A 55,888-nucleotide genomic window follows, 5' to 3' on the forward strand; every position below is an offset into this window, starting at 1 on the left:
CAACGCCGCCCACACGACGCGCTGGAACGGGGTGCCGACGAGCTCCAGCGGCAGGTCGAAATCGGTGAGCCGCCCGGCGAAGTACTCGCCCAGCTGCTCGACCACCGGCCCGAACGCCGCGTCGTCGCGCTCCCCGAAGGACTCCTCCGGCGGCCGGTGCCGCTGACGCTCCATGTAGACGCCGGTCAGCGCTCCCCCGACCCCGACCAGGGTCAGCGGGCCGACTGGGCTGTCGATGACGGTCTTCACCGGGTGCACTGGAACATCCTCTCGCCACCGGGAACCGGGCGTTCTTCGGTCCCCTGTCACGCCAGCATCACCCCGTGCCCGGGGGCGGCGCTGGCGGGAATCGGACATCACCAGAAGCACCGGCCTCCCCTGATCACCCCCAGGTCGATCAGGGGAGGCCCCGCGCCTCAGCCGCGAGTCGCGAACCAGTCGGCCACCTGCGGAATCGCGGCGAACGCGGTGCCGTTGTGGTCCAGCGGACCGGCGTTGACGAGCTCGGCGCCCATGGACTCCCGGCAGCGCTCCGAGTTCGCGAACGGCACGTCGACGTCCTCGGTGCCGTGGTAGAGCCGGACCGGAACCTCCGGCGCCCATCGCGCGCACAGCCCGTCGTTCGCCCGGAACGCTTCGGCGAACTTCCCGGTGGGGTGCAGCAACTTCTGGAACATCTCGGGCCGCAGCAGCTCCTGCGGCGTCGCCGGCAGCCCCTGCAGGATCTCCGGATACGAGTGCGTCCCGTCGAACAGCGCCTCCACGGTCTGGTCGTAGGGCGCCTGGAACGCCTCGCTCGGCGAGTCGTACAGGTGGTAGGCCCGGTTCCACGAGGTCACGACGTACCCGAGGTACAGCACGGCCGAGCGCGGATCGACCCGCCCGTCCAGCACACCGGGCAGTTCGGTCCCGGCGATGTCGTGCGGCCCGGCGACCGCGCCGACCGCCCGCAGCTCCGACTCCGGATCCTCCTGCAGGGCCTTCCCGAGCAGCACCGATGCATGCGCGCCCTGCGAGAACCCGGCGACGTTGACGTCCCCGTCCAGCTCCTTGCCCGCCTGCTCGGCAACCTCCCGCGTCGCCCGCAAGCTGTCCAAGGAGGACCGGACTGTCGGTTCGGCGAGCATGTACTCGGGCTGCCCGAGGCTCAGCCCCAACCCGGCGTAGTCGGGCGCGGTGGCGGCCTGCCCGGTGCCGGCGAAGAGCAGTACCGCGGCGCGGTCCGGGCTGTCGGCGAGCGAAGCGGCCGTGCTGCGCGACGGGTTGGTGCCGTGCAGGTACACGGTGAGCGGCAGTTCCTCGTCGGAGCGCGGGAAGGCGGCGACGCCGCTGGCCACCGTCGGCTCACCGGCGAAGTCGGTGGTCCGGTAGAGGTACCGGTAGGCGTCGACGCCGTACCGGATGTCGGCTGGCGCGAACCCCTGCTGCGCCAGGTGCGCGGTGAGCCCGGCGGCATCCATCGAGACCAGCGGCTCGAAGGCCACCAGTTCACCGCCGACGGGCGCGGCGACGGATTCCTGCGTGCAGGACGAGAGAGCCGCGGTCAGCACGACCGCGGTGGTGGCGACGAGCGCTCGTTTCCTCATGGCGCTGAATGCTGGCCGCCGAGCCGCTGCCCCGACGTCGGGCGAACGATCATTCCCGGATCGACCGCGGTCTAGGACGGCATCGACTTTGGTCTGATTCCGGCTGCCGCGGCTCGCCCTACGCTGGCCCAGGTGCAAATACGCATCGCCCCCGCGATCGCCGTCGTGCTGCTGGTCGGCCTGCAGGTCTTCGGCAAGACCCAAGCGGACATCGGCCCAGCAGAGCTGGCCGTGGACATCGCCGTGGGCGCGCTCGCCTGCGTACTCGCACTCGGCGTCTGGCGGTGGCCGGTCCCGACCGCACTCGGCTTGGCGGGGCTCGCGTCGCTGGCGATCACCGCGACCCCGGCGGCGACGATGGCGACGGCAGTCGTGGCGTGCAAGCACCGCATCGGCACCGCATCGTGGGTCGCGCTGGCGGGCGTCGCCGGCCACGCGGTCCTCGGCCTGTGGCGACCGATGCCCGGCCTGCCCTACAGCTGGTGGCTGGTCCTCGACGTGATCACGCACGCGGCGCTGGTCGGCTGGGGCTCGCTGATCAAGGCGAGGCTGGAGCTGATCAACTCGCTCAAGGAGCGCGCTCGTCGAGCCGAAGCCGAACAGGGCAGGCGCATCGCAGAAGCCCGAGCGGCGGAGCGCACGGCCCTGGCGAGGGAGATGCACGACGTCCTCGCCCACCGCCTGTCCCTGGTGGCGACCTACTCGGGAGCGCTCGAATACCGCCAGGACGCGAACCCGGCCCAGCTCGCGAAGGCGGCCGGGGTGATCCGCGACGGAGTCCACCAGGCCCTGGACGAACTCCGCGAAGTGATCAGCGTGCTCCGCGAAGACACCGCACTGCGCCCCCACCTCGGCATCGACGACCTGCCCGCCCTGATCGCGGAAACCCGCGAAACCGGCACCGATGTCGTCTTCTCCAACAGCACGACCGCAACCCCACCCCCACCGACCGGTCGCACGACGTACCGGATCATCCAGGAAGGCCTGACCAACGCCCGCAAGCACGCCCCCGGCCAACCGGTGCGCATCACCCTGACCGGCTCCCCGGGGGATTCGCTGCGAATCTCCCTCAGCAACCCGGCACCGGGCGTCGACTCAGCGATCCCGGGCACCGGAACCGGCCTGGTCGGTCTGACCGAACGCGTACGCCTGACCGGAGGACACCTGGACCACGAATTGACCGCAACAGGTGAATTCGTCCTCCAAGCCTCGCTACCGTGGCCCACGTGATCCGAGTCCTGATCGTCGACGACGACCCCCTGGTCCGAGCGGGCCTGACCCTGATGATCGACGGCGCGGGCGGCATCACGGTGGTCGGCGAAGCCCCGGACGGCGAAACGGCGATAACGGCGACGAACGCCCACAACCCGGACGTGGTCCTGATGGACGTCCGAATGCCGGGCATCGGAGGCCTCCAAGCCACCAAAACCCTCCGAGCCCGCCAGAAACCACCGGAGATCGTGGTCCTGACGACCTTCGACGCGGACGAGATCATCGTGGACGCCCTCCAAGCAGGAGCCAGCGGCTTCCTCCTGAAGGACACCCCACCCCCGGAAATCGTGGAAGCGATCCGAAAGGTAGCGGCAGGAGACCCGATCCTCTCCCCCACGGTGACCCGAAAGCTGATGACCAAGGTAACGGCCGGAGCAACCCGCTACGAAAAAGCCCGAACAGCCTTCACCCAACTCAGCGACCGAGAACACGAAGTAGCGATAGCGGTAGCGAACGGCAAAACGAACGCGGAAATAGCGGCGGACCTCCTGATGAGCGTAGCCACGGTCAAGGCCCACGTCTCCCACACCCTGACCAAACTAGGCCTCACCAACCGAACCCAGATAGCCCTCCTCGCCCACGAAGCCGACCTGGTCTAGCTGGGATCCCGCAGCTGGCGAAGCCGGTTCAGCACTCAGACGGCATCCCACGCGTAGCGAAGTTCGTAGGACTCACCGGGCATCACCATGTCGTTGACCTCGACCACCCGGTCACCGCTCCACGTGCGCCGCCGCACGACCAGCACCGGCCCGCCGCCAAGTCCGAAGATCTGTCGTTCATTCGCGTCCGGCATACGAGCACTAACGATCTCCTCATGCCCGGTGATCTCAATGCCCTGCTCCTCCAGCCGAGCAAGCGCACCACCAGGCCCTGTCTCGACCTCTTCAAGCGCGGTACCCCTGGTGATCTCACGCGGCAACCGAGACACCGCCAGCATCACCGGCTCACCGTCCGCCCGCATGACCCGATCACGAACGCACAGCTCGGAACCCTCTTCAATGCCAAAGAGCTCCGCAAAATCCTGCGCAGGCTCGAACCACACCTTGACCGACGACGACGGAGTGAACCCCTGCGCGTCCGCTTCGGCCAGGAAAGCGGCCTTGTTCGCATTCCGCCGAGCCTTGGAAAGGCGTTCGCGAGAGTCCAACCGACGAACGACCTTCGGCGGAGCGACGAACACGCCCACACCGTGACGCATCTGCACCAGGCCAGCGTCACGAAGCTCCTTCAGTGCCTGACGCACCGTGGTTCGGGACGCGTCGAACCGCTCCTGCAGAGCCTGCTCGGTCGGCAACTGGTCCCCGACCGACAACTCACCACGGTCGATCTGACCCCGCAGCGTCGCCGCGATCTCCTGGTACTTCGCCGCAGCGGACATTTGGAACACCTCGCACTAGACGTCTGAGACCTCACGAACGAGTGTCCCACCTTGCCCGAACCTCGCACCCGCCGCTATGTTCTTCACTTGTATGAGATGACTAATACGACTAGGACGAGTGCTTCAGCCTCAAAGACATCCAGGTGCCACTGCTGCTGATCACCCGTAGCAAAGACCACGATCGAGGGAGTCGAGATGTCGGTCCACTTGAAGTACGTGTGGCGCCCGGTCACGGGCGGCCGTCACGCTTTCCCCATCGCAGCAACGAAAACTCCACGAGCTGAGGAGGTCGAGGCCTACTGCGGAGCGAAGGCCCCTGCCGCCGAGCTGCATGATCGGTCTGAAGTGGACTGGGTCCGAGAGCGTTCGTGCATGAAGTGCTGGCGCCACCTCGCCGACAAGGGCCCGTGATATCGCGGGGCCCGGTGGCGAATTCGCGCGAAATCGTCACCCGCACGCCTACCGAAGGCTGATTTCTCGCGAAATTGACCGCCACCCCTCCCCGCGGAAGGACACACCACACCATGTTCTGGATCCAGCTCAGCACGTTCGTGCTGTTCAACGCCTTCCTGATCGCCCTGATCGCCACGCAGGTCCCGTTCGGAGGCTTGAGATTCACCACCGGCCAGCACGCCGGAACAGGCGACGGCGAGTACACCGTGTGGCATCTCATCGCCGATGTCGAAGCCGAACGCCATCGCGACAACGCCGACTCCGGCGCTCATGCGCGTCGTCGTGAGCGATCCCCCATAGCACTCGGCCCCCCGGCACAACCCGAGATCGGGCCGGAACTGCGGTTCCCCGAGCTCGACACCGACGACCAGCCCACCGGCCGACACCACCTCCACTGGTAGTCCCCGAAACCGGGTCGGTGCGGCACGACATCCCCCGGCCACCGCCGCACCGACCCACCCCGGTGGCCGGGCGCGAACCCCTCCCCGCGCCCGGCCACCGACCATCTCCCAGGAAGCACCGACGCCAAACGACTCCAGCGAGTCGACCCGGTCTGACGAGAGCCTGGATCAGGCGTGTATTGACCGGTGGTATGCGAGGTACTCGACATCGATCCGGTGGCTGGCGTCCACGCGCAGTTGGACATCTTCGCCGTTGCGAGAAACCGTGAGGTCGTCTGCGATCAAGATCGCACCCTTGTCGAAGAGGACGTGGCAGTTCGCGCAGAGGCACAGGATGTTGGCCGGGACGTCCGGCCCGTTGTGCGGAGTTCCCAGCGGCTTGATGTGCGCCCCTTCCGCATAGGCGTAGGAGCCGATCTCCAATCGCACAGCACAGACCTGGCACCGATAGTCGTGGATCTTCTTGACACCTTCCGCAACTCGGGTCGACCGAACGATCCGCTGTTGCTTGATGACGCGCCGTCCAGGTTTTTCATTGCCCTCTGGCAATTGTTGTCCCGACACGGGCGTCTCGAGGTCTGCCGCCGATGAGTTGCTACCGCACTTCTCCAAGCGGTATCGGCAAATTCGATACCCGCGAACTCCCGTTCCGAGCCACGCCTCCACTACGTTGAACAGCCCGTCGTACCGGTACCCCTCCGCCTTGCTCCCGCGGATCACCCGCACTGGTTCACCGGTGAAGGCGTTGGTGCGCAGGGCGGCGTTCTTCGTATCTTCGAAGGTCTGGTGGTCGATTTGCCGTCCTTTGCTGTCTTGCCCGCCACGGCCGGTGTAGATGATGATCGCACCGTGGTCCTCGTCATCCTCGTAACCTCCGGAGAGGACGATGGACTCCGCGCCTCGCTCCTTGGTGCCAACGATCCCGTCTCGCAGTGCCCGGTGAACGTCAGCGTCGTACAACTCCCGCCGGTCCGCGAAAACTCGACCTTCTTCGACCCCGGTGACCTCACCGAAGTTGACTGCGTCGGCCAAGGCTCTGGCCACCGCCGGTTGGACGGCCGTCAGACCGAACGAGCTCAACAACTCCGCGATCCCCGCTTCTCTCGTGGAGAGCTGCTTCGGGTCGATCGGAGATCCGGTGATGATTTGGTGTGCACCTGCGACGATCGAGGTTGCGTCGTAGAGATTGCGCCCCTCGAAGATCGCCAGTTCCTTCGAAGGCTTGGTGTCGTACTTCTGGCAGTATTTCCGCTGTCCCAGCTCATCGTGCTCCGCCATTGCGGCAACGACGGCGTCCCTGGTCAGATCCCGAAGCCCCATGCCCTCACCTTAAAGAGTGAGCACCCCAAACGGGTGGAATTGCTGCAGCGTGGCAACGCCTACATGCCGCATGCCAGGGTCACGGCTTCCCGCGGGTTGCCTTGGTGCCGGTCATCAAGATTCCCTCGATGGTCCAGTCAGTGCTCAGACCTTCTCCACCGATCCTGGCTTGCCCGGTAGAACGAAGGAGGCCAGGAGGGCTGCTGCGGAGATGACCGTGGCTACGACCAGGGCCGTGGTGAAGCCCGCTGGGTCAGTCGCGCCGTCGGGGGTGCCTTTGGCTACCAGGCCGGAGAGGACTCCGATGCCGACGGAGGCTCCGAGGTTGAACATTGTGGCGTTTAGGCCTGGGAGGATTCCGGGCGACTCCCGCGGGGCGTAGATGACTCCCATGCCGTTGAGGGCTGTTGCTGCGCAGGCTGCGTAGGAGACGCCCATCAGGGTTACCAGCGCGAACAGGAGCCAGGGGGAATTGACCGCGAAGATCGTGCCTGCGATCAGCAGCAGGTTGCCCACTAGGCCGATTCGGAGCATGTTTCGGTAGCCGATGCGGGGGGCCCACGATCCGGCCATGGGGGCCAGAAGCCAGCCGGCCAGGGCGTAGGGCATCAGGAACATCAGGGCCGTTGTGGTGCCGTCGTAGGCGAAGCCGGCGGTCGCGTTTTGGGCGAGGGTTGGGTAGACGAAGGTCAGGACCGCGAAGATCGAGGCCATCGTGCAGAACGTTGTCAGGAGGAGGCCCCAGACTCCCCTGCTTCGCAGGGCTCGGAGGGGGAGCAACGGGTCTGCTTGGTTTCGCTCTACCAGCCAGAACAGGGGGAGGAGGAGCAGGCCCACCAGCAGGCAGGTCAGGGGCCAGGTTGCGAACCAGCCCATTGTCGGGCCGAGGGTCAGCCAGGCGTTGATGCCCAGCAGGGCCAGGCAGATCACCGCCGCTCCTCGCCAGTCCATGCGGGCGCCCGTGCGGGCCGAGTCCGGGACCCAGGCCGCGATCATCGCTACCGCGATCACCTCCAGGGCGAAGGTGAGGCCGAAGATTCCTCGGAAGCCGATCGTGTCCGTGATGACTCCGCCCAGCAGCGTGTCCACGCCCGCCACACCGCTGTTCACCGCCGTCAGGATGCCCAGGTAGCGCCCGAACTGCGCCGTCGGGAGGATGTCTCGGAGCGTCAGGATGCCGAGGGAGATCGTGGCGCCGCAGGCTCCTTGGAGGGCTCGGCCGATCATCAGGGTCTCGACGTTCGGGGCCACCGTCGCGATCAGGCTGCCCGTGGCCATCACCGCGATCGAGCCGAACAGGACTCGGCGGCGGCCGATGATGTCGCTGTAGCGCGGCAGGACCACGCCCGCCAGGCCCGCCACGAACAGGAAGACCGTGGCGCTCAGGCCGATGGTGCCCACGTCCGTGCTCAGGGACTTGGCCATGTCGTCGATGGCCGGCGACAGCATCGTCGCGTTCATCTGGAAGCTGGCCACCGCGACCAGCAGGGCCGTCAGCACCAGGGGCGGGCGGACCCGCGCAGCAGCCAAGGTCACGCCATCTCCCGGGACAACGCGGTGCGGGTGGCCAGGAGGTTCTTGATGTAGGCGTAGAACGCCGGGGCGTCGATCTCCTCGATCACCGTCGCGTTCGGCTCCAGGCCGTGCACGCCCCAGGACATCGCCGCGTAGCCGCGGGTCAGCTCGCCCGCCGTTTCCACGTCCACGTGGTAGCGGGCGCTTCGGGTGATCAGCTCCGGGTGCAGGAGGACCGCCGCCGTCAGGGAGTCCGGGTGGGTCGTGCCGTCGATGCCGACGCTGCGGTCGAACTCCAGGGTCGCCGCGCAGACCGTGGTGAAGAAGTCGCCCAGCGGGGTGCCCAGGGCCGCGATCTCGTCCAGCTTCGGCTGGTCGAACACCGCCTGGTCGAGGGTCAGCGGGGCCCACGGGACCACCACGATCTCGAAGCCCGCCGCGAACACCGCCTTGGCGGCTTCGGGGTCCACGTAGAAGTTGAACTCCGCCGCCGCGGTGATGTTGCCGCGGGCGTTGTTGGAGCCGCCCATCACGTAGAGGGTCTTGACGTTGCCGACGAAGTCCGGGTCCTTGACCACCGCCGTCGCGATGTTGGTCAGCGGGCCGATGGCCACGATCGACAGCTCGCCGGGGTTCTCCGCGGCCAGCCGGACCAGCGCGTCCACCGCGTGCTCGGCTTCCGGTTCGCAGCCGGTCAGGTCCATCGTCAGGCCGCCGGCGCCGTCACCGTGCACGTTCTCCGCGCTCTCCCACGGGCGCACCATCGGGCGGCGGCAGCCCAGGTGGATCGGCACCTCGCCGAGGCGACCGGCCACGTTGCAGGTCAGGTGGGCGTTGCGGACCTGGTGGTCGAAGTCGACGTTGCCCGCCACCATCGTCACGGCGCGCAGGTCGGCTCGCGGGTCGAGCAGGCCCGCGAGCAGGGCGATGCAGTCGTCCTGCGCCGTGTCGGTGTCGATCACCAGCGGGATGGTTTCGGGCATCGCATCTCCTGCACGAATATGTTCATTGATTTGTCCACTCGGTGGAACCGCACGTACTGTAAGTCGACGCAGATAACGCGTCAATCCAGGCGTGCGGCACGGCAGTGGACGCTGTCGCGCAGGACACATATGTACACTGTTGTACATTCAGGGAGGTGCCATGCGGATCGCTGTTGTGGGCAGCTACGGCACGGGCATGACGATGCGGGCGGAGCGGATTCCCGGCCGCGGCGAGACGCTGGGCGACGCCACCTTCTCGCTCGGACCGGGCGGCAAGGGCTCCAACCAGGCCATCGGCGCAGCTCGGCTCGGCGCCGACGTCTCACTCCTGACCGCGATCGGTGATGACGTGCTCGGCGCGCAGGGCCGCGAGCTGTGGCGGCGCGAAGGCGTCGACGCCAGCGCAGTGGCCACTGTGGACGCTCCGACCATGACCGGGGTGATCCTCGTCGAGCAGGACGGGGAGAACCGGATCATCGTCGCGCCCGGCGCGCTCGACCTGCTGTCCCCGGCGCACGTCGCCGGTTTCGCCGAGGTCATCGCCGACGCCGACCTGCTGATGGTCTGCAACGAGATCCCCGCCGACACCGTCGCCGCCGCGCTGCGCACCGCTGCCGAGCACGGCACGCCGACCCTGTTCAACCCGGCTCCCGCCCGCGACCTGCCGCAGGACGTGGCCGCGCTGGTCGACGTCCTCACCCCGAACCTCACCGAGGCGCAGGTGCTGACCGGCCTCGACACCACCGACCCCGGCGCCCTGCTGGACGCGCTGCGCCAGCGGTTCGCCGCGAAGATCGTGCTGACCTGCGGCACCGACGGCGCGCACGTCGACGACGGCGTCGAGCGCGCGCACGTCCCGCCGGTGCTCGCCACCCGGGTCGTGGACACCACGGGCGCCGGCGATGCGTTCAACGCCGCGTTCGCCGTCGCCTGGTGCCGCGGCTGGGACCTGCGCCGCGCGGCCCGCTACGCGGCGGCGGCCGGCGCCTTCGCCGTGGCCCACCACGAGGTGGTCCCCGGCCTCCCCCGTTCCGAAGACCTCGAAGAAAGGTGATCGACGTGTCCGCTTACTCGGCCGCCGAACCGGCCTCGCTCGCCCCGTTCATCCAGCACACCGCCATCGAGATCGGCCTCACCCGCGAGGACCTGATCCGGCACTGCGAGGAGGCCGTGCGGTTCGGCTTCAACGCCGCGATGGTCCCGGCCTCCTGGGTGCCGCTGGTGGCCGAGCGGCTGCGCGGCAGCGGTGTCCAGGTCGCCAGCGCGCTGGACTTCCCCACCGTCGGCTCGATGACCACGGCGGGCAAGGCCGCCGAGGCGCGCGCGATCGCCGAGGCCGGTGCCGACCAGCTCGACATGGGCGTGCAGGTGGGCTGGTTGCGCAGCGGCATGGAGCAGGAGTTCCGCGACGACATCGCCGCCGTGGTGGAGGCCGCCGGGATTCCCGTGAAGGTCATGCTGGAACTGCCGAAGTTCAACGCCGAAGAGCGGGAGCGCGCGGTGCAGCTGGCGATGGACGCCGGTGCGGCGTACCTGAAGAACGCCAGCAGCGGCGCGGTCGAGGTCGCCAACGCCGACAGCATCGCCTACCTCGTCGAACGTGCCCGCCCGGGCGTGCGGGTGAAGGCGTCTGGTGGGATCAAGACCGCCGAGCAGGCCGTGTCGCTGCTCGACGCGGGGGCTTCGCTGTTGGGCACCAGCGCGGGCATCGCGATCGTGACCGGCGGCGCGGCGGCTTCGTCGTACTGACCGCAGCGGGGGTCGTGAGCGCGCAACAGTGTTCTCACGACCCCACGACCGACCGAAGGGGGCCAGGTGAGGATCTCGCGGGATGCTCCGGAGCCGCTGCACGCGCAGATCGCGGCGTCGTTCCGGGAGGACATCCTCAACGGTCGCTGGCCCGCCCACTACAAGCTCCCGCCCGAGCCGGCGCTCGCCGAGCAGCTGGGCGTCAGCCGCGGGACGCTGCGCAAGGCGCTGGCCGTGCTCATCGAGGAAGGGCTGCTGGTGCAGACCCGCGGGCGCGGCACGTTCGTCACCGCTGGAGTGCTCGAGCCGCAGATCGCGCAGCGCCTGCACTCGCTGTCCGAGGACTTCCGCGCGCAGGGTCACGCGCTGGACGTCCAGGTCGTCAGCGCCCGCTTGGAAGGGCTGCAGATGGCCGTCCAGGCGCTCCTCGGGGCGCCGCCGGGAACTCCCGGGCTGCGGCTCGTGCGGGTGTTCCGCGGGCCGCAGGGGCCGCTGGCGTACCTGGTGAACTGGGTGCGGGCGGACCTGTGCCCCGGCATCGAAGACGTTGATTTCCAGCGGAATTCGCTGTTCGACGTGCTGGAGAAGTCCTACCGGCTCCCGGTGGCCGAGGGGCGCCGGACGTTCAGCGCCGAGCTCGCCCGCGAGGACGTCGCGGAGGCCTTGGAGATCTCCACCGGGTCGCCGGTGCTCTACCTGGAGCAGGTGACCTACACCCGCGACGGGCAGGCCGTGGAGTACTCCGACGTCTGGATCAACAGCACCGCCGTGAAGGTCACCTCGCTGCTGACGCGCTGAGCCAGGCGAACGGCGCGAGCTGCTCGTCCAGCGGTGCGTCCACGAGCCGGTTGGCCAGGGTGGACGTCGTGTACGTGCCGACGCCGAGGACCACTTCCAGCGCGTTCTGCTTGGTGTAGCCGTGCGCCAGGAACGCTCGCAGCTCCTCGGCTCCCACCGCACCGGCGCGTTCCACGAGCCGCAGCGTGAACACGCGGATCGCTTCGAGGCGCTGATCCGCCAGCGGCCGCTGCTCGCGCAGCGCTTCGACGAGTTCGGGTGCCGCGTTCAGCGCGGCGAGCTTCGCGGAGTGCATCGCGACGCAGACGTGGCACTCGTTGCGCGTTGCGATCGTCATGATCACGACTTCGCGGGCGAGCGGATCCAGCGTCGTGTCGTCGAACATCGCGCTGAGCTTGAGGAATCCGTTGAGCAGGTGCGGCGATTCGGCGAGCCGCGCCACGGCCGCGGGCAGGTGGCCGAGCCGCTCGGCGGTGCCGGCCATGGCCCGGCGGGAACCTTCCGGCGCGGTTTCGGTGGTGTGGTCGGTGAACAAGGCACTCCCCTAAACTCGACAACGTGGTTGACGAAAAGGTAAACGAGGTTGTCGATTATGGCAAGCGCTGACTCGCCGGGCTTCGAGCTGCCGCTGCTGCTCTTCGCCGGCTTCCGGTCGCTGATCGACCAGCTGCACGCCGAACTCGCCGAGCAGGGCCACCCCGACGTGCGCCCGGCGTACGGGTTCGCGATGCAGGCCATCGGCCCGGACGGCGCGACCGCCAGCGAGCTCGGGCGCAGGCTCGGCATCTCCAAGCAGGCCGCCGGGAAGACCGCCGACCGCCTGGAGAAGCTCGGCTACGTCGAACGAGCGGACGATCCGGACGACGCCCGGCGCAAGCTGCTCCGGCTGACGGACCGGGGCGTGGACGCGCTGACCCGCTCCGCGGCGATCTTCGACGACCTGCGCGCGCAGTGGGCGGAGTCGCTGGGCGCGGAGCGGCTTCGCGACCTGGAATCCGGACTGCGCGCGATGGTTCCGGGCAACTCCTTCCGGCTGGACGTCCCGGGCTGGTTCGGCGCCTCGCCGTAGCCGTTCTTCGCGGGAGGTCGCGGCCCTGAAGCTTCCACATCCCGGGACGATCCGCTGCGGTTGCGCCGAAAGTCCGCTTTGCGACCGGTTTTTCCGAACCTCCGACCGAAGGCCACATAGGATCGATTCGAGATCGAACCTTGGAGGACTGGGAATGTCGACCTACGTGCTGGTTCCGGGCGCTTGCCACGGCGGCTGGTGGTACGACCCGATCGCGGCGGAACTGCGCGCCGCAGGGCACACCGTGCACGCGGTGACCTTGACCGGGCTGGGCCCGCAGGAATCCGGTGCCGGGGTCAACCTCGACACCCACATCGACGACGTGGTCCGCCTGCTGGAGGCCGAGGACCTGAACGACGTCGTGCTCTGCGGGCACAGCTACGCGGGCATGGTGATCACCGGCGTCGCCGACCGGGTGCCGGAACGGATCGCGACCCTGCTGCACGTCGACGCCTTCGCACCCGAGGACGGGGATTCGGCCTGGTCACTGACGGACGGCTTCTGGCACGACTGGTACGCGGGCGGAGCGGGCAGGGACGGATTCGCCTTCGCGCCGCTGCCGGTCCACGAGGAGCGCGCGGTGCCGCACCCGCTGGGAACGGTCGTGCAGGAGCTCCGGCTGACCGGTGCGCACCTGCGGGTTCCGCGCCGCGAGTACGTCTACTGCGCCGAATTCGAGAACTCACCGTTCACGCCGACCTACGAGCGGCTGAAGGACGACCCGTCGTGGCACGTCCGTGCGCTGCCGGTCGGGCACGACCTCGTCCAGGAAGCCTTCGACGACTTCCGCGAGATCCTCCTCGACGCCGCGCGCGAGACGTCGCGGGCTTGAACCGAGCGGGGCGCTTCCCGCGCGTTCCAGGAAGCGCCCCACTTGTGGACAGGAGCTGTCCTAAAGGGCTCCTAGGGTCGGTCGCAGACCGATCCGAGGAGGAGACATGGCGACTTACGTGCTGGTTCCGGGCGCTTGCCACGGCGGCTGGTGGTACGACCCGATCGCGGCGGAACTGCGCGCGGAGGGCCACACCGCGCACGCGGTGACGCTGACCGGGCTGGGTCCGCAGGAGTCGGCGGCCGGGGTCAACCTGGACACCCACATCGACGACGTGGTGCGGCTGCTGGAGTCGGAAGACCTGCGTGATGTCGTGCTCTGCGGGCACAGCTACGCGGGCATGGTGATCACCGGCGTCGCCGACCGGGTGCCGGAGCGGATCGCGACCCTGCTGCACGTCGACGCCTTCGCACCCGAGGACGGCGAGTCGGTCTGGTCGCTGACCGACGACTTCTGGCACGACTGGTACGCGGGCGGTGCCGGCGAAGACGGATTCGCGTTCGCGCCGCTGCCGGTGCTGGACGAGCGCGCCGTGCCGCACCCGCTGGCCACGATCACCCAGCAGATCCGGCTGACCGGTGCGCACCGCCGGGTTCCGCGCCGCGAGTACGTCTACTGCGCTGCGTTCGAGAACTCCCCGCTCACCGCGACGTACGAGCGGCTGAAGGACGACCCGACGTGGCACGTCCGATCGCTGCCGATCGGGCACAACATCATCCGCGAGGACTTCGACACCTTCCGCAAGATCCTCCTCGACGCCGCGTGACCTGACGGATGCGCAGCGCTGGGCACCTTTGACCGACCACGCCGGTCAAAGGTGCCTTCGCCTCGGCGGGGAGCACGACCGTCTACTGCGGACGGTAGGCGCGGAGGAACACCCGCACCCCCGCCGCGACGATCTCGCCCAGCTCGGCCTCGTCCAGGGGCAGCGCACCGAAGTAGGTGCGGCTCTGGGCCTCCGCCCCCACCAGCGCGACGAAGTGCATGGCCACGCGGTCCGGGACGTCGACCTCCAGCAGACCCCGCTCGCCGAGTTCGGCCATCCGGCGCGCGAGCGCCTCGTGCACGCGGCGCGGCCCCGCTTCCTGCCAGGCCTCCAGGACGTCCTCCGGGATGTGGCCGACCTCGGCGTTGATCTGCCGCACCAGCGCGAAGTGCGCGCCGAAATCGCTGGCCGTCAGGACGAACGCGCGGCCGAGCCCGACGAGGTCGGACTCCAGGTCGGCGATCTTGCCGAGGTGGCGGTCCAGGTCGGCGAACTGCGCCTCGCGGACCTCCGCCGCGCTCTCCATGACCACCTCGCGGAACAGCTCCGCCTTGTCCGCGAAGTGGTTGTAGATGGTGCGCGTCGACACCTCCGCCGTCTTGGCGATCGCGTCGATGCTGGCGCGGGTGTAGCCGTCGCGGCCGAACACCTCCCGCGCCCCTTCGAGGATCGCTCGCCGCTTCTCCACCCCTCGGCGCGAAGCGTTTCCGCTGCTCAAAGCACTCTCCCAAAAATAAGTACAACGGCCATTGCACTAAGTGCATTACACGTTGTACTTTACCTCGTGTCCGCCTCCACCGCACGGAACTGAGGAGCGAGAGATGTCCGCACTGCGACTGGCCGTCATCATCGGGAGCAACCGGGAAGGGCGCTTCGGGCCGACCGTGGCCGAATGGTTCGCCGGGCAGGCGCGGGAGTTCGGCGACGTCGACGTCATCGACCTGGCCGAGATCCCGCTGCCCACCGTCATCGACTTCGGCGCCGCGCCGGACCCGCACGTCGTCGCGCTGGCCGAGCGGCTGGCCGCGGCCGATGCCTACGTCGTCGTCACGCCCGAGTACAACCACAGCTTCCCCGCCCCGCTGAAGAACGCGATCGACCTCTACCGCGCGGAGTGGCAGGCCAAGCCGGTCGGTTTCGTCTCCTACGGCGGGATGGGCGGCGGCCTGCGCGCCGTCGAGCAGCTGCGGCTGGTCTTCGCCGAGCTGCACGCGACGACCGTCCGCGACACCGTCAGCTTCCACAACGCCTGGGAGCGCTTCGACCAGGACGGCGCCCCGCTGGACGAGGGCTGCAACGCCGCCGCGAAGGGAATGCTGACCCAGCTCACCTGGTGGGCTCGCGCGCTGCGCACCGCGCGGACCGCCGAGCCGTACGCCGCGTAGGGGACGACCGTGAAGAACAAGCTGACCCTGCTGTTCGTGCTGCTCGGCTACTTGCTCCTGCCGATGTCGATGTCCGGCACCACCGTCGCGCTGCCGCAGATCGGAACGGCGCTCGACGCCTCCGGCGGCGCGCTGCAGTGGGTGGTGACCGGGTACTTCCTGACCGCGTCGTCGTTCATGCTCGTCGCCGGCTCGACCGGCGATCTGCTCGGGCGGCGCCGGATCTACCGCCTCGGCGCGGCGACGTTCGTGCTCGGCAGCCTGGTCGCGGCGCTGACGCCGAACATCCTGGTGCTCGACGTGGCGCGCACCGTGACCGGCACGGGCGCGGCCGGGGTGATGGCCGGTGGCGGTGCCATCCTGGCGACGACGTTCACCGGCTCCGAGCGGACCAGGGCGTTCGCCGCGATGGGCACCACGTCGGGCATCGGGCTCGCCATCGGCCCGACGCTGGCCGGGTGGCTGGTCGGCGCCCTCGGCTGGCGGGCCACCTTCGGCGCCTTCGCCGCAGCCGGAATCGTCCTGCTCGCAGGCACTTTCGCGATGACCGAGTCGCGCGCCGCGCAACGACCGCGGGCCGACTGGTTCGGCGCGGTCACCTTCATCGCCGGGCTGGCTTCGGTGATGTTCGCGATCACCCAGAGCTCCGGGGCGGGCTGGAGCAGTCCGCTGGTGCTCGGGCTGCTGATCGCCGGTGCCGGGCTGATGACCGCGTTCGCGGTCGTCGAGCGGCGCAGCGCGCACCCGGTGCTGGACATGTCCCTGCTGCGCAACCGGAAGTTCGTCGGCTGGGTGCTCGCCGGGGTCGTGATGGTGCTGGGCTTCGGCGGGATGACCTCGTTCCTGCCCACCTACCTGCAGGGCGCCAACGGGTTGTCGGCGCGCGATTCCGGGCTGGTCATGCTGATGTCCACGGCTCCGATGCTGGTACTGCCGCTGGTGGGCAGCAGGCTGGTGAACCGGGGCACCTCGCCGCGGCTGCTGATCGTCACCGGGCTGCTGCTCATCTCGGCGGGCAACGCGTGGTTGACCGGGCTGCACCCGGGCATCGGGGCGTGGCAGCTGCTCGGCCCGCTGCTGACGATCGGCATCGGGGTCGGCCTGGCCAGCGGGTTGATCGACGCGCAGGCGATGAACCAGGTCGACCAGTCGCGCGCCGGGATGGCCGCCGGGCTGCTGAACACCGTGCGCGGTGGTTCCCAGACGCTGGTGCTGGCGCTGTTCGGTTCGGTGCTGATCAGCTTGCTGACCGGGCGGATCGGCGCGGAGCGGGCCGGCCAGGTGGCCACCGGGAAGCTCACCGGGCCCTCGCCCGACGTCCTGGCCGGGCACCTCACGGAGTCCTGGCAGGTCCTGCTCTGGGCGATCGCGGCCCTGACCGCGCTCGGCGCTCTGGCGGTCGCCGCCCTGCTCAAGCCGAGGCGGGCATCGTCCCCGCTGCCCGCGCCGCCGGTTCCGGCGGCAGCCTGACCGCGGTCGTGGGTGGCGCAGGCGAGCGCCACCCACGGCTCTGACTGTGCACCTTGCACTGCATTCGGGTCCCGACCGTGCACTTCCTCCACTGACGACGGGTTGACCAGGGCTTACGGTGTCCGCCAACCGCCCCTCCGAGCCAACCCGAGGAGCTCGCCATGGCTTCGTCCGTCGGGGTCGACGACTACGCGCTGACCAGAGTGCCCGACCATGCCCGCTACTCCTGGTGGTCGGTGGCCGTGCAGCGGTTCGGTCAGGTCTCGGCGCTGAGCCAGTTCCTGCTCGGCGCCACGCTGGGCTTCGGCATGAGCTTCTGGGACGCCTTCCTCGCGCTGACCCTCGGCGCCGTGATCCTGGAGATCGTGGCGATCTTCGTCGGGATCATCGGTGCCCGCGAAGGCCTGTCCACCTCCATGCTCGCGCGCTGGACGGGCTTCGGCCGCGCCGGGTCGGCGCTGATCGGGCTGGCCATCGCGATCAGCCTGATCGGCTGGTTCGGCATCCAGTCCGCGGTGTCGGCCAAGGGGCTGGTCTCGCTGGTCGGCGGCCTGCCCGAGTGGGGCTGGGCGCTGGTGTTCGGCCTGCTGGTCACCGCGATCGTGCTGCGCGGCTTCCGCTCGATGGCCTGGGTCGCCTACGTGACCGTGCCCGCCTTCCTGGTGCTCGTCGGCTGGTCGATCGGGGCGGAGCTCACGCAGCACGACCTCGGCGCGCTGATGGCCTCCGCCCCGCCCGGCCCGCAGCTGTCGCTGCTGGAGGGAACCACGCTGGTCGCGGGCGGGTTCATCACCGGGGCGGTGATCACGCCCGACATGACCCGCTTCAACCGCACCGTCGGCGACGTGGTCAAGCAGACGCTGGTCGGCATCACCCTCGGCGAGTACGTGATCGGCCTGGCCGGGGTGCTGCTCGCGCACGCCGTGCGCTCCGCCGACATCACCACGATCGTCACCTCGTCGGTCGGCTGGGTCGGCATCCTGGTCGTCGTCGCGGGCACGCTGAAGATCAACGACTGGAACCTGTACTCCTCCGGGCTGGGTCTGGTGAACTTCGTCGGCACGGTGTTCGGCAAGAAGCTCAACCGCGGCATCGCGACGGCGGTGTTCGGCCTGATCGGCAGCGTGCTGGCCGCGGTCGGCATCCTCGACCAGTTCACCGGCTTCCTGACCGTGCTCGGGGTGGCGTTCCCGCCGATCGGCGGAATCATGGTCGCCGAGTACTTCATCGTGCGCCGCTGGCGCGGGGAGCTCGAAGCATCGCGGGCGCGGGGCGAGATCCCCGCCTCCTCCCCGGACTGGGTGCCCGCGACGCTGGTCATCTGGCTGGTCGCCGCACTGGTCGGCGGACTCGTGGAGATCGGCCTCCCGAGCATCAACTCGCTGCTCCTCGCGTTCGTGCTCTACGTCGTCGCCGGGAAGCTCAACCTCATCCGCGGCGTCGGCAGCACCGACCCGGCAACCGCCGCAGTGAGCGGGAAGACCGGCTAGAACCGGCTTTTCGACTCATCCCAAGCGAGTCTTTGAGATGCGGCGAAGCCGCATGCGGTGTGGGACTCAACTTGCACCGCCGCGGGTTCTCAGAGCTTTCCTGGCGAGGACGGCCCAGCCGCCGTGTATTGGTCATACATAAGGCTGGGCACCCGCAGTCCAGGGAAGCTCTGAGGTTCCGCCACCCGCACCGCCAAGCAGAACGAGCATGGAAGACCCACGAAGGAGTTCCGACTTGCGCATCGGTATTGACGTTGGCGGCACCAACACCGACGCCGTCCTGCTGGACGGCACCGAGGTGCTCGCCGCCGTGAAGATGAGCACCACCACCGACGTCACCTCCGGGATCGTCGCGGCCATCGACGGTCTCCAGCGGCAGCACGCGTTCGACCCCGCCGGGGTGCGCGCGGTGATGATCGGCACCACGCACTTCATCAACGCCCTCGTCGAGGCCCGCCGGCTCGCTCCCACCGCCGCGGTGCGACTCAGCCTGCCCGCCGGTGCGTCGCTGCCGCCGATGGTCGACTGGCCGCAGCGCTTGGTCGAGGCCGTGTCCGGGCGCAGCTACCTGTGCCACGGCGGGCACGAGTTCGACGGGCGGCACATCGCCGAGCTGGACGAGGCCGAACTGCGCAAGGCCATCGACGACATGGGCCGCAACGGGGTGCGCAGCGTCGCGATCACCTCGGTGTTCTCCCCGGTCAACCACGACTTCGAGCAGCGCGCCGCGGAGCTGATCGCCGCCGAGCTGCCGGACGTGGCGATCTCACTGTCCCACGAGATCGGCCGGATCGGTCTGCTGGAGCGGGAGAACGCCACGGTCATCAACGCCGCGCTGCGGGAGCTGGCGGCCAACATCGTGGACGGCCTGGCCACCTCGGTGGCCGGTGCGGGCATCACCGCGCCGCTGTACCTGAGCCAGAACGACGGCACCCTGATGGACGTCGACTTCGCCCGCCGCTACCCGGTGGCGACGTTCGCCTCCGGCCCGACCAACTCGATGCGCGGCGCCGCCGTGCTCTCCGGGCTGGACACCTGCGCGGTGATCGACGTCGGCGGCACCACCAGCGATGTGGGCGTGCTCAACCAGGGCTTCCCGCGCGAGGCGACCACCGCGGTGAGCGTCGCCGGGATCCGCACCAACTTCCGGATGCCGGACGTGCTGTCGATCGGCATCGGCGGCGGCAGCCTGGTGCGCGGCGGGACCGTCGGCCCGGAGTCGGTGGGCTACCAGCTGACCTCGAAGGCCTTGGTGTTCGGCGGTGACACGCTGACCGCCACGGACATCGCGGTGGCCGCCGGGCGCGCCGAGATCGGCGATCCCGAACTGGTCGAGCACCTGGACAAGGACGTGGTCCGGGCGGCGCTGGAGCGCATCGCCGCGGACAACGCCGACGCGGTCGAGCGGATGCGGACTTCCGCCGAACCGCTGCCGGTGGTCGCCGTCGGCGGTGGTTCGGTGCTGCTGCCGGACGAGCTGGGCGATGCGGGCGAGGTGCACCGGCCGGAGAACTACGCGGTGGCCAACGCCATCGGCGCCGCGATCGCGCAGATCGGCGGCGAGGTGGACCGGGTGTACGCGATCGAGCCGGGCCGCCGCGATTCGGTGGTCGACGAGGCCAAGCAGGAAGCGGTCGACCGGGCGGTGGCCGCGGGCGCGAGTCCGTCCACCGTGGACATCGTGGACTTCGACGAGGTGCCCATCCCGTACCTGCCGGGCAACGCGACCCGGATCCGGGTGAAGGCCGTCGGCGACCTGCAGCTGGAGGCGTGAGCATGCGCGAGATCGCACTGTCCGACCTGGACGACATCGCCCGCGGCGCGGCCATCCTGGGCACCGGCGGTGGCGGCGACCCGCACATCGGCCGGCTGCTGGCCGGTGCCTCGCTGCGCGAGCACGGCCCGGTTTCCCTGACACCGCTGGAGGAAGTGCCGCCGGACGCCGCGGTGCTGCCGGTGGCGATGATGGGCGCGCCGACCGTGATGGTCGAGAAGCTGCCGTCGATCGAGCAGATCGGCCTGGCCGCCCGCACCCTCGCCGACTACCTCGGCCAGGAGCTCACGCACATCGCGTGCGCCGAGGCGGGCGGGGTCAACTCGCTGATCCCGGTGGCCGCCGCGGCGCAGCTGGGCCTGCCGCTGATCGACGCGGACGGCATGGGGCGCGCGTTCCCCGAGATCCAGATGGTGCTGCCCACGCTGTACGGCATCAAGGCCACGCCGATGGCCATCGCCGACGAGAAGGGCAACCGCGGTGTGCTGGACACCGTGGACAACCACTGGGCGGAGCGGCTGGCCCGCAGCGTCACCATCGACATGGGCTGCTCGGCGATGATCAGCAGCTTCGCGATGACCGGCGGACAGGCCCGCGAGTCCCTGGTGCCGGGCACCCTGACGCTGTGCGCGGAGCTGGGTCGGCTGGTGCGCACCGCGCAGGCCGAGCACCGCGACCCGGTGGACGCCGTGGTCGAGCGGTTGGGCGGGCGGCGGCTGTTCACCGGCAAGGTCGTCGACGTCTCGCGGCGCACCGTGTCCGGTTTCGCCCGCGGTGACGCGCGGTTGGTCGGCATGGACGGCGACAGCGGCACCGAGCTGGTGCTGCGGTTCCAGAACGAGCACCTCGTCGCCGAGCGCGACGGCACGGTGCTGGCCTCGGTCCCGGACCTGATCTGCACCCTGGACCGGGAATCCGGCGAGGCGATCACCACCGAGGCGATGCGCTTCGGCCAGCGGGTCGCGATCATCGCCGCGCCCGCCGATCCGCGCTGGCACACCCCGGCCGGGCTGGAGCTGGCCGGGCCGCGCTACTTCGGCTACGACATCGACCCGGTGGGGGTCCGGCAGTGAGCTGGCAGCTGACCGAGGAGCACCTGACCGACCTGGCCCGCGGCGCGGCCGTGCTGGGCACCGGGGGCGGCGGCGACCCGTACGTGGGCCGGTTGCTGGTGCAGCAGGCGATCCGCGAGTCCGGGCCCATCACCGTGCTCGATCCGTCCGAAGTGGACGACGACGCGCTGGTGATCCCGACGGCGCAGATGGGCGCGCCCACGGTGGTGCACGAGAAGATCCCGAGCGGCGAGGAACCGGTCACCGCGCTGCGCGCGCTGGAGACCCACCTCGGGGCCAAGGCGACGGCGACGATGCCGATCGAGTGCGGCGGGATCAACTCGATGATCCCGCTGGTGGTGGCCGCCCGCACCGGCCTGCCGGTGGTGGACGCCGACGGCATGGGCCGCGCGTTCCCGGAACTGCAGATGGAGACCTTCGGGGTCTACGGCGTGACCGGGTCGCCGATGGCGGTCGCCGGTGAGCGCGGCGAAACGGCGGTGATCGACGCGGGTGCCGACAACGCCCGGATGGAGTGGCTGGCGCGCGGCGTCACCATCCGCCTGGGCGGGGTCGCGCACATCGCCGAGTACTCGATGAGCGGTGCGGACGTGAAGCGCACCGCCATCCCGCGCACCCTCACGCTGGCGCACACCGTCGGCAAGGCCATCCGCGAGGCCCGCGAGCGCAACGCCGATCCGGTCGCGCACCTCGGCGAGGTGCTGAAGGGCACCTTGTACGGGCACCTGCGGGTGCTGTTCCGGGGCAAGGTCTCGGACGTCGAGCGGCGCACCGAGGCCGGTTTCGCGCGCGGGCGCGCGGCGGCGGTGTCCTTCGACGGCGAGCACGAGCTGGAGCTGGAGTTCCAGAACGAGAACCTGGTGGCGCTGGTCGACGGCGAGGTGCGTTGCGTGGTCCCGGACCTGGTGTGCGTGCTGGACGCCGAGCAGGCCGAACCGATCACCACCGAATCCCTGCGCTACGGACAGCGGATCACGGTCATCGGCATCTCCACGCCGGAGCTGATGCGCACCCCGGAGGCCCTGGCGGTCTTCGGCCCGGCGGCCTTCGGGCTCCCGCACGACTTCCGCCCGGTCGAGGAGCTCGTCGCCCCCTGATCCTCGCGGGTGGCGGTGGCCGAACGCACCACCGCCACCCGCGAGCACCGAACTCGCCCTTGACTCGGGCTGGTGGCCGGGACACCCTGACTGAACCCGAATTGTCTTCATGTTTTTGACGTGGAGGAGCGGTTCATGGCGGGCTTTCCACCTGACTTCACCTGGGGCGTGGCCGCATCGGCCTACCAGGTCGAGGGCGCTGCGAGCGAGGACGGGCGCACCCCGTCGGTCTGGGACACCTTCGCCCGCGCGGCGGGCACCACGGCGGACGGCTCCAACGGGGACGTCGCGTGCGACCACTACCACCGGTTCGCCGAGGACGTGGCGCTGATGGCCGACCTCGGAATCGACTCCTACCGGCTGTCGGTGTCCTGGTCGAGAGTCGTCCCCGACGCCTCCGGAAGGCCGAACCCGGCCGGGCTCGACTTCTACGACCGGTTGCTGGACTGCTTGGCGGACAACGGGATCAGCCCGGCGGTGAACCTCTTCCACTGGGACCTGCCGCAGTGGTCGCAGGACGCGGGCGGCTGGCGGGAGCGGGACACCGTCGAGCGATTCGCCGACTACGCGCAGATCGTCGCCGCACGGCTGGGCGACCGGGTCGGCACCTGGTCCACGATCAACGAGATGTTCGAGCACTTCGCGCTCGGGCACGTGACCGGTGAGCACGCGCCGGGGCTGACCCTGCCGCTGGACGAGGCGGCCGGGGTCGTGCACCACCTGCTGCTGGCCGGTGGCCGCGCCGCGCAGGTGCTCCGGGAGCGCGGTCGGCTGATGGGGATCACCAGCTACGCACCGGCACGCCCGCACACCGGCTCGGACGCCGACCGCGACGCCGCCGCGCTCTACGACGTCCTGCAGAACCGGCTGTTCACCGATCCCGTGCTGCTCGGCCGGTATCCGGCGGAGCTCGAACCGCTCGTCGAACCGTTCGTCGAGGAGGGCGACCTGGCGGTCATCCACACACCGCCGGACCTGTGGGGCGTCAACTACTACTCGATCAACTCGGTCCGGGCCGCCGAGGGCCCGGTGCCCCTCGAAGTCCTCGCGCCGCAGGGCTACCCGCGCACCGCGTTCGGCTGGGCCGTCGCCCCGGAGGGGCTCACCGAGGTCCTGACGACGCTGCACGAGCGCTACGCCGAACACCTCCCGCCGCTGGTGATCACCGAGAACGGTTGCGCCTACGACGACACCGTCGACGCCGAAGGCAGGTGCGACGACCTGGAACGCGTCGTGTACCTGGACGAGCACCTGGCAGCGGTGCGCGCGGCGATGAACGCCGGAGTGGACGTGCGCGGGTACTACGTGTGGTCGCTGCTGGACAACTTCGAGTGGGCCGAGGGCCACACCAAGCGGTTCGGGCTGGTGCACGTCGACTACGCGACCCAGCGGCGCACCCCGAAGACGTCGTTCGGCTGGTACCGCGACCGGATCGCCGCCTCGCGATGACCGCGGACGGCCTCGGCGAACCGACCGAACGGGTGCCGATCCGCTGGGTGCTGGCCTTCTCGCTGGCCACGGTCGGCACCTTCGTCGGCTGGTACGGGCCGTTGCAGATCCTGCTCGCGAAGCAGGCCGACGCGTTCGCCCCCGGGAGCAAGGAAGCCGTGCTCGCGTTCGCGGCCGGGATCGGCGCGCTGTTCTCGATGCTGGCCAACCCGCTGTGGGGCGCGCTCTCGGACCGCACCGCTTCCCGCTTCGGCCGGAGGATCCCGTGGGTGGTGGCGGGCACGCTCGGCGGAGTCGCCGGGCTGCTGCTGATGGCCGCGGCGCAGGGCGTGGTGGGCATGATCGCCGGGTGGTGCCTGGTGCAGACGGCGCTCAACGCGCCGTTCGCCGCGCTGTCGGCCGCCATCCCGGATCAGGTGCCGCTGCGGCACCGCGGCACCGCGGGCGGGTACTTCGGCGTCGCGCAGACGATCGGGATCATGGCCGGTACCGGCCTCGCGGTCGCGGGCGGCGGGATCGTCGGCGGATACCTCGCGTGCGCGGTGTTCGTCCTGCTCGCGCCGGTGCCGTACGTGCTGCTGCGGCGGGACCGGGTGCTGCCGGCGCAGCTGCGCCCGCCGTGGAACCGGCGCGCGTTCTTCGCCGGGTTCCGGCTCGACCCGACCCGCCACCGCGACTTCGCGTGGGCCTGGCTGACCCGCTTCCTGATCAACCTCAGCAACGCGATCACGCTGCTGTACCTGCTGTTCTACCTGAAGGACGCGGTCCGCCTGCCCGATCCGGGCGGGGGCGTGCTGGTCCTGACCGCGATCAACGCGGTGACCGTGCTGGTCTCGGTGATGGTCACCGGGATCTGGTCGGACCGGGTGGCCAACCGACGCGCCTTCGTCGCCTGGTCCGGCGTGATCATGGCCGTCGCCGGTTTCCTGCTCGCGGGCTGGCAGACCTGGACGGGCGCGGTCGTCGCGGCGCTGGTCCTCGGCATCGGGTTCGGCACGTACACCTCCGTCGACTTCGCTTTGATCACCCAGGTGCTCCCGGCCGCGCTGGACCGCGGCAAGGACCTCGGGCTGGTCAACATCGCCAACGCGCTCCCCCAGGTGCTGGCCCCGGCCGTCGCCGCGCCGATCGTCGCGCACCTCGGCGGATACCCGGCGCTCTACACCACCGCCTCGGTCATCGCGATCGCCGGCGCGGTGCTGGTCTACCGGGTCAAGGCCGTTCGCTGAGGCCGTCTGCGCCGGGTTTGCGCTGATGGGGCAGGCTGTGTGCGTGCAGATCGGCCTTGCGGACGTGCCCGCGCTGGAGCGGGGCGTCTCGCTGCTCGGCTCCGGTGGTGGCGGCGACACCGTCACCGCCACCGCGCTGCTGCGCGGTCGGCTCGCCGCCGGCCACCGGACCGCGCTCACACCGGTCGGCGAGCTGTCCGGCGATGCCCGGGTGGTGCCGATCGGGGTGATCGGGGCGACCGCGGTGTTCGCCGAGAAGCTGCCCAGCGGCGCGGAGTTCCGGGCCGCCCTGGCCGCGATCGAGCGGTGGACCGGTCACCGCGCCGACGCGCTGGTCTCGATCGAGGTCGGCGGGCTCAACGGGGTCGTGCCGCTGGTCGTGGGCGGTCAGCTGGGGCTTCCGGTGGTGGACGCGGATCTCTCCGGGCGCGGCGTGCCCCGCCTCGACCAGCTCTCCGTCGCCGCCGCGGGCAAGGGCCTGACGCCGGTCGTGCTGGCCGAGCCGGGCGGGCAGGTGCTCGTCCTCGCCGAGGGGACCTCGATCGAGGTGGAGCGGACCGCGCGCGCCTTCCTCGCCGGTTCCGGAGGCTGGGCGGTCCTCGCCCTGGCCCCGATCCCCGCTTCCGAGCTGCCGGAATGCGCGATCCCGGGCACCATGAGCGCCGCGCTCTCCCTCGGCAGGCAAGCGCTCTCGGCGGATGCCGAGGAACTCGCGGCGGCCACCGGCGGCCGGGTGCTCGGGCTCGGCCGGGTGGTGGAGGTGTCGCGGCGTCCGGGCCCCGGCGAGCACGGCCGGGCCGGGTTCGCCCGCGGCAGCGCGACGGTGCGGGACCACCGGACCCAGTCGCTGCTCCGGCTGGAGATGGAGAACGAGTACCTGTTCGCGATGCGCGACGGAGAGCCGGTGGCGTCCACGCCGGACGTCCTCGCGGTGCTCGACCACCGCACCGGCGTGCCCGTCCTCTGCGACGTCATCCGCCGGGGCGTCGAGGTCGCCGTCCTGCAGCTGCCCGCCGCCGGGTTCTGGACCGATCCGCGCCGCCTCCAGGTGCTGGCGCCGCGCGCCTACGGCATCGACTGCGACCCCGTCCTGCTGGAGGTGCGGCGATGACCATCAGCGTCCACCGCCTGCTCGCGGTGCCGGATTGGCGCGAGTCGGTCCGGGTCCTGGCCGGTGACGTGGACCGGCTCGTGCGCCTGGCCCGGCCCATGGCGCACGACCGCTCCATCGAACCCGGCGAGCTCGTGGTGGTGGTCCAGCCGATCCCCGCCACCGACTGGCGCGTCGACGCGCTGCTCCGCCGGATCGCCGACGCGGGCGGCGCCGGGTTGCTGCTGCCGGAAGGCGGTCTGCTGGAATCCACCCGCCTGCTCGCCGAACGGTTGAACGTCGCGCTGCTGACCTCGACCGCAGCTCCGCTGGACCTGCTGATCTCGGCCCGGATGCTGCTCGCCGCTCCGGCGCTCGACCGCGCGGACCTGGTGCTGGCCGTCCACGACGCGCTCGGCGCGCGCGTCCGGCCGCCCGAGGAGGTCGTCACGACCTTGCACGACCTGCTGGACGCACCGGTCGCCCTGCTCGACGACAGCGGCGCGCTGATCGCCGGAGAACTCCCCCACGCGACCGAAGTCCGCGTGCACGAACCGGTTCCGCAACGCACCCGGCTCGGCGAAGGCGTCCTCCTGGCGCACCCGGTGCTGCTGCTGGACACGACGCGCCCGGCGCTGTGGCTGGCCACCGAGCTGGCCGACCGCAGCGCGGCCCGCGCCGACGTCGTGCCACCGGCGCTGTCGGTCGCCGCCGCTGCGGTGCAGCGCTGGCTGCTCACCAACCGGATCGAGCTGGAGCGCGACGCCCGGTCCCGGGCCGCGCTGCTCGCCGACCTCCTCCGCCTGGACGACGAGCCCACCGCCGACCTGCGCCGACGCGCGGCCGACGCGGGCTGGAGCCTCGGCGGCTGGCACATCGGGATCCGCATCGGCACGCAGTCCGCTGTGGACACCGTGGCGCGCAGCCGGGAGGTCGAGCGGGTGCTGCGCGCCGAAGGCGTCGGTGCCGTGGTGGTCGAGCACGGCGACGGCTGGACCGGCTGGGCGACCTCCGAGCAGGAACCCACGGCCGACCGCGTGCGGTCGCTGGCCGCGCAGCTGCGCGCCGCCACCCGCGAACTCCGGCGAACCCTGGACGTGCACGTGGGAGTCGGCCGCCCGCACCCGCAGGCGGAAGGGCTGGCGACCACGATCGCCGAAGCCACCGACGCCGCGCGGATGGCCCGCACCCGCCCCGAATCGGGCCGCTTCCTGCACGTCGACCAGCTCGGCATGGCCCAGCTGCTGCTGGAGTGGACCCGCACCGACACCTTCGAACCCGCGGCCCGCACGCTCATCGCACCGCTGCGCGGCCAACCCGGCGACCTGATCCGCACCCTCGCCGCCTACCTGGACGCCGAGTCGTCCATCGCGGAGACCGCCGCGGTCCTCGGCGTGCACCGCAACACGGTCGCCGCGCGCATCGAGCGGATCGAACGGCTACTCGCGGTCGACCTCGGCCACCGCGACGAACGCCTGGCGCTGCACCTCGCCTGCCGCGCGGTCACCCTCGCCGAGGGCTGGGACCCCTAGTGATCACCCGGACGCGCAGGCCGTGGAAACTACCCGCGGAAAGCCGTTCAACCGGACGAGGATGCTTATGACGACCGCAAGCAGTGTCCGCGCCGACGCGGTGCTGGCCGTGCTCCGACCGGACGTGCGCGAGCTGACCGCGAACGTCGACGTCGCCGTGCTCCGCCCTGCCGACCTGACCGCCCTGGACCGGGCCGACCGGGCCCGGATCGCGCTGCGCGTCGCGCTGGTGAACGACCAGCCGGACGACGAACTGGCGGCGGAGCTCGATGCGCTGGCGGGCGAGGGATCCGCCGAGGTCGTCCGGGACACCGAGCGCTGGGCCGAGCTGTCCGAGGCGCAGCAGGCGCTGCTCGCGCACTGCGAGCAGGTCGCGCTGGACCCGGCCGACGTGAGCGTCGCCGAGATCGGCGAGCTGCGGGCGCAGGGCTTCAGCACGGCCCAGGTCGTGGCGGCCGCCCAGGTGGTGGCGGCCACCAGCTTCCGGATCCGGTTGCTGCGCGGGCTGCAGCTGGTCGAGGAGTCCGACGCCGGGCCGTGCGCGGAACCGGCGAACACCATCGCCGTCGGATCGACCGCGGACGGCTGCGAACTGCCGACGCCCGGCGAGGCGTTCCCGCAGATGCGCTGGGTGCCGTGGGTGGAAGCGGACTCCTTCGACGTGGCGCTGCAGCACGACCCGGAAGCCCTGGAGGCGTGCAGCAAGCTCTACAACGCGATCATGACCGACCCGGGTGAGCTGGCCGCCGCCGAGCGGGAGCTGGCCGCGCTCGCCGCGTCCCTGCGCACCGGGTGCGCGCTGTCCTCCGGTGTCCACGGCCGACGCCAGGTCGAGCTCTCCGACGACCTCGTGACCTCGGTGGCGCTGGCGGAGGCCGGCCCGGCAGCGGTGCCCGACCAGCGCCAGCGCGCCATCGTCGACGCGGCCGCCGCGCTGGCCCCCACGCCGACGGCGCTGACCGCCGAGCACATCGGCCGCCTGCGCGCGGTCGGTCTGAGCGTCGAAGGCGTCCGCGAGCTGATCGCGGTGGCGGCGATGACGGCCTGGACCAACCGCCTGGCGATGACCCTCGGCAACGCCACCACCCGCGACGCGGACTGGTGATCACCGGACCTCCCTGACACCGCCGAGGTGGGTGGACCGCAATTTCAATGGAAATCAGACCGGCGATTTCAATGGAAGTTGCGGATCACCGGCGTGTCACCCCACGACACACCGACGGTTGTGGATGCCTCTCCGCGATTTCAATGGAAATCAGAGGTCTGATTTCCATTGAAATCGCATCCGGCCCCGCGCGGCGCAGGCCCCGCCACGTGTCGGGTTCCGCGCTCCGGGGTAGTCGGAGCCTGCGGAATCCGAGGAGGCTCACATGGTTCAAGTCGCGACCGAGCCGGTGATCGTCAAGACCCCCGCGGGCGAGCTCGAGGGGGATCTGGTCGTGCCACCGCCTGCCCGGGCGGTGGTTCTGTTCGCGCACGGTTCCGGGAGTTCCCGGCACAGCCCCCGCAACCGCGCCGTCGCCGAATCCCTGCAGAGCGCCGGGTTCGGCACCATGCTGCTCGACCTGCTCACTCCCGAGGAGGCCAAGTTCGACCAGCGGACGCAGGAACTCCGCTTCGACATCGACCTGCTCACCGAACGGCTGGTGCCCGCGATCGACGAGCTGAACGCCTGGTCGGCCACCCGGGGCATGCCGATCGGGCTGTTCGGCGCCAGCACCGGCGCGGCCGCCGCGCTGAAGGCCGCCGGGCGCCGACCGGACCGCGTCACCGCGGTGGTGTCGCGCGGGGGCCGTCCCGACCTGGCCGGAACCGGCCTGGACTCGGTGCAGGCCCCGACGCTGCTGATCGTCGGCGGTGACGACCGCGAGGTGCTCAACCTCAACCGGCAGGCGGTCGAGCTGCTCACCGCGCTACCGCTGACCGACGTCAAGATCGAGATCGTGCCGCACGCCGGTCACCTGTTCGAGGAGCCCGGCGCGCTGGAGCGGGTCGCGGAGCTGGCCGCCGACTGGTTCCGCAACTACCTCGGCGCAGGCGTGACGCGCCCGACCGGGCCCGACGGCGGTCACTGGAAGCCACCGGAGCCCCGGCGCAGGCCTCCGACGTAGTCCTGCACGGCCGAGTAACCAGGTACACCCGCTGCCACGGGCGAGCCATCGCGGACGGCGCGAGCGGTCGTGATCGCGCCGTGCAGAGCCGCGCGGTACAGCAGCGAGCCCATGCTCACTCGCCGCACGCCGAGCGCGGCGAGTTCCCCGAGGTCCATACCGGGCTGGAAGAGGATGTTGACCGGCAGCCGGACCGCGTCCACCAGCGCGCGGATGTCCTCGGCCGCGGTCATGCCCGGCACGAAGATGCCGTCCGCACCGGCCGCCGCGTAGCGGGCTGCGCGATCGATCGTGTCGCTGAGCGAGGGCGCCGTGCCGAGCCAGTACGTGTCGGTGCGCGCGTTGAGGAAGAGATCGGGAGCGCGCCGCTTCACCTCGCCGATGAGCTCCTGCCGGCGCCCGGGATCGCCCAGACCGTCCTCCAGGTTGATCCCGGCGACGCCGAGCTCGGCGAGCTCTTCGGCGACCTCGGCCGGAGCGCCGAAGCCCAGCTCGATGTCGACGCTGATCGGGCGGGGCAGCTCGACCAGCCGCCTGGCGAGTTCGACCGTCTGCGCGCGGGTGCGCCCGGCCGCGTCCGGCTCGCCGTGCGCGACGGCCACTCCGAGGCTGGTGGTGCCGATCGCGTCGAAGCCCTCGGCGACGAGCGCGGCGGCGGAGCCGAAGTCCCAGGCGTTCGGCAGCAGCAGCGGCGATTCCGACCGGTGGAGTGCGTGGAATTCTCCCGACATGCCACCACGGTAGAACCGCAACGGTTCGGCGCTCACCGAAGTGTCCTCGCGGCAGAATGGCTGTGCCAACCGCACCGCAGGGGACCGTGACGCGACCCGGCCACGGGAAACCGCGCAGCGCAAGATCGACCCCGAACGCGAACATCGCGGAGAGGCGGGACAACGCATGACAATCGAACGCGACGTGGCCCGGCTCGCCGCGCTGCTCGCCGACCCGACACGGGCTGCCTTCTGCCTGGCGCTGCTCGACGGGCGGGCGTGGACGGCGACCGAGCTCGCCGGGCACGCCGGAGTCGCGGCGTCGACGGCCAGCGAACACCTGAACCGGCTGGTGGAGGGCGGGCTGCTCGCCGAGCGCCGCCAGGGACGGCACCGCTACGTGCAGCTGGCGAACACGCAGGCGGCGGATCTCCTCGAAGCGTTCATCAGCCACCTCGGCCCGGCCCGGAAACCGCCGACCGGCCTGCGCGCGGTCAGCGCATCGGCGGCGCTCGCCAACGGCCGCACCTGCTACGACCACCTGGCCGGTCGCCTCGGCGTGACGATCACCGACGCTATGACGGCGGCCGGACTGCTCGACCAGAGCGATGGATTCGCCATCACCGACACCGGTTTCAGCTGGTTGACCGGCGACCTGGGGATAGCGGAGGCGGATCTCCGGAGCAACCGGCGCCCGCTGGCCCGGCCCTGCCTGGACTGGACCGAGCGCCGCTCCCACCTGGCGGGCACCGCCGGAGCGCACCTGCTGCGCAGCTTCCGCACCAACGGCTGGATCAAGAAGATCGGAACCGGCCGCGCGGTGCGCCTCACCGCCACCGGCACCACCGCGCTCCGCGACCTCCTCGCGATCGACGCCCGAACCGCCGGCCTCGCGTGATCAGCGCGGCATGCGGCGCCAGATGGCCTGCGGCACCAGGCGCATCACCGCGAACACCCAGCGCAGGATCGGCGGCACCCACACCACTCTGCGGCCGCGCCGCAGCGCCTTGACGGTCGCGTCCGCGACCTGATCCGGCGTGCTCGACCACGGCGCCGGGCTCATGCCGGTGGTCATCCGCCCGATGACGAAACCGGGCCGCACGATCAGCAGTTCCACACCGCTGCCGACCAGCGCGTCCGACAGCCCGCTGGCGAACCCGTCGAGCCCGGCCTTCGCCGATCCGTACACGTAGTTCGCGCGGCGCACCCGTACCCCGGCCACCGACGAGAACACCACGATCCGGCCGCTGCCCCGCTCCCGCATCAGGTTCGCCAGGTGCGTCAGCACGCTGATGTGCGCGACGTAGTCGGTGTGCACGATCTGGATCGCGTGCGCCGCGTCGCGTTCCGCGCGCTCCTGGTCGCCGAGCAGGCCGAAGGCCGTCACCGCGACCTCGATCGGCCCGTGCTCGTCGACGATGCCGCGCAGCAGTTCGTCGTGGCTGCTCACGTCGTCCGCGTCGAACTCCGCCCGCGCCACCTCGGTCGCGCCCACCTGGCGGAGCACCGCTTCCTCGGCGTCGAGGTCCGCCGACCGCCGCGCGGCCAGCACGACCTTGGTGTGGCCCTGCTTGACCAGGCGCTCGGCCACCGCCATGCCGATCTCACTGCGGCCCCCGAGGACCAAAACCGCTCCGCTCATCGCGGTAAGTCTGCCACCGCCGCATGTCGGTGCGCCCACGTACGGTCTCGGAGGCGGAAGGAGGAGCGATGAGCGACTTCGTGCCAACCGCAGCCACATCTCAATCGCACCCCAGGGGAACCTGACGCAACCCAGCCACAAGAAACCGCAAAACGCCACATCAACGCCCAACGCAACCACCACTGTGAATCGCGGAGAGGCGGACCAGTGCCCGTCCTGACCCAGCGCCAGCTCAACCGCACGACGCTGCAGCGGCAGCTGCTGCTGCGCCGATCCGGGAAGTCCGCGGTCGAGGCCGTGGAGCACCTGGTCGGAATGCAGGCGCAAGCACCGTTCCCGCCCTACTTCGGGCTGTGGACGCGGCTGTCCGGCTTCCAGCCCGACGATCTGGCCCAGCGGCTGCTGGACCGCAGCGTGGTCCGCATCGTGCTGATGCGCGGCACGGTGCACCTCGTCTCCGCCGAGGACTGCTTGCTGCTGCGGCCGATGGTGCAGCCGTTGCTGGACCGCGGCGTGCGCAGCAACACCCAGCACCGCAGCGAGCTCGTCGGGCTCGACGAGGACGAACTCACCGCCGTCGGCCGCAAGCTGCTGGACGAGCAGCCCCGCAGCGCGGCCCAGCTGCGGCCGCTGCTCGCCGAGCGCTGGCCCGACCGGTCGCCTGCGGCGCTGGCGTTCGCGGTGCGGAACCTGTTGCCGCTGGTGCAGATCCCGCCGCGCGCGATCTGGGGGCGCAGCGGTCAGCCGGTCTACGCCACCGCCGAGACCTGGCTCGGCCGCCCGCTCGCCGATTCGGCCTCGGTCGACGAGGTGCTCCGCCGCTACCTCGCGGCGTTCGGCCCGGCCACCGTCGCGGACATGCAGACCTGGTCCGGGCTGCGCGGGCTGAAGGACGTGGTGCGCGGGATGGACCTGCGCGGCTTCCGCGACGAGAGCGGTCGCGAGCTGCTCGACCTCCCCGGTGCCGAGCTCGCGGATCCGGAACTGCCGAGCCCGCCGCGCTTCCTGCCGCCGTTCGACAACCTGCTGCTCTCCCACCACGACCGCAGCCGCGTCATGTCGCCGGAGGACCGCAAGCGCCTGTTCAGCGTGAAGAACGCGGTGCTGCCCGGGACGATCCTGGTGGACGGGTTCCTGCACGGCACCTGGCAGATCACCCGCGAACGGGACGCCGCGACGCTGCACATCACCGCCTACCGGGCGCTGCCCGATGCCGAGGCCCTCGCCGAGGAGGGCCGCCGGTTGCTGGCGTTCGCCGAGCCCGATGGCGTTGAACAGTCCGTGAACATCGTCGTGGACGCGGAGTGATAGGTGTTTACCGAACGAACCCGGGGACCTACCCTGGGCTAGATCGTTTCCACCCCGGACCGAGCGGACCCACTCCATGGCAGACGTTGACCGGCCGCAGATCGACACGACCAAGCCCAGCATCGCTCGGGTCTACGACGCATTCGTCGGCGGCAAGGACAACTTCGAGGTGGACCGCCAAGTCCTCCGGCAGATCCAGCAGATCGCCCCGGAGGCCATCGAGGTCGGCAGGCTCTGCCGGGCCTGGCTGATCCGCGTCGTCCGGTTCATGGCCGGTGGCGCCGAGATCGACCAGTTCCTCGACCTGGGATCCGGCCTGCCCACCGCGGAGAACACGCACCAGGCGGCGCAGCGGCTCAACGCCGAGGCCAAGGTCGTCTACGTGGACAACGACCCGTCGGTCGCCGCGCACGGCCGCGCGCTGCTGGAGGAGAACGAGTACACCCACTTCGCGATGGGCGATCTCCGCGACCCGGCGGCCATCCTGAGCGATCCGATGGTCACCAAGCACCTGGACCTGAGCCGGCCGGTCGGGCTGATCCAGTGCAACACGCTGCACCACGTGACCGACGGCGAGGACCCGAACCGGATCATGCAGGCCTACGTCGACGCGCTCGCGCCGGGCTCCTACGTCGCGATCTCGCACCTGTTCAACCCGGACGACGGCAGCGCCCACGCCGAACTCGCGGTCGCGTCCCAGGCGCGCTTCAACGAGATGATGGGCAGCTGCTACTACCGCCGCCGCGAGGAGATCGCCGCCATGTTCCGCGGCCTGGAGATGATCGAACCGGGCCTGACCTACCTCTTCGACTGGTGGCCCGACGGCCCGCTCCTGCGCAGGCCCAGCGCCGAAGCCCACAACCTCCTCGGCGGAGTGGCCCGCAAGCCCTGACCACGCTGAACAGCGAACGGCCCGCGCACCAGGTGCACGGGCCGTTTTCTTCGCGACAGGCTCTCTTCATCCCGGTTCGTGGCCGCAGCCGTGACGACTCACCGGCCGCAACCGGCACCGCCGCGGGTTCTCAGCGTTCGCCTGGCGAGAACAGCCAGGAGCCAGGCGCGCTGAGGTTCCGCCACGCAGAACGAGCCTGGAAGCTTCAGCAGGGGACTCACCCTATCTGGCGGGAAGTCCAGTGGCGCATCGCGTGCTCCACTAACGCGATCAACGTGCGCTTGGTCGATTCGCGGTCGCGGGCGTCGCACGGGCCGATCGGCACGTCCGGGCCGATCGCCATGGCCTCGCGGACCTGGTCGATGGAGTGCAGCATCTTCCCGTCGAAGAGGTTCACCCCGACCAGGTAGGGCAGGCCGCGGTCCTCGAAGAAGTCGATCGCCGAGAACGAGTCGGCCAGCCGCCGGGTGTCCACCAGCACGACCGCGCCGATCGCGCCCTTGACCAGGTCGTCCCACATGAACCAGAACCGCTGCTGACCGGGGGTGCCGAACAGGTACAGGATCAGGTCCGAGGCCAGCGTGATGCGGCCGAAGTCCATCGCCACCGTGGTGGTCTGCTTGTTCGGCGTCGCGCCCAGGTCGTCAACACCGCGGCTGGCCTCGGTCATCACCGCCTCGGTGGTCAGCGGCACGATCTCCGACACCGAACCGACGAAGGTCGTCTTGCCGACGCCGAAGCCACCGGCCACCACGATCTTCGCCGAGGTCGACGTGGTGCCGACGGGCTCCGGCGGGGAGCCGAGCCGGGGCGCGCTATAGCCGACGGAGTCCACTCAAAACCCTTTCCATCAACACCATGTGTGGTGCGCTACCGCTTTCGCTCACCGTCTGGTGCACGGTGATCAACCCCAGTTCGGCCATGTCGGCCAGCAGCACGCGGGCCACCCCGATCGGCACGGACAACAGCGCCCCCACTTCCGCGACCGATCGGGGTTGTTGGCACAGCTCGGCGATCGACTGGTGCTCCAGCCGCACCGCGGTGCCCTGCTGGTAGCCCTCACCGACCGAAACGAGGGTTTCCAGTTCCAGCTTGTGGGTGGACCGGGTCCGTCCACCGGTCCAGGTGTAAGAGCGGATGCTCGACGCGGCCGGTGCAGCGGGCTCCTCGACCGGCTCGTCCGGATAGGACTCCGCAGGGACCTCGTACCGCTCATCTTGTTGATCATCGTACCGCTCCGGTTCGGCGCGCTCCTTGCGCTTCCGCTTTCCGCTGCCGAAGCTGAAACCGTTGACGACGTCGGCGAAGCCGTTGTCACCGCTGCTGTCGCGTCTTCGCCCCCGTGCCGGGTAATCCGATCTCCTGCTCATCGCATCCTCACACGAGTGCGCCGGTCGAGCCTTGCAGCTGCGAGCGGATCTCCGGGGTCAGCATCTGGCCGACGCGCTCCACGAGCATGGTCATCTCGTAGGCGATCAACCCCATGTCGCACTGCGGAGCGGCGAGCACGGTCAGGCAGGAGCCGTCGCTGATGCCCATCTGCAGCAGCGTGCCGCGCTCCATCTCCACGATGGTCTGGACGACGCGACCGGCCTCGAAGCACTTCGCCGAACCCTGGGTGAGGCTCAGCAGCCCCGATGCGACCGCGGCCAGCTGATCGGCCCGGTCACGGGGCAGGGTCGCCGAAGCGGTCAGCACCAGTCCATCGGCGGAGACCACGATCGCGTGCGCCACACCGGCCACGCGCTCGGTGAAGTCGGTGATCAGCCAGCCGAACCTGCGGGAAATCATCTGAGCAGTCATGCAACCTCCTGTTCGTCGCCGAGGTGATCACGCCTTCGCGCTGCGGACACCATGTCAATCCTCGTCGGTTGCTCGATGCCGACCGCGGCTGACACCGCTCTGGAAGTCCGCCAGCCTGCCGCGGAGCCTGTCCGCGTCGCGCTGGAACGTCCCGGTGCTGGTCGGCTCCGAATTCGCCACGCTACCCGGAACCAGGTGCGCCTTGGGAGTGCGGCGCGGCAGCCCGGCCTGCGTGAACGAGCCCGGCTGCGGGTTCGCCGCCGCCTCGGCCGCCTCGCGCGCCTTGTCGGCGGCGAAGTTCCACGCGTCGTCGGCACCGGGATCGTGCGGGATCCACGGTTCGGGTTCGACCGGACTGAGCCGGGAGTCCGTGGAACCGCCGAACTGGACCCCGTTCTGGGCCAGCCTGCGGCTGATGTCCTCGGCGCTCCGGGACGGCTTGGCGTCCGGTTCGGCCGCACCCCGCGGGGTGCGGCGCGGCAGCCCGGAATCGGTGAGCGACGGCGGTTCCGGCTGCGGGGCGGCGGCCGATGGGAAGTCGTCGGCCGCGTCCTGCGCCCCGGGCCAGCTGAACTCACCGGTCTCGGACTGCGCCTTCTCACTCGCTGGTTGGAACCACTGGGTGGAGGCTTCCTCGAAGATGGGCGGCTCCTCCTCCGGCCGTTCGGCGGGCGGTTCGACGCCTGGCCAGTCGAATTCACCGGGAACCGCCCGCGGTTGCTGCGGGATGTCCAGCGGCGCGTCGAACAGGTGCGCCGTCGGCGATTCCTCCGGTTCCGGGGTGTGCGATTCGAACAGGCTCGACGGCCCCGGCTCCTGCCAGGGCGATTTCTCCGCCGGCGTCCGGCGCGGCAGCTCACCGGAGGTCGGCAGGTCGGTGTGCGCGTGGCCGTTGCGGCCGCTGAGCTGCGGTGCGGCGGGCAGCACCGGGCCGGGCTCGACCGACACGACGTGCTCGGCCGGGATCATGACGGTCGCGCGGACCCCTTCGACGTCCGGGCCGCCGTGCAGTTCGACGCCGACGCCGTGCCGCACCGCCAGGCGCCCGGCCACGAACAGCCCCATCCGGCGGGAGGTGGCGAGGTCGTCCTCGTCGACCGAGGCCAACCGCTCGTTGGCCCGCTCCAGCTCCGCATCGCCCATGCCGATGCCCTGGTCGAGCACGTCGAGCACCACGGTGCCGTCGCCGGCCTGGTAGCTGGACACCGTCACCGTGGTGTCCGGGGCGGAGAAGTTCGCCGCGTTGTCCAGCAGTTCGGCCACCAGGCGCACCAGGTCGCTGGCGGTGTGGCCGCGCAGCTTCACCGCCGGCGGTGGCTGCACCATCACGCGCGGATACTGCTCGATCTCGGAGACGGCGGCGCGCAGGACGTCGGCCAGGTCGGTGGGCTGGGTGAACCGCCGCGCCAGGTCGTGGCCGGAGAGCACCATCAGGTTCTCGTTGTTGCGGCGCATCCGGGTGGCCAGGTGGTCCAGCTGGAAGAGGCGCGCGAGCTGGTCGGGGTCCTCCTCGTCCTGCTCCAGCTCCTCGAACAGCCGCAGCTGCCGCTCCAGCAGGCTCTGGCTGCGCCGGGACACGCTGACGAACATGTCGTTGTACCCGCGCCGCAGGTCCGCCTGCTCGACCGCGAGGCGCAGCGCCTGCTCGTTCACCTCGTCGAAGGCGCGGGCCACCTGCCCGACCTCGTCGGTGGTGTCGATCGGAACCGGGCTCACCGCGGCATCGGCGCGGTTGCCCTGCCGGATCGCGTCGACGGCGGCGGGCAGCTCGTAGTCGGCCGCGTCGAGCGCGCTGGTGCGCAGTTCGCGCAGCGAGCCGAGCAGCTGGCGGGCGATCATGATGATGATCGCGGCGGCGATGATCAGCGCCGAGAGCAGCAGCACGGAGTCCCAGCCCGCCGCGTCGCTGGCCTCGTTCTCCAGCTGCGAGGCGATCGTCCGCACCTCGGCGGCGAGTTCATCGCGACCGTCGTTGATCGTCTGGACGGATGCGTCGCTGCCCCGGTTCCAGGCGTCCTGCGTGACCGAGTACCCGCCGCTGTAGATGCCGTCGGTGCTCTCCTTCAGCAGCGCGGCCAGCATCTGGTTGCGTTCCACGATGGGGCGGGTGAGCAGCGTTTCGTCCAGCCGCTGCTGCCAGTGCGCCGCGACCGTCGCGCGGGCGTCGATGATCTTCCCCAGCAGCCGGGCTCGGGATCCCTGCAGGCTGTCCAGCGCCTGCGGTTGGAGACTGCCCTCGCTCAGGCCGGTCAGCACCCACGCCTGCTGCAGCCGGACCTCTTCGACCAGAGCCAGCATGTCCTGCATCGCGAACGCCGTGCTGGACAGGCTCCGGTCGGCGACGCTGCCGGTCAGCGCGCGGTTCAGCGACATCACCGAGTTGATCACGTCGCTGTAGGCGCCGATGGCCTGGTCGGCCCGCAGCCGGTGGTCGTGCACCTGCTGGCGCAGCGCAGCGAGCTCGTCGAACCGCGGCCGGAGCTCGCGGTAGCGGTCCGCGACGACCGGGCCGAAAGCGTCGGTCGAGGCGATGACCTCGCCGACCTCGCCCATTGCGCGGTCCACCGTGGCGGCCTCCTGGTCGACGGCACCGGCGTCGCCGTCACCGACCAGGAACTCGACGGCGCTGTTGCGCTCCCGCTGCAGCCCGTCGACCAGCGGTTCGATCCGGTCCACCGCGTCCAGGACTTCCTCGACGCGGCCGAACTCGGCGGCCCGGTCGACCTGCCACCGGATCTGCCCGATGCCGAGCGTGATCGCGAAGATGACCGGGACCAGGACGACGGCGCCGAGCTTCACCGGCAGGGACCAGTTGCGCCACTGGACCACGGCGCTGCGGAGCCGCCCGAACTTCCCCTCGCTCACGAGCGCCCTCCTGGCGTCGAGCTCGGGACTCCGCGCTGGTCGATGGCGGTTCGGAGCCTGTCGGGCGAACAATGGGTTGGAGAACGGCGCATGCGTGCGGTCCCGCAATCGTCGTCTGGGCGGTCGGGGGTGAAATCCAGCTGCGGTCGGGTGGCTCCGGGCGCCGAGAAACACCATCCGGTACTGCGCTGTACCGATGGGGCTCCGGCGGCACTCAGCGTCACCAATAGCATCTCCGGCCGGTGCATTTGCGACACCGGTACCGAACCGTTACCTCTCCCGTCAGCGGCTGTCTTTCGCTGCCCAAGCACTATAAGCCCCTGGTGGCGGGATAGTACCGGGGGCTTTTTACCATTCGACTACGACAAACAGCGGATGTCACGCCCAGTGGTCGAAGTCGGCGAAGAACCGCCACCGTTTTCACTCGTTCAGCCTAGAGTTGCGGCCACCTCGCCGCCCACTCCGCGGCGAAAAGCCTGGTGAATCAGATCCCACCAGCGCTTTCGAGGCGTTGACCTGGCAGTACCAGACAGTAACCACGATCCCGGTGCAGGCCCGCCGAGCCCACCTGAGACCCTGGAAAACAACGGCCCGCGTGGTGATCACCACACTGTTGATCCGGCGCGGGAAGTGGTTAGAATTCCCCGCCTCCGCCGCCCGCGCGCGCCCGGCGGGCCCACCGCGAAGTTCCAGGAAGGAAGCATGAGCAACGCAACGCAATCCGCGCTGCGCGGCAGCCCAGGTGACCAGCCCGGAAATCCGCGGTCGGCCTTCGGAGGAATCGACAAGAGCGCGGTTCGAGCCACCCCGGAACGCCTCGATTTCAGGACGATCGAGGAGAGCCCGGAATTCCGGGCGCTGCGTCGGCGACTGAAATGGTTCGTTTTCCCGGCGACGGCGTTTTTCCTGATCTGGTACATCGGCTACGTGGCGGTCGCCGCCTACGCCCGGGAATTCATGGCTCGCCCGCTCATCGGGGAGATCAACGTCGGCCTGGTCCTGGGCGTCGCCCAGTTCGTCACCACGGTCGGGCTGACCATGCTCTACCTGCGGTTCGCGCGCCGCCACATCGATCCGAAGGTCGACGAGCTCCGACAGGACGCGGGAGATCTCCAGCGATGAACGACCAGCAGCTGATCCCCGCCGACAGCGCGATCATCAACACCTCCGTCTTCGCGGCGTTCGTGCTGATCACGCTGTTCATCGTGTACCGGGTGAGCAGCCGCGGCAGCTCCAGCGACTACTTCGTCGCGGGCAGCTCGTTCAGCGGTGCGCAGAACGGCATCGCGCTCTCCGGCGACTACCTGTCCGCGGCCTCGTTCCTGGGCATCGCCGGGGCCATCGCGGTCTACGGCTACGACGGCTTCCTCTACTCCATCGGCTTCCTGGTCGCCTGGCTGATCAACCTGCTGCTGGTGGCCGAGCGGATGCGCAACACCGGCCGCTTCACCATGGGCGACGTGCTCAGCTTCCGGATGCGCCAGCGCCCGGTGCGCGCGGCCGCGGCCGCCTCCACGCTGGCCATCACGATCATCTACATGATCGCCCAGATGGCCGGTGCGGGCGGTCTGGTCGCCCTGCTGCTCGACGTGCACAGCGCGTTCGGCCAGGCGCTGGTGATCGCGGTGGTCGGCCTGGTGATGATGGTCTACGTGCTGGTCGGCGGCATGAAGGGCACCACCTGGGTGCAGATCATCAAGGCCGCGATGCTGCTGCTGTGCGTCGCCCTGATCACCATCTTCCTGCTCGGCAAGTTCGGCTACAGCATGACCGACCTGCTGCTGCGGGCCGCGGAGAACAACCCGAACGGCCGGGAGATCTTCGCCCCCGGCGTGCAGTACGGGAAGTCCGAGCTGACCCAGCTGGACTTCGTGTCGCTGTCGCTGGCCCTGGTGCTCGGCGTCGGCGGCCTGCCCCACGTGCTGATGCGCTTCTACACCGTGCCCGACGCCCGCGAAGCGCGCCGCTCGGTGGCCTGGGCGATCTGGGTCGTCGCGGCCTTCTACATCTGCACGCTGATCATCGGCTACGGCGCGGCCGCGCTGGTGGGCACCGAGGCCATCCAGTCCGCGCCCGGTGCGGAGAACTCCGCGGCGCCGCTGCTGGCCTACCGCATCGGCGGCACCGTGCTGCTGGGCATCGTCGCCGCGGTCGCCTTCGCCACGATCCTGGCGGTGGTCGCCGGCCTGACGCTGACCGCGTCGGCGTCGTTCGCGCACGACATCTACGCCAACGTGATCCGCCGCGGCGACGTCGACTCCGACGACGTGGTGAAGGTGGCGCGGATGACCGCGCTGGTCATCGGCGGGGCGTCGATCCTCGGCGGCATCGTGGTCAACGGCCAGAACATCGCGTTCCTGGTCGGCCTGGCCTTCGCCTTCGCGGCCTCGGCGAACCTCTCCACGCTGCTGTACTCGCTGTTCTGGAGGCGGTTCAACACCCGCGGCACGCTGTGGGGCATCTACGGCGGCCTGAGCTCCTGCCTGCTGCTGGTGATCTTCTCGCCGGTGGTCTCCGGTGCGCCGGACTCGATCCTGCCGGGTGTGGACTTCGCGTTCTTCCCGCTGAAGAACCCCGGCATCGTGTCCATCCCGATCTCGTTCATCTGCGGCATCATCGGCACCTTCCTCGGTGGCCGCGACGAGGTGGACGAGGAGCGCCGCGCGGAGATGGAGGTCCGGTCGCTGACCGGCATCGGCTCGCGAGTCGGCTGACGCAGCTACCGCCGGAGGCCCCAGGACTGCCCGGTCCTGGGGCCTCCGGCGTTCCCGGCACGCACCGTCGTGCGCGCACCGAAGCTCCCCCACAGGTGGTGCGCGGCGGCCTGAAGCGGTCGCGCACGGTCACTGGAAGTCCGGGCGCTGGGCACGAATTCGCTCTACCCAATCGGATACTGCCGGGCCCCCGGAATTCTCCATAAAATGGAGTTCTACCCGCTCGAAGGAGATCGTCCCGGCAATAGCAGGGGGAAATGGGCGTCCCGGCGGGCGGAAGTGGGGGGACACGATGCGCACCGCCATTCGCAATGCGCTGCTGAGCGCGTTCGTCGCCGCCGCGATCCCGCTGTCCGGACTCGGCGCGCAGCTGGGCACCATCGCCGCCGGAATCCGGGACGCGCTGGCGAAGACCGCAGATCAGACGCGGGTCAGCGACTTCGCGGAGCCAGGCGTGCGGATCCGCTCGGCACCCGGCACCAGCTCCGACGCACGCGGTTCGGGCAGCCCCGGCGACCGCGCGTCGATCCTCCGCTCGGTGCCCGGCGAGGCCATTCGCTGCGCGGACGGGTCGAACAATTCGGAATGGTTCGAAATCAAGAACCGGCGCACCTCGATCACCGGTTTCGTCAGCGCGTGCTACCTCTGAATCCGGCGCAGTCGCGCGGCGAAGCGGCGGTTCTCCCGATTTCGCCCGGCTCGCCGTGACCGACGCCCCCCGGCCGCAGATCCGCGGGCTCCCGGATCCGGCCCTTCACGCGCGACCTCGGTCGCCGCAGCCTGCGCAGGCGCGCGAACCGGGCGGACGGCCGGGCCCGCGAGTCCGCTGCCGGAACTGGCCCAGGCGGCAAAGTCCACCCGGTCGGGGTGTATCCAGCTTATTCGCTGGCATTCCGATCAGCAGTTCGGGAATCTTGTCCCCAGCAGGCCGAATCGGGCCGCGAACTCCTGATTTCCCCAACGAGAAGGGCTTTTCGCATGTCTTCGTTCACCACCACCGCCACGCCCCGCTCTTACTGGACCGTGCGCGCGTTCCTCGCCGTGCTGCTGGCCCTGGCCGCGGTGCTGATCGGCGCCAGCAACGCGCACGCAACTTCCGCAAGTTCCGAAAACCCCTGTCCCAGCGGCAACTTCTGCGTCTGGGCGGAGCAAGGCCACACCGGCCAGCGGCACGACATCAGCATCCACAACTCGACGTTCGAGATGGAGCGGTGCATCCCGCTGGAGCACGAGGGCGAGGCACTGTCCTTTGTGAACAACACCGGTCACCAAGTGACCGCGTACCAGGATCCGCACTGCGACACCAAGGCCGACTTCGCGACCTACCCACCCGGAACGCACGCGCCACAGGCGACGTTCGTGGTCCGCGCCATCAAGGTCTGGTCGCACTGACGGAGCGGTTCGGCACGCGGCGGCTCGACCGGCAGCCACGGCCGCCGTTCTGACCACCACGCGGTCGTTCAGCGGACCAGGCCCCGCATCAGCTCCAGCAGTCGCTCGGCGGAGTTGGCCCAGGTGAACTCCGCCGCCTGGCCGCGAGCCGCGGCGACCAGGTCCGCACGAACCCGGGCGTCCTCCACCCGGCGCACCGCGGCGGCGAAGTCCTTCGACGACCCCGGGTCGAAGAACTCGGCGTGGCCGCCGGTGACCTCGTGGAAGATCTCCAGGTCGCTGCACACCACCGGCGTTCCCGCGTTCATCGCCTCGATGACCGGCAGTCCGAAACCCTCGTCCCGAGAAGCGGTGACCAGCGCGCTGGCCCGACCGAGCAGCCGCTGGTAGTCGCTCTCCCCGATGCCCCGCCAGAACACCACGTCCGCATCCGGCGGCAGCTGCGCCCGCAGCTCCGCTTCCCGCTGCGGCGCGATCCGGCTGACCAGGTGCAGCCGGTAACCGGGAAGGAGTGCCATGCCCGCGATCAGGGTTTCCACGTTCTTGTACGGCATGAACGAACCCATGTACACGAGTTCTCGCGGACCGCCCGCGACTTCCACGGCCGCGCCCGCCGGTGCGACGTCCTGCGCGCCGTTCTCCCGAACGTCGATGTCATCGGACAGCGGCGACGGTGCATTGTGGACGACCGTGACCGGGCGCCGGGTCAGCCGGTGCTCGGCGATGAGGCGCCGCGTCGTCTCGCTGACCGTGACCACCGCGTCGGCTCGGTTCAGCATCACGCGCTGCGGCCAGAACGCCTTGTGGTAGAGCCGCCACGCCGCACGGACGGGCAGCGGCAGGAAGCCCGGCGGCTCCGGGTGCCGGTAGTAGATCAGGTCGTGCAGCGTGAGAACCAGCCGGTACTTGCGGCGGAATCCCCCGATCACCTGCAGCGGGCTGAACACCACGTCGGCGCCGAGCCGGTTCAGCGTGCGCGAGAGCCACAGCTCGCGCGGCGAGAACGGGCTGTTGACCTTCAGGTGCGGAACACCTTCCGGCAGCAACCGCAGCTGCCGCTCGTCGTGGATCAACATCGTCACCGGATGGAGGTGGTGCAATGCTTCGATCAGGCTCGCCCCGTAGCGGCTGATCCCGTCGTGCTGGTCGGTGCGCGTCCAGCGCGCGTCGACGACGATGGTCATCGTCCCGGTCCGCTCCGCGCGCAACTCAGTCGCCGCGTGCTCGCCATCAACGCTGGTCATGGTGCTCCCAAGAACCGCTGGATCGCTTCGGCCGCCGGACCCGGTGTTTCGTAGTGCACCAGGTGCCCGACGTTCGGGATCACCACGAGCTCGGCATCGGGCATCCGGGCGGCGAGTGCTCGTTGGCCTGCCAGCGGTGCGATCTCGTCGGATTCCCCGGCGATCAGCAGGGTCGGCAGCCGGATGTCGTCGGCGTGGTCGGCGACGGTGTGCGTCGTCGAGGCGTCGAAGGTCTCGCTGACCAGGGCAGGGCTGTGGAAGCGGCTGAAGTAGCGCAGGTGGTTGGAGTCGATGAACTCGCGCAACTGCTTGTCCTTGGTCCGCGTCATCGCCCGGCTCGCCGCCAGCACCACCCAGCGATTGCTCAGCAGCGAGTGCCCGGCCCGGAGCGGCAACCGCTTGCCCAGCGTGTAGTAGGCGGAGGTCAACCCGGACAGCAGCACGCGCGGCCCGCGCAACGCCGGGGTGGCGATGGGGTTGATGAGCACCAGCCTGCGGAGGAGCTCGGGCGACGAAGCGGCCACCCGCGCCGCGATGATCGAGCCGAACGAGTGCCCGAGCAGCACGACCGGTCGTTGCCGGCCGCCGAGCTGCTCGATCAGCTCGGTGATCACGCGCGCGTAGCCTGCGACGTCGTGGCGCTGCCCGGCCATCGGCCCGGAGTCCCCGAATCCGGGCAGGTCGGGAATGACCACCCGGTGGTCGGGCAGCCCGGCGGCGACGAGTTCCAAACCGTGGTGGGTGCCGCGCAGCCCGTGCACCATCAGCACCGTGTCCGCCTCGGCCGCTTCGGGCGGCTCGTCGGTTCCGGCGGCGGCCGTTCCGGGGCGTGGCTCGGCGAGATCCTCGTGGTAGGTCCAGTAGTGCAGGTCAGCACCGCTGATCCGCGCCACCCGCTCGACGGACTGGAGTTCCGGGAGGGTCATGGTGGCTCAGCTCGCCAGCTCGGTGCGGATCTCGTCGAGCTCGACGGCGCCCTCCGGGTCGATCACGTGGTGGTAGATCGACTCGAACCGGCCGAGGATCTCGTCGATGTCGTGCCGGGAGACCAGCCGCTCGCTGGCCGCACCCATCCGGTCGATCGTGGCGCGGTCGACGAGCACGTCGTCGATGGCCCGTGCCAGCGCGTGCACGTCGCGCGGCGGGAACAGCCAGCCGTTCTTGCCCGGCTGCACGAGGTGCGGCAGCGCCATGGCGTTGGCCAGCACGACCGGGGTGCCCGCCGACATCGCCTCCATGGTGGCCAGGCTCTGCAGCTCGGCGATGCTGGGCATGCAGAACAGGTCGGCGCGGGCGTACGCCTCCAGCAGCTCGTCGTCGTCGAGGTAGCCGTGGAACTGGACCCGGTCGGCGATCCCGAGGTCGGCGGCGAGCTGCTCGAAGGCGGCGCGGCGGCTGCCGTTGCCGACGATCTCCAGCCTGGTCGGGGCCTTGGTGCGCAGCAGCGACATCGCGCGGAGCAGGTCGTCGATGTGCTTCTCCTCGTCGAGGCGTCCGACGAAGAGCACGGTCCGGGTCTCCGGGTCCGGGTTCTGGGCGCGGAAGCGCTTGGCCGGCCGCCGGTACCGCTGGACGTCGATGCCGCAGGAGACCGGCAGCGCGATGTCGGTGAACCCGTTGTCCTGCAGCAGCTGGACGGCGCGGGGCGTGGGCGCGGTGACCAGCTGGGCCTTGCTGTAGTGCTTGACCAGGTTGTGCCACAGCAGGCGGCCGGCGGCGTCCTGCAGCACCTGCGGGACCTTGATGTAGCCGAAGATGTTCTCCGGCATGAAGTGGTTGGTGGCCACCAGCGGGAGGTCGCGCTGCCGGGCCGAGTTGATCAGGCCGCGGCAGATGAAGAAGTGCGACTGGACGTGCACGACGTCGGGCTGGATCTCCGCCAGCAGCTGGTCGGCGCGGCGGGCCTGCCAGGGCATGATGCCGCGGATCTCCGGGTGGAACGGCGAGCCGTAGGAGGGCACCCGGTGCACCGTCACGCCGTCGGCGACCTCGATGTGCTCGGACCGGTCGGACGAGTGGCAGATGACGTGCACGTCGTGGCCGCGGGCGGACAGCCCGGTCGCCAACCGGTGACCGAAGTTCGCCGCCCCGTTCACGTGGGGCGGGTAGGTGGTCGCACCGACCACGATCCGCATCGGTCGGCTCAGCGGTTGCGAAGTCAAGAGGAACTCCCGTCAGGACGATCTGTCGAACTCGGTCCGGCAAGATCACTGCTGCCGGTCACCGGAGCGGGCACGCGCCGCTCCTGGGTGTCGGGGTGGTAGCGCGCGAGCGCGAACACCCCGATGCAGGCCACCACCGCGCAGACGATCTGACCGGTGGCGGTCCAGGCGCTGACCAGGTCGGCCTCGCCGAGCAGCCCGATGCCCAGGCCGACCGCGACGAGCGGGTCGATCACGGTCAGGCAGGCCACCACGAGGTCCGGCGGGCCGCTGGCGTAGCCGTGCTGCAGCAGCCAGCCACCCACGACCATCGCCACGGCGATGCCGAGCAGTGGAAGGGGGTTGATGTCCAGCAATTCGGTCGTGCCGAGCTGCTGCGCGACCGCGCGCATCAGCAGCGACACGTACCCGTAGGCGATCGCGCACCCGGCCGCGAAGAAGATGCAGCGCACCTTCGACCGGGTCAGCATCGCCAGCACACCGACCGCCAGCACGGCGGCGGCGACCAGCTGGGTGGCCATCAGCTGCGCATCACCGGCCACCGGAGTGGCCGTCGCGCTGCCGGCGGCGAGGAAGACGAACATGGCGACGCCGCCGGTGGCCGCGATGACCGCGAACAGGACGTTGCGGTTGAGGTCGCGAACCCGGATGCCCTGCTGGCGGGCGTTCAGCAGCACGGTCGTCGGCAGGGCGAGCACGCCGATCGGCTGGACCACGCTGAGCGGGGCGAGGCCGAGCGCGCAGGCGTGCAGAACGGCGCCGCCGCCGAGCGCGCCCAGGCCGATCAGCCAGCGCGGGTTGCGGACCAGCTTCGACTGGACCCGCAGGCCCAGCCCGCTGCCGTCCATCGTGTCGTGGACCGCGGCGTGCTGCATGCGTGCCCCGATCGCGTTCCCGAGCGCCCCCAGGGCAGCGAGCAGCACCGCGAGCGCAGTCATCGCGGACCACGCCCAGTCGCCGGGTTCAGGGGCTGGTGCTGCACGACCGGGTCAGTCCTTCTCAGCAGGCTGCGGGAACGTTCGACTACCGAACACCCTAGTCGGCGACCCATGTCACGTCCCGCTGTCGAGGCTTCGCGGCGTCCGCCGCCCCGGGCTGCTGTCCGCGTCGGATCCGGCGGTTCCCGCCTTCGCTGTCCGTCCACACCGCTCAATCTCGCGCTTCGCGGGTCCGGCTCACATCCGGGGTCGGACCCCCAATTTCCCTGAGACGTTCCAGGCTCGCACTTCGCGGCATGACGCGCGTGACTGGGCGAAAACACCCGGCAAACACCTCTTCGTTCCGCGTTGACCAGGTAAAACGCAAATCCCGCAGATGCCCCCGAGCATCTCGGGGGATCTCCGTGGACACCCTGGGTCGATGGCAGGCCGGTGCGGTGCGCAACGGGAATGCAGCGCTCCGTGAAACACCGGGCGAATAAGCGTGAACCGAGCCGGTGAACGAAAGCCGACGACGCGACGAATCGAGCGGAAAGAACCGCACAGGTTCCGGAATCGCTTCGCCCGCGCACGGTCGAGCTGCGCCGGGCGCGCCCTCCGCGTGCGCTTGTGCGCTGGCCGCCGGATACACGTGCTCGACTCTAGAACAACGATGCTGAGGACATTGTCAGCAACACAACGAGGTCCGACCGGGTGTTCGCGAGGATTGCCGAACAGACCGGCCCGGACAATCGCAACATCGCCCTGAAACACGGCGCGAACTGGGAATTCATCGAATTCGAAGATCAACTATTCAGATCCGCCAGCGGTGACCGAGGCTACACATCGCCAACATCACGCCGCCGATCGCGAACTCGCGCACCGAAACAATTCGGTCACGACCAGTGATCGGCTTCGGCGCCCGGTCCTGAATAGCCGCTCATCCGGGTGAGACGATGCATGCGTGGCCGCCGATTCTGATGCCGTTGCCCGACGAACCGCGCAACCGGACCGTCCCGGCGACGCTGCGGATCGCAGCACCGCCGGTGCGAAGACCGCCGTGGTGCTCGCCCTCGTCGGCGGAGCGCTGCTGGCCGCCCTGGTCACCACCGCCTACACCGCCGTGGGCACCATCCCGGGCCTCCCCGACCCGCCGACGCTGGTGCGCTTCGGGCTGCCCGCCGCGCGGGTCGTGCTCGACCTCGCCGCGCTCGCCACCGTCGGCATGAGCCTGCTGCCGAAGCTGATCGGTTTCGACCGCCCGAAGCAGACCGAACCGATCATGGCGCTGGCCCGGCGGGCCACCGTGATCACCGCGCTGCTCTGGATGCTCGCCGCCCTGGTGTCCCTGGTCCTGCAGGCCGTGGAGCTGAGCCCGGAGCGCAGCGCGACCCTCGATCTGCTCGTCGACTACGTCGCGAACGTCCCGGCCGGACCGGGCCTGCTCGCCAGCGCCGGCGCCGGCCTGGCGTGCGCGGTGCTGGGCCTGCTGGCCGTCCGGTTCGGCGAGTCGGTGCCCGCCGAGCTGCGCACCATCGTCGCCCTGCTGGGCCTGCTGCCGATCCCGCTGACCGGCCACGCCACGGACTGGCGCTACCACGACTTCAGCATGATCTCGATGGAGCTGCACGTGATCGGCGCGGCGATGTGGACCGGTGGCCTGGCCGCGGTCGCGCTGTTCGTGGCACCGCGGCGCGGGCTGCTGGTCGAGGCGCTGCCGCGGTTCTCCAAGCTCGCCACCACCGCCTTCATCGTGGTCGGCGCATCGGGCCTGTTCAACGGCCTGATGACGCTGGCCATCACGCCGAACGTCGGCCTGCTCGGCCTGTTCACCACCGGCTACGGCCAGATCATCGTGGCCAAGGTGATCTGCCTGGTGGTGCTCGGCGCGGTGGCGTCGCAGATGCGCTTCCGCCTGCTGCCGCGCATCGCCCGCCACCAGCGCACCGCGCTCCTCGGCTGGGCTGCTGCCGAGGTCGCGGTGATGGGCGTGGCCTACGGGCTGGGTGTGGTGCTCTCCCGCGCCCCGGTCGTCATCTGAGCCCGCGAGATCAGCCGTCGCCCGCTCTCGGTGTCGAGCAGGAACTGGACGAACCACCACAGCCCGGCGAGCAGCACGACGACGTACGCCGCGGACCAGTAGTCCGAGGGCGGCGCGGCCAGGTAGGTCTCCTGCACCGACAGCGCCGCGTAGGACACCGCGGTCACGGCCACCGCGCCGACCAGCGGCCGGATGCGCGCCGCCAGCTGGAACGACAGGTCGATCGCCACGGCCCCGGCGAGCAGGAAGAACGGCACGGTGGAGATCGGGAAGTCGGCCGCGGCCAGCAGCCCCCAGGCGACGCAGCGGAACGCCAGGTAGCCGGCGGTGATGGTGGTCGCGGTCCACTTGCGCCCGATCAGCCGCCGGGCGAGCAGCAGCGTGCCGAGCCCGGTGAGCACCGCCCACGACGGGTACACCCAGTCCGGCACCGGCAGCGTGAAGTGCTCGACGGCGATCCGGTCCAGCGGCCGCCCCAGGTCGTCGGCGGCGAACTGCAGCAGGATGTCCTCGGCGTAGGGCTGGCCGCGGTCCCACGCGGCCAGGCCCAGCACGCCGTACTCCTGGTGCTGGTTCAGGAACAGGAAGTTGTCCAGCACCGTGAACCACAGGAAGCAGGCGATCGGGTGCTGGTACCGGTCGCCGCGGCCGTGCTGCGCCCAGCCCCGGATCAGCCCGATGCTCATCAGCCCGGTGCCGAGGTAGAGCAGCGCGTGCGACGGGCTCCACGCGGTGATGTCCAGGCCGTTGACCCGGTGGTTGATCACGTCCAGCGGCGCGGCCACCAGGAAGATGCCGAGTCCCCACTGCATCCAGCGCAGCGTGGCGCGGTCGGCACCGATCCCGGTGTAGGTGTGGAAGACCACCAGTCCCAGCACGATCACGGTGCCGACCGTGTTGATCAGGTGCGGCGGCGCGAGGTCGTCGCGCAGCCACTTGAAGTGCCAGCAGATGTCCCAGGTCGCGCCCGCGATCTTGAGAGCCATCGCGACGACCCACCAGCGGTAGAGCGCGATCACGAGCTGCTGCGGGGCCTCCCGTCCCGGCTCACCACGCGTCCAGTGGCCGCGGATCAGCTCCGCCGTTCCCGTCATCGCGTTTCACCTCCGCCTCGCGCGACGTTCACGCGCAGACGGTAGTGCGGATCAGGTCGGCGAGATCGGTCATCGCCGCACCCGCCAGTAACGGTTTGGAAAACCCGCGCCCCCTCCGCCAGGTCTCGCGCCGAGACCGGGGTGACGCTCAAGCGCTCAGGTTCCGCTGAGCGATCACCTCGGCCGACCTTTCCATCCTGGTGCTTCCGCAACCGCGGAGCCCAAAACCGCACGTCGAGGAGCTGCCGCATGGCCGCAGGCGCATAACCCGCCCTCGCAGCTCGCACCGCCGCGGGTTCTCAGCGGCTGCCTGGCGAGGACAGCCCGTTCGCCGTGGCGTGGGCCGGGATCCCGCAGCCAGGCGGCCTCTGAGGTTCCGCCACCCGCACCGCGCCTGGAAAACCGTCCTTCAGCGCGGGATCTTCAGCACCTGGCCGACGTAGATCAGGTCCGGGTTGGTGATGCCGTTGACCCGCGCGATCTCCCGCCAGTCCACGCCCAGCTTCGCGCCGATCTCGGACAACGTGTCGCCGGGCTGCACCACGTAGGTCTCCTCCGGCGGGGCCGGCGGCGGAGGCGGCGGCGCACCGGCTCCGGTGAGCACCTCAAGCGGCACCATCGAGACGTTCAGGTCGGTGTTGCCGCCGATGCCCGGCACCTGCCCGTCGGAGGCGTGCTGGTGCATCACCACGCGGTCGGTCAGGTAGCCCGGTTCGCCCGGCGGGCGGCCGTAGTGGGCCACCCACAGGAACACGCCGGGATCCACCCAGGTGTCGGTGGCGAGCTTGTCCTTGAACCACGACGCCGAGGCGTACACGACGACCTCGTGGCGACCGGTGTGCCCGCGGATGGCGTCGATGAAGCCCTTCACCCAGCCGCCCAGGTTCGGCCCGTCCGTCTCGATGTCCAGGCACGGGGCGAGGTTTCCGGGTCCGCTGGAGTTCAGCCGCGCCAGTTGCGCGGCGAAATCGGCCGCGTCCTGCTGCGGGGAATTCGTGTCCGGCCGCGCGAAGTGGTAGAGCCCGGTGACCATCCCGGCCCCGCGGGCACCGGCCAGCTGGGCGTCGAGCGTCGGACTCACGTACCCGATGCCCTCGGTCGCCTTGATGTAGCTGAAGACGTATCCGGCTCCGCGAACCGCTCCCCAGTCCGGCTCCCCCTGATATCGCGCCACGTCAATGCCGGGAATGCGTTCGGCCATGATCAAACCCCCTGAGCTCGGCCTGCTAGCGGTGCCCAAAGATATCTAATTCGCACAAAGCCGCAGTCCCGCCGTTCAGGTCAAGAAAGCCACCCGATCGGACCACCCCGAAAAGAGGGCCACTCAATTCCCATCTCGGGAATTACGCGTATCGGGTAACCGCACCACCCGAAATGCACCCGATCAGCCGATCGACGGCACCCACCGGTTCAGCCCGGCGGCGTAGCCACCACCACGGAACGCACTGCCCGCGAAGCGAGGACAATGCGGGGGCAGGCAACCCTCCCGCCTTCCGCACGTCTACCCAACAGCAGAGCAGTTACCGACAGACCCCGCCGCGCAGGGCGGGGACGGGAGGTGGTCGTCGTGACCGCGCATCGACTGCGGACCATCGGAGTACGGACGCTCCAGGCGTCCGGGGCGTTGCTGGTCGCCGGGCTGATGGCCGGCTGCGGCCAAGCGGCCCCGGCCGGCCAGGCGATATCGGCGCCGTTACCGCAGAGCCAGCCCGAGCCGCCGTCGGCGGTCGTGGACCAGAACCTGCCCGCCGAGCAGCCCGGGACGCCCACCACCGAGAACTCCGCGGCCCCGCCGCCGGAGGCGCCGAAGCCGAAGACCGACGAGGTGACCCGCTGCCACACCTCGATGCTCACCGGCTCGCTGCAGAACCCGGACGCCGGGGCCGGGCAGCGCTACGCCGAGCTGACGCTGACCAACAGCAGCGGCGAGACGTGCACCCTGTACGGCTACGGCGGGATGCAGCTGGTCGACGCGTCCGGCCGGCCGCTGCCGACCGACGCGAAGCGCACCCCGAACCCCGGCCCGTCGATGATCACGCTGAGCCCGGGCGAGTCGGCCAGCGCCACGCTGCACTGGACGGCCGTCCCGCACGAGGGCGAGCCGACCGACGGCCCGTGCGCGCCCACCGCGGCCAGCCTGCAGGTCATCCCGCCCGACGAGACCGACCCGCTCCCGGTCACCTGGAACGGCGGCCCGGTCTGCGGCTTCGGCAAGATCGACGGCACCGCTTACCACCAGTGATCCCGGCGGCTGGGCGTGCGGCAGCGCGCGCCCAGCACAGCGCGGCTGACGACCCTGACCTGGTGTTGTGATCCGGAGGCGCGCTGGAACCCGGCGCGGCGCTTGGCTCGATCGGATGAGTTGTGCTGTGGTGGCACCATGATCGAGCCAACGGATCGAGAGATCACCGGACGTCACGGCAACCTGGTGGTGCGCGAGTGGGCCGCGACCAACCCGGGCTGGATCGCGCTGATCGCGCACGGCTACGGCGAGCACTCCGGCCGCTACCAGTGGGTCGCCGAGCAGCTGGTGTCCGCGCGAGCGCAGGTCTACGCGCCCGACCACCTCGGGCACGGGCGTTCGGAGGGCGAGCGGGTCCGCTTCACCGACGCCGAGACGATCGTGGCCGATCTCGAGACGCTGCGGCAGCAGATCGCCGCCGAGCACCCCGGCCTCCCGATCGTCCTCATCGGACACTCGATGGGCGGCATGCTCGCCGCCCGCTACGCCCAGGAGCACCAGGAGCACCTGGCCGCGGTGGTGCTCTCCGCACCGGTGCTCGGCACCTGGCACGTGCTGGACCTGCTGGAGCACGACGAGATCCCGGACACCCCGATCGACCCCGAGACGCTGTCCCGCGACCCGGAGGTCGGCGCGGCCTACCTGGCGGACCCGCTGGTCTGGCACGGTCCGTTCAAGCGCCCGACGCTGCGCGCGATCGACAACTGCCTGCTGGCGATCAACGACGGGCCCGCGCTGGAGAAGCCGACGCTGTGGGTGCACGGCGAGGACGACGAGCTGGTGCCGGAGGCCGACACCAGGACCGGCATCGACCGCATCCGCGGCGACGAGTTCCACGAGCACATCTACCCCGGCGGCCGCCACGAGCTGTTCAACGAGACGAACAAGGAGGAGGTCATGAGCGACGTCCTGACCTTCATCGGCCGCGAGCTCAACTCCTAGGAGACCGATTCGTCCTGCGTGCCGGAACCTCAGCGCCCGCCTCAACCGCGGGCGCTTTTCACTATTAACACTCAGGAGTCACATTCTCGATCATTACCGGATCGAGTGAGGCGTGTCGCTTGCGCAGTTGCAGGTCGACCGTGCTGCGGGCAGCGTGATGGGTGCTGACTGGCGTCGGCAAGCGGGCGGACCTCCCGCCCGGTCGGGGTGGATCGAGTGAGGCAGCCATGAACGTCGAGCGCGCTCAGGACCTGATCGGCACACCGGTGTTCGACCGCAACGGCACGCGCGTCGGCCGGGTCGGCAACGTCTACGTGGACGACGCGACGCAGCAACCGGAGTGGGTCACCGTCCGGATCGGGCTGCTCGGGGTCAGGGAGACCTTCGTCCCGCTCACCGGCGCGAGGACCGAGGAGAACCGGCTCGACCTCGACGTGGACAAGGAGCGGGTGAAGAACGCGCCGCGCGTCGAAGCCGAGCACGGCCACCTCTCCCCCGAGGAGGGGCGCGACCTCTACCACTACTACGGCGTGGACCAGGGCAGCATCGGCGAACCGCTGGCGGAGTAGCCGCCCACCGGAATCCCGTTGACCCGCAGCACGTTTCGCCGGGCCGACCGGATGGCGCCCCGTGCGCCGGTATGACGCCGGACACAGGAGCTCCGGACCGATCTGCGCTCGCCCTACCGATCACCTGTGCGGGATGATTCCCCCGCGATGAAGAACAACAACGAGCTCGAGCTGCTGATCACCGTGGTCGTCGGGGCCGACGACGAGCGTTCCGCGCGCGCCGCCTGCCGCGACCTGGTGCAGACGGTCGGCGGCCGGGTCGTGGCCTCCGGCGACTGCTCCGACGAGGAGCCGGGTTGCTGGTCGGTCACCATCAGCAGGGACAGCGCGGAGACCGGGCAGCACGTGGCCGGGCTCTCCCGCGCGGTGCGCAACTTCCTGCGCGAGCTGGGCCCCGACTACGCGCGCCACCGGGTGGCCTGCGAGCCGCCGACGGCCTGGACCGTGGTCGACCACCCCGAACTGGTCGACGCGCTCGTCCGCGGCGGGGAGCGGCTGCTGGTCGAGGCCTGGGCGGGCGGTTCGCTGCTGTTCGGGCGCACCGAGACCGTCGATCCCGACGAGCCGCCCGCGCCGACTCCGCCCGTGGTGACCGAGTTCGACGAGCAAGGCCGGGCCCGCCCCCGGCTGGCGCTGGTGGTCGACGTCGTCACCGACCGCCGCGCGGGTGCGGAGTGGCCCGCTCGCGCCGTCGCCAGCCGCCTGTCGCGCACCACCGAGATCGTCGAGTACTCCGTCGAACCGCCGGTGGTGCGGGTTTCGCTGGATCTCGGCCCGGCCGTGGGCGAACCGGAGGAGATCGTCCTCGGTGCGACCTCGGCCCTCGGCGGCAGCGGCTGGTCCCGCGTGTCGACCGACGGATCAGGTGCGACCGCGCGGTGGTCGGCAGCGCCGATGCCCCCGTCCGGCGTCGCCGCGATCGAGGTCACCGCGCGCTCCACAGTGGACACGGGCCGCGACTGACCCGGCTCCTTCGGCGCGCGGTTTCCGGGATGCTCCGGGCGCAGCAGTTGCCGCTCGGCCCGCATTGCGATCAGCGTTCGCACCGAGATTCACCGGACCGTCGGAATCGTTTCCGGCACATGTCGGAATCGTCGGCGTGTCGGCTCCGGACACGCCGACGACCGTGGACAACGAGTGCGATTTCAATGGAAATTGGAGGTCTGATTTCCATTGAAATCGCGTGAAACGCGGAAGACTCTCGGCTTTTATCGCTCTGCCGAGTGGTTGACCGCGCAGGTGATCACTCTCCGCAATCGGGCAGTGATCAACTGCATGGCCCTGCCTGCGCCGTCCGCCGAGCAGGCAGCTAACTTGTGGACCGTTACAGCACCGCCCCACCTCGGAGGACCGGACCCACATGGCAGGCGTGGAAGAAGTTCGCGCAGGCATTACGCAGGCCAACCAGAACATGCGGGACAGCGTCGGCGCCCTGCAACAGGCGAGCGAGATGCTGGAACAGGCCCAGAGCGCGCTCCTGAACGCCACCCAGGGCAGCGCGCAGGAGGACATGCAGCACGCGCACGGTG

General features: G+C 70.3%; 55 protein-coding genes (2 of these 55 cut by a window edge). 35 read left to right on the forward strand and 20 right to left on the reverse strand.

The annotated features are described in order from the left end of the window. Positions 1–258: the 5' portion of a methylated-DNA--[protein]-cysteine S-methyltransferase gene (locus C4T78_RS19845; RefSeq protein WP_374703887.1), read on the reverse strand. Its footprint begins 249 nt before the window's first position; the window shows 258 of its 507 coding nt (coding positions 1–258); it begins with the start codon at positions 256–258; the stop codon falls past the left edge of the window. Positions 259–416: 158 nt separating this feature from the next. Beyond that, positions 417–1,586: a lipase family protein gene (locus C4T78_RS19850; protein ID WP_093349813.1), complete on the reverse strand. Its 1,170-nt coding sequence runs from the start codon at positions 1,584–1,586 to the stop codon at positions 417–419. Positions 1,587–1,718: 132 nt separating this feature from the next. Here C4T78_RS19850 and C4T78_RS19855 point away from each other — a divergent pair, with 132 nt between their 5' ends. Beyond that, positions 1,719–2,816, forward strand: coding sequence for a sensor histidine kinase (locus tag C4T78_RS19855; RefSeq protein ID WP_093349816.1), 1,098 nt, complete (start codon positions 1,719–1,721; stop codon positions 2,814–2,816). Beyond that, on the forward strand, positions 2,813–3,457 hold the full coding sequence (locus tag C4T78_RS19860) for a response regulator (protein ID WP_309599285.1): 645 nt from the start codon (positions 2,813–2,815) through the stop codon (positions 3,455–3,457). The genes C4T78_RS19855 and C4T78_RS19860 overlap by 4 nt, the downstream gene beginning before the upstream one ends. A gap of 35 nt (positions 3,458–3,492) precedes the next feature. Here C4T78_RS19860 and C4T78_RS19865 read toward each other — a convergent pair whose 3' ends face one another. After that, a complete protein-coding gene (locus C4T78_RS19865) occupies positions 3,493–4,236 on the reverse strand; it encodes a GntR family transcriptional regulator (RefSeq protein ID WP_093349821.1) in 744 nt (247 codons plus the stop codon). A gap of 195 nt (positions 4,237–4,431) precedes the next feature. On the opposite strand from C4T78_RS19865, the gene C4T78_RS19870 reads away from it, so the two are divergent. Together C4T78_RS19870 and C4T78_RS19875 are read left to right on the forward strand one after the other, a co-directional pair. Further along, positions 4,432–4,647, forward strand: coding sequence for an HC3 family zinc finger protein (locus C4T78_RS19870; RefSeq protein ID WP_093349823.1), 216 nt, complete (start codon positions 4,432–4,434; stop codon positions 4,645–4,647). 113 nt (positions 4,648–4,760) lie between these two features. Then, positions 4,761–5,090, forward strand: a complete 330-nt coding sequence (locus C4T78_RS19875; RefSeq protein WP_093349826.1) for a hypothetical protein — start codon at positions 4,761–4,763, stop codon at positions 5,088–5,090. Positions 5,091–5,258: 168 nt separating this feature from the next. On the opposite strand, the gene C4T78_RS19880 is transcribed toward C4T78_RS19875, so the two are convergent. The 3 genes from C4T78_RS19880 to C4T78_RS19890 all read right to left on the reverse strand — a co-directional run bounded on the left by C4T78_RS19880 (position 5,259) and on the right by C4T78_RS19890 (position 8,908). Then, complete coding sequence (locus tag C4T78_RS19880) at positions 5,259–6,410, reverse strand: YDG/SRA domain-containing protein (RefSeq protein ID WP_218161532.1); 1,152 nt, start codon at positions 6,408–6,410, stop codon at positions 5,259–5,261. 144 nt (positions 6,411–6,554) lie between these two features. Further along, a complete protein-coding gene (locus tag C4T78_RS19885) occupies positions 6,555–7,946 on the reverse strand; it encodes an MFS transporter (RefSeq protein ID WP_093349828.1) in 1,392 nt (463 codons plus the stop codon). Continuing rightward, the gene (locus C4T78_RS19890; RefSeq protein ID WP_093349830.1) at positions 7,943–8,908 is read right to left on the reverse strand and encodes a nucleoside hydrolase; all 966 of its coding nucleotides are present in this window, start codon (positions 8,906–8,908) and stop codon (positions 7,943–7,945) included. The genes C4T78_RS19885 and C4T78_RS19890 overlap by 4 nt, the downstream gene beginning before the upstream one ends. Before the next feature lie 160 nt (positions 8,909–9,068). On the opposite strand from C4T78_RS19890, the gene C4T78_RS19895 reads away from it, so the two are divergent. The 3 genes from C4T78_RS19895 to C4T78_RS19905 all read left to right on the forward strand — a co-directional run bounded on the left by C4T78_RS19895 (position 9,069) and on the right by C4T78_RS19905 (position 11,455). Further along, positions 9,069–9,962 carry a ribokinase gene (locus tag C4T78_RS19895; protein ID WP_093349832.1) on the forward strand — a complete coding sequence of 298 codons (894 nt, stop codon included), beginning with the start codon at positions 9,069–9,071 and terminating at the stop codon, positions 9,960–9,962. Positions 9,963–9,967: 5 nt separating this feature from the next. Further along, entirely contained in the window at positions 9,968–10,657 is a 690-nt protein-coding gene (gene deoC / locus C4T78_RS19900) for a deoxyribose-phosphate aldolase (RefSeq protein ID WP_218161533.1), read from the forward strand. Between the two features lie 66 nt (positions 10,658–10,723). After that, the gene (locus C4T78_RS19905; protein WP_093349837.1) at positions 10,724–11,455 is read left to right on the forward strand and encodes a GntR family transcriptional regulator; all 732 of its coding nucleotides are present in this window, start codon (positions 10,724–10,726) and stop codon (positions 11,453–11,455) included. Here C4T78_RS19905 and C4T78_RS19910 read toward each other — a convergent pair. Further along, positions 11,433–11,990 (reverse strand): carboxymuconolactone decarboxylase family protein, encoded by a 558-nt coding sequence (locus C4T78_RS19910; protein ID WP_093349839.1) that lies wholly within the window; start codon positions 11,988–11,990, stop codon positions 11,433–11,435. The two genes, C4T78_RS19905 and C4T78_RS19910, sit on opposite strands and share 23 nt — an antisense overlap. 57 nt (positions 11,991–12,047) lie before the next feature. On the opposite strand from C4T78_RS19910, the gene C4T78_RS19915 reads away from it, so the two are divergent. The 3 genes from C4T78_RS19915 (at position 12,048) to C4T78_RS19925 (ending at position 14,122) form a co-directional block, all read left to right on the forward strand. Continuing rightward, on the forward strand, positions 12,048–12,524 hold the full coding sequence (locus C4T78_RS19915; RefSeq protein WP_093349842.1) for a MarR family winged helix-turn-helix transcriptional regulator: 477 nt from the start codon (positions 12,048–12,050) through the stop codon (positions 12,522–12,524). A 154-nt stretch (positions 12,525–12,678) separates the two neighbouring features. Next, the gene (locus C4T78_RS19920) at positions 12,679–13,356 is read left to right on the forward strand and encodes an alpha/beta fold hydrolase (RefSeq protein ID WP_093349844.1); all 678 of its coding nucleotides are present in this window, start codon (positions 12,679–12,681) and stop codon (positions 13,354–13,356) included. Positions 13,357–13,462: 106 nt separating this feature from the next. After that, the gene (locus C4T78_RS19925; RefSeq protein WP_093349847.1) at positions 13,463–14,122 is read left to right on the forward strand and encodes an alpha/beta fold hydrolase; all 660 of its coding nucleotides are present in this window, start codon (positions 13,463–13,465) and stop codon (positions 14,120–14,122) included. Between the two features lie 82 nt (positions 14,123–14,204). Here the strand turns inward: C4T78_RS19925 and C4T78_RS19930 are convergent, their stop codons facing one another. After that, the gene (locus C4T78_RS19930) at positions 14,205–14,840 is read right to left on the reverse strand and encodes a TetR/AcrR family transcriptional regulator (RefSeq protein WP_235863333.1); all 636 of its coding nucleotides are present in this window, start codon (positions 14,838–14,840) and stop codon (positions 14,205–14,207) included. Between the two features lie 103 nt (positions 14,841–14,943). Between C4T78_RS19930 and C4T78_RS19935 the strand changes: the two genes are divergently transcribed. The 12 genes from C4T78_RS19935 to C4T78_RS19990 all read left to right on the forward strand — a co-directional run bounded on the left by C4T78_RS19935 (position 14,944) and on the right by C4T78_RS19990 (position 29,822). After that, a complete protein-coding gene (locus C4T78_RS19935) occupies positions 14,944–15,507 on the forward strand; it encodes an NADPH-dependent FMN reductase (RefSeq protein ID WP_093349852.1) in 564 nt (187 codons plus the stop codon). A gap of 9 nt (positions 15,508–15,516) precedes the next feature. Continuing rightward, positions 15,517–16,977: an MFS transporter gene (locus tag C4T78_RS19940; RefSeq protein ID WP_093349854.1), complete on the forward strand. Its 1,461-nt coding sequence runs from the start codon at positions 15,517–15,519 to the stop codon at positions 16,975–16,977. 161 nt (positions 16,978–17,138) lie between these two features. Then, the gene (locus C4T78_RS19945; protein WP_093349857.1) at positions 17,139–18,467 is read left to right on the forward strand and encodes a purine-cytosine permease family protein; all 1,329 of its coding nucleotides are present in this window, start codon (positions 17,139–17,141) and stop codon (positions 18,465–18,467) included. A 235-nt stretch (positions 18,468–18,702) separates the two neighbouring features. Beyond that, positions 18,703–20,241 (forward strand): hydantoinase/oxoprolinase N-terminal domain-containing protein, encoded by a 1,539-nt coding sequence (locus C4T78_RS19950; RefSeq protein ID WP_093349859.1) that lies wholly within the window; start codon positions 18,703–18,705, stop codon positions 20,239–20,241. Between the two features lie 2 nt (positions 20,242–20,243). Then, positions 20,244–21,314 (forward strand): S-methyl thiohydantoin desulfurase family protein, encoded by a 1,071-nt coding sequence (locus C4T78_RS19955; RefSeq protein WP_177247502.1) that lies wholly within the window; start codon positions 20,244–20,246, stop codon positions 21,312–21,314. Further along, on the forward strand, positions 21,311–22,411 hold the full coding sequence (locus tag C4T78_RS19960) for an S-methyl thiohydantoin desulfurase family protein (protein WP_093349864.1): 1,101 nt from the start codon (positions 21,311–21,313) through the stop codon (positions 22,409–22,411). Before C4T78_RS19955 ends, C4T78_RS19960 begins: the two co-directional genes overlap by 4 nt. Positions 22,412–22,546: 135 nt before the next feature. After that, positions 22,547–23,860, forward strand: coding sequence for a GH1 family beta-glucosidase (locus C4T78_RS19965; RefSeq protein ID WP_093350179.1), 1,314 nt, complete (start codon positions 22,547–22,549; stop codon positions 23,858–23,860). Next, positions 23,857–25,089 carry an MFS transporter gene (locus tag C4T78_RS19970; protein WP_093349867.1) on the forward strand — a complete coding sequence of 411 codons (1,233 nt, stop codon included), beginning with the start codon at positions 23,857–23,859 and terminating at the stop codon, positions 25,087–25,089. Before C4T78_RS19965 ends, C4T78_RS19970 begins: the two co-directional genes overlap by 4 nt. Positions 25,090–25,132: 43 nt before the next feature. After that, the gene (locus tag C4T78_RS19975; RefSeq protein WP_177247503.1) at positions 25,133–26,200 is read left to right on the forward strand and encodes an S-methyl thiohydantoin desulfurase family protein; all 1,068 of its coding nucleotides are present in this window, start codon (positions 25,133–25,135) and stop codon (positions 26,198–26,200) included. Next, positions 26,197–27,711 carry a PucR family transcriptional regulator gene (locus C4T78_RS19980; RefSeq protein WP_093349869.1) on the forward strand — a complete coding sequence of 505 codons (1,515 nt, stop codon included), beginning with the start codon at positions 26,197–26,199 and terminating at the stop codon, positions 27,709–27,711. The genes C4T78_RS19975 and C4T78_RS19980 overlap by 4 nt, the downstream gene beginning before the upstream one ends. A gap of 67 nt (positions 27,712–27,778) precedes the next feature. Continuing rightward, positions 27,779–28,816 (forward strand): peroxidase-related enzyme, encoded by a 1,038-nt coding sequence (locus C4T78_RS19985; RefSeq protein ID WP_093349872.1) that lies wholly within the window; start codon positions 27,779–27,781, stop codon positions 28,814–28,816. Positions 28,817–29,081: 265 nt separating this feature from the next. After that, positions 29,082–29,822, forward strand: a complete 741-nt coding sequence (locus C4T78_RS19990; protein ID WP_093349874.1) for a dienelactone hydrolase family protein — start codon at positions 29,082–29,084, stop codon at positions 29,820–29,822. Here the strand turns inward: C4T78_RS19990 and C4T78_RS19995 are convergent. Beyond that, positions 29,780–30,553: an isocitrate lyase/PEP mutase family protein gene (locus C4T78_RS19995; RefSeq protein WP_093350185.1), complete on the reverse strand. Its 774-nt coding sequence runs from the start codon at positions 30,551–30,553 to the stop codon at positions 29,780–29,782. The two genes, C4T78_RS19990 and C4T78_RS19995, sit on opposite strands and share 43 nt — an antisense overlap. 166 nt (positions 30,554–30,719) lie before the next feature. On the opposite strand from C4T78_RS19995, the gene C4T78_RS20000 reads away from it, so the two are divergent. Beyond that, positions 30,720–31,430 carry an ArsR/SmtB family transcription factor gene (locus tag C4T78_RS20000; protein ID WP_093349877.1) on the forward strand — a complete coding sequence of 237 codons (711 nt, stop codon included), beginning with the start codon at positions 30,720–30,722 and terminating at the stop codon, positions 31,428–31,430. On the opposite strand, the gene dprE2 is transcribed toward C4T78_RS20000, so the two are convergent. Beyond that, positions 31,431–32,174 carry a decaprenylphospho-beta-D-erythro-pentofuranosid-2-ulose 2-reductase gene (gene dprE2 / locus C4T78_RS20005; RefSeq protein WP_093349880.1) on the reverse strand — a complete coding sequence of 248 codons (744 nt, stop codon included), beginning with the start codon at positions 32,172–32,174 and terminating at the stop codon, positions 31,431–31,433. A 207-nt stretch (positions 32,175–32,381) separates the two neighbouring features. Between dprE2 and C4T78_RS20010 the strand changes: the two genes are divergently transcribed. Both C4T78_RS20010 and C4T78_RS20015 read left to right on the forward strand, forming a co-directional pair. Continuing rightward, positions 32,382–33,482, forward strand: coding sequence for a winged helix DNA-binding domain-containing protein (locus C4T78_RS20010; RefSeq protein ID WP_093349882.1), 1,101 nt, complete (start codon positions 32,382–32,384; stop codon positions 33,480–33,482). A gap of 76 nt (positions 33,483–33,558) precedes the next feature. Continuing rightward, entirely contained in the window at positions 33,559–34,374 is an 816-nt protein-coding gene (locus C4T78_RS20015; RefSeq protein WP_093349885.1) for an SAM-dependent methyltransferase, read from the forward strand. Positions 34,375–34,591: 217 nt separating this feature from the next. Here the strand turns inward: C4T78_RS20015 and C4T78_RS20020 are convergent, their stop codons facing one another. From C4T78_RS20020 to C4T78_RS20035, 4 genes are read right to left on the reverse strand one after another with little or no spacing between them, the layout of a single operon-like run. Continuing rightward, positions 34,592–35,209 carry a GTP-binding protein gene (locus C4T78_RS20020; RefSeq protein WP_093349887.1) on the reverse strand — a complete coding sequence of 206 codons (618 nt, stop codon included), beginning with the start codon at positions 35,207–35,209 and terminating at the stop codon, positions 34,592–34,594. After that, positions 35,190–35,744, reverse strand: coding sequence for a DUF742 domain-containing protein (locus C4T78_RS20025; protein WP_093349890.1), 555 nt, complete (start codon positions 35,742–35,744; stop codon positions 35,190–35,192). The genes C4T78_RS20020 and C4T78_RS20025 overlap by 20 nt, the downstream gene beginning before the upstream one ends. 7 nt (positions 35,745–35,751) lie before the next feature. Continuing rightward, the gene (locus C4T78_RS20030; protein ID WP_093155918.1) at positions 35,752–36,177 is read right to left on the reverse strand and encodes a roadblock/LC7 domain-containing protein; all 426 of its coding nucleotides are present in this window, start codon (positions 36,175–36,177) and stop codon (positions 35,752–35,754) included. A gap of 54 nt (positions 36,178–36,231) precedes the next feature. Beyond that, the gene (locus C4T78_RS20035; RefSeq protein ID WP_093349892.1) at positions 36,232–39,042 is read right to left on the reverse strand and encodes a sensor histidine kinase; all 2,811 of its coding nucleotides are present in this window, start codon (positions 39,040–39,042) and stop codon (positions 36,232–36,234) included. A gap of 702 nt (positions 39,043–39,744) precedes the next feature. Between C4T78_RS20035 and C4T78_RS20040 the strand changes: the two genes are divergently transcribed. From C4T78_RS20040 to C4T78_RS20055, 4 genes are all read left to right on the forward strand, one after another. Next, positions 39,745–40,164 carry a DUF485 domain-containing protein gene (locus tag C4T78_RS20040; RefSeq protein WP_093155921.1) on the forward strand — a complete coding sequence of 140 codons (420 nt, stop codon included), beginning with the start codon at positions 39,745–39,747 and terminating at the stop codon, positions 40,162–40,164. Next, positions 40,161–41,756, forward strand: a complete 1,596-nt coding sequence (locus tag C4T78_RS20045; protein WP_093349895.1) for a monocarboxylic acid transporter — start codon at positions 40,161–40,163, stop codon at positions 41,754–41,756. Before C4T78_RS20040 ends, C4T78_RS20045 begins: the two co-directional genes overlap by 4 nt. Positions 41,757–42,048: 292 nt before the next feature. Further along, positions 42,049–42,405, forward strand: a complete 357-nt coding sequence (locus tag C4T78_RS20050; protein ID WP_093349897.1) for an SH3 domain-containing protein — start codon at positions 42,049–42,051, stop codon at positions 42,403–42,405. Between the two features lie 329 nt (positions 42,406–42,734). Further along, positions 42,735–43,148, forward strand: coding sequence for a peptidase inhibitor family I36 protein (locus C4T78_RS20055; RefSeq protein WP_093349900.1), 414 nt, complete (start codon positions 42,735–42,737; stop codon positions 43,146–43,148). 68 nt (positions 43,149–43,216) lie between these two features. Here the strand turns inward: C4T78_RS20055 and C4T78_RS20060 are convergent, their stop codons facing one another. From C4T78_RS20060 to C4T78_RS20075, 4 genes are read right to left on the reverse strand one after another with little or no spacing between them, the layout of a single operon-like run. Further along, the gene (locus tag C4T78_RS20060; RefSeq protein WP_235863335.1) at positions 43,217–44,392 is read right to left on the reverse strand and encodes a glycosyltransferase family 4 protein; all 1,176 of its coding nucleotides are present in this window, start codon (positions 44,390–44,392) and stop codon (positions 43,217–43,219) included. Next, a complete protein-coding gene (locus C4T78_RS20065) occupies positions 44,389–45,318 on the reverse strand; it encodes an alpha/beta fold hydrolase (RefSeq protein ID WP_093349902.1) in 930 nt (309 codons plus the stop codon). The genes C4T78_RS20060 and C4T78_RS20065 overlap by 4 nt, the downstream gene beginning before the upstream one ends. A gap of 6 nt (positions 45,319–45,324) precedes the next feature. Beyond that, on the reverse strand, positions 45,325–46,554 hold the full coding sequence (locus C4T78_RS20070) for a glycosyltransferase (RefSeq protein WP_093349905.1): 1,230 nt from the start codon (positions 46,552–46,554) through the stop codon (positions 45,325–45,327). Next, positions 46,551–47,492, reverse strand: coding sequence for a hypothetical protein (locus C4T78_RS20075; protein WP_093349908.1), 942 nt, complete (start codon positions 47,490–47,492; stop codon positions 46,551–46,553). Before C4T78_RS20075 ends, C4T78_RS20070 begins: the two co-directional genes overlap by 4 nt. Positions 47,493–48,435: 943 nt before the next feature. Between C4T78_RS20075 and C4T78_RS20080 the strand changes: the two genes are divergently transcribed. Beyond that, complete coding sequence (locus tag C4T78_RS20080; RefSeq protein ID WP_093349911.1) at positions 48,436–49,512, forward strand: CopD family protein; 1,077 nt, start codon at positions 48,436–48,438, stop codon at positions 49,510–49,512. On the opposite strand, the gene C4T78_RS20085 is transcribed toward C4T78_RS20080, so the two are convergent. Continuing rightward, positions 49,467–50,606, reverse strand: coding sequence for a hypothetical protein (locus tag C4T78_RS20085; protein WP_235863337.1), 1,140 nt, complete (start codon positions 50,604–50,606; stop codon positions 49,467–49,469). The two genes, C4T78_RS20080 and C4T78_RS20085, sit on opposite strands and share 46 nt — an antisense overlap. A 409-nt stretch (positions 50,607–51,015) precedes the next feature. Continuing rightward, the gene (locus C4T78_RS20090; protein WP_093350194.1) at positions 51,016–51,807 is read right to left on the reverse strand and encodes a GH25 family lysozyme; all 792 of its coding nucleotides are present in this window, start codon (positions 51,805–51,807) and stop codon (positions 51,016–51,018) included. Positions 51,808–52,173: 366 nt separating this feature from the next. Between C4T78_RS20090 and C4T78_RS20095 the strand changes: the two genes are divergently transcribed. From C4T78_RS20095 to C4T78_RS20115, 5 genes are all read left to right on the forward strand, one after another. Beyond that, a complete protein-coding gene (locus tag C4T78_RS20095; protein ID WP_235863339.1) occupies positions 52,174–52,848 on the forward strand; it encodes a DUF4232 domain-containing protein in 675 nt (224 codons plus the stop codon). A gap of 138 nt (positions 52,849–52,986) precedes the next feature. Continuing rightward, entirely contained in the window at positions 52,987–53,790 is an 804-nt protein-coding gene (locus tag C4T78_RS20100; RefSeq protein WP_093349916.1) for an alpha/beta hydrolase, read from the forward strand. A gap of 227 nt (positions 53,791–54,017) precedes the next feature. Continuing rightward, the gene (locus C4T78_RS20105) at positions 54,018–54,359 is read left to right on the forward strand and encodes a PRC-barrel domain-containing protein (protein WP_093349918.1); all 342 of its coding nucleotides are present in this window, start codon (positions 54,018–54,020) and stop codon (positions 54,357–54,359) included. A 147-nt stretch (positions 54,360–54,506) separates the two neighbouring features. Then, positions 54,507–55,322 carry a hypothetical protein gene (locus C4T78_RS20110; protein ID WP_093349921.1) on the forward strand — a complete coding sequence of 272 codons (816 nt, stop codon included), beginning with the start codon at positions 54,507–54,509 and terminating at the stop codon, positions 55,320–55,322. A gap of 397 nt (positions 55,323–55,719) precedes the next feature. Further along, positions 55,720–55,888 carry the 5' portion of a hypothetical protein gene (locus tag C4T78_RS20115; RefSeq protein WP_093349922.1) on the forward strand. 92 nt of this gene lie beyond the right edge of the window, so 169 of the gene's 261 nt are visible here — the first part of the coding sequence; its start codon is at positions 55,720–55,722; its stop codon lies beyond the right edge, outside the window.

The organism is Saccharopolyspora kobensis (assembly GCF_900108315.1).
Classification (GTDB): Bacteria; Actinomycetota; Actinomycetes; order Mycobacteriales; family Pseudonocardiaceae; genus Saccharopolyspora; species Saccharopolyspora kobensis.

What these genes read in the sequence shown, in the direction of transcription:
- C4T78_RS20085 (WP_235863337.1), bottom strand. Translation starts at nt 50,606, where the DNA reads ATGACGGGAACGGCGGAGCTGATCCGCGGCCACTGGACGCGTGGTGAG.
- C4T78_RS20075 (WP_093349908.1), bottom strand. Translation starts at nt 47,492, where the DNA reads ATGACTGCGCTCGCGGTGCTGCTCGCTGCCCTGGGGGCGCTCGGGAAC.
- C4T78_RS19875 (WP_093349826.1), top strand. Translation starts at nt 4,761, where the DNA reads ATGTTCTGGATCCAGCTCAGCACGTTCGTGCTGTTCAACGCCTTCCTG.
- C4T78_RS19925 (WP_093349847.1), top strand. Translation starts at nt 13,463, where the DNA reads ATGGCGACTTACGTGCTGGTTCCGGGCGCTTGCCACGGCGGCTGGTGG.
- dprE2 (WP_093349880.1), bottom strand. Translation starts at nt 32,174, where the DNA reads ATGAGCGGAGCGGTTTTGGTCCTCGGGGGCCGCAGTGAGATCGGCATG.
- C4T78_RS20055 (WP_093349900.1), top strand. Translation starts at nt 42,735, where the DNA reads ATGTCTTCGTTCACCACCACCGCCACGCCCCGCTCTTACTGGACCGTG.
- C4T78_RS19935 (WP_093349852.1), top strand. Translation starts at nt 14,944, where the DNA reads ATGTCCGCACTGCGACTGGCCGTCATCATCGGGAGCAACCGGGAAGGG.
- C4T78_RS20090 (WP_093350194.1), bottom strand. Translation starts at nt 51,807, where the DNA reads ATGGCCGAACGCATTCCCGGCATTGACGTGGCGCGATATCAGGGGGAG.
- C4T78_RS20015 (WP_093349885.1), top strand. Translation starts at nt 33,559, where the DNA reads ATGGCAGACGTTGACCGGCCGCAGATCGACACGACCAAGCCCAGCATC.
- C4T78_RS20050 (WP_093349897.1), top strand. Translation starts at nt 42,049, where the DNA reads ATGCGCACCGCCATTCGCAATGCGCTGCTGAGCGCGTTCGTCGCCGCC.
- C4T78_RS19970 (WP_093349867.1), top strand. Translation starts at nt 23,857, where the DNA reads ATGACCGCGGACGGCCTCGGCGAACCGACCGAACGGGTGCCGATCCGC.
- C4T78_RS20000 (WP_093349877.1), top strand. Translation starts at nt 30,720, where the DNA reads ATGACAATCGAACGCGACGTGGCCCGGCTCGCCGCGCTGCTCGCCGAC.
- C4T78_RS19965 (WP_093350179.1), top strand. Translation starts at nt 22,547, where the DNA reads ATGGCGGGCTTTCCACCTGACTTCACCTGGGGCGTGGCCGCATCGGCC.
- C4T78_RS19915 (WP_093349842.1), top strand. Translation starts at nt 12,048, where the DNA reads ATGGCAAGCGCTGACTCGCCGGGCTTCGAGCTGCCGCTGCTGCTCTTC.
- C4T78_RS19980 (WP_093349869.1), top strand. Translation starts at nt 26,197, where the DNA reads ATGACCATCAGCGTCCACCGCCTGCTCGCGGTGCCGGATTGGCGCGAG.
- C4T78_RS20025 (WP_093349890.1), bottom strand. Translation starts at nt 35,744, where the DNA reads ATGAGCAGGAGATCGGATTACCCGGCACGGGGGCGAAGACGCGACAGC.
- C4T78_RS19995 (WP_093350185.1), bottom strand. Translation starts at nt 30,553, where the DNA reads ATGTCGGGAGAATTCCACGCACTCCACCGGTCGGAATCGCCGCTGCTG.
- C4T78_RS20100 (WP_093349916.1), top strand. Translation starts at nt 52,987, where the DNA reads ATGATCGAGCCAACGGATCGAGAGATCACCGGACGTCACGGCAACCTG.
- C4T78_RS20030 (WP_093155918.1), bottom strand. Translation starts at nt 36,177, where the DNA reads ATGACTGCTCAGATGATTTCCCGCAGGTTCGGCTGGCTGATCACCGAC.
- C4T78_RS20110 (WP_093349921.1), top strand. Translation starts at nt 54,507, where the DNA reads ATGAAGAACAACAACGAGCTCGAGCTGCTGATCACCGTGGTCGTCGGG.
- C4T78_RS19945 (WP_093349857.1), top strand. Translation starts at nt 17,139, where the DNA reads ATGGCTTCGTCCGTCGGGGTCGACGACTACGCGCTGACCAGAGTGCCC.
- C4T78_RS19880 (WP_218161532.1), bottom strand. Translation starts at nt 6,410, where the DNA reads ATGGGGCTTCGGGATCTGACCAGGGACGCCGTCGTTGCCGCAATGGCG.
- C4T78_RS20105 (WP_093349918.1), top strand. Translation starts at nt 54,018, where the DNA reads ATGAACGTCGAGCGCGCTCAGGACCTGATCGGCACACCGGTGTTCGAC.
- C4T78_RS20040 (WP_093155921.1), top strand. Translation starts at nt 39,745, where the DNA reads ATGAGCAACGCAACGCAATCCGCGCTGCGCGGCAGCCCAGGTGACCAG.
- C4T78_RS20065 (WP_093349902.1), bottom strand. Translation starts at nt 45,318, where the DNA reads ATGACCCTCCCGGAACTCCAGTCCGTCGAGCGGGTGGCGCGGATCAGC.
- C4T78_RS19890 (WP_093349830.1), bottom strand. Translation starts at nt 8,908, where the DNA reads ATGCCCGAAACCATCCCGCTGGTGATCGACACCGACACGGCGCAGGAC.
- C4T78_RS19850 (WP_093349813.1), bottom strand. Translation starts at nt 1,586, where the DNA reads ATGAGGAAACGAGCGCTCGTCGCCACCACCGCGGTCGTGCTGACCGCG.
- C4T78_RS20045 (WP_093349895.1), top strand. Translation starts at nt 40,161, where the DNA reads ATGAACGACCAGCAGCTGATCCCCGCCGACAGCGCGATCATCAACACC.
- C4T78_RS20060 (WP_235863335.1), bottom strand. Translation starts at nt 44,392, where the DNA reads ATGACCAGCGTTGATGGCGAGCACGCGGCGACTGAGTTGCGCGCGGAG.
- C4T78_RS19955 (WP_177247502.1), top strand. Translation starts at nt 20,244, where the DNA reads ATGCGCGAGATCGCACTGTCCGACCTGGACGACATCGCCCGCGGCGCG.
- C4T78_RS19870 (WP_093349823.1), top strand. Translation starts at nt 4,432, where the DNA reads ATGTCGGTCCACTTGAAGTACGTGTGGCGCCCGGTCACGGGCGGCCGT.
- C4T78_RS19985 (WP_093349872.1), top strand. Translation starts at nt 27,779, where the DNA reads ATGACGACCGCAAGCAGTGTCCGCGCCGACGCGGTGCTGGCCGTGCTC.
- C4T78_RS19895 (WP_093349832.1), top strand. Translation starts at nt 9,069, where the DNA reads ATGCGGATCGCTGTTGTGGGCAGCTACGGCACGGGCATGACGATGCGG.
- C4T78_RS19990 (WP_093349874.1), top strand. Translation starts at nt 29,082, where the DNA reads ATGGTTCAAGTCGCGACCGAGCCGGTGATCGTCAAGACCCCCGCGGGC.
- C4T78_RS19920 (WP_093349844.1), top strand. Translation starts at nt 12,679, where the DNA reads ATGTCGACCTACGTGCTGGTTCCGGGCGCTTGCCACGGCGGCTGGTGG.
- C4T78_RS19865 (WP_093349821.1), bottom strand. Translation starts at nt 4,236, where the DNA reads ATGTCCGCTGCGGCGAAGTACCAGGAGATCGCGGCGACGCTGCGGGGT.